This window comes from Coriobacteriia bacterium, from assembly GCA_013334745.1.
Classification (GTDB): Bacteria; Actinomycetota; Coriobacteriia; order Anaerosomatales; family JAAXUF01; genus JAAXWY01.
Window position 1 is genome coordinate 1 of the sequence record JAAXWY010000015.1, and the last position, 46,574, is coordinate 46,574.

The 46,574-nt window shown below is 64.6% G+C and carries 43 protein-coding genes, 1 tRNA gene and 1 pseudogene; 11 read left to right on the forward strand and 34 right to left on the reverse strand.

Annotated features, from left to right (window positions below):
- From HGB10_05525 to HGB10_05590, 14 genes are all read right to left on the reverse strand, one after another.
- On the reverse strand, positions 1-1,723 hold a 1,723-nt coding region (locus tag HGB10_05525; GenBank protein ID NTU71260.1), incomplete at its 3' end, for a hypothetical protein.
- A 21-nt stretch (positions 1,724-1,744) separates the two neighbouring features.
- On the reverse strand, positions 1,745-2,497 hold the full coding sequence (locus HGB10_05530; protein ID NTU71261.1) for a hypothetical protein: 753 nt from the start codon (positions 2,495-2,497) through the stop codon (positions 1,745-1,747).
- Between the two features lie 3 nt (positions 2,498-2,500).
- Positions 2,501-3,874: a hypothetical protein gene (locus HGB10_05535; protein ID NTU71262.1), complete on the reverse strand. Its 1,374-nt coding sequence runs from the start codon at positions 3,872-3,874 to the stop codon at positions 2,501-2,503.
- 147 nt (positions 3,875-4,021) lie between these two features.
- Entirely contained in the window at positions 4,022-5,293 is a 1,272-nt protein-coding gene (locus tag HGB10_05540; GenBank protein NTU71263.1) for a cytochrome c3 family protein, read from the reverse strand.
- A 20-nt stretch (positions 5,294-5,313) separates the two neighbouring features.
- The gene (locus HGB10_05545; GenBank protein NTU71264.1) at positions 5,314-7,335 is read right to left on the reverse strand and encodes a nickel-dependent hydrogenase large subunit; all 2,022 of its coding nucleotides are present in this window, start codon (positions 7,333-7,335) and stop codon (positions 5,314-5,316) included.
- A 25-nt stretch (positions 7,336-7,360) separates the two neighbouring features.
- Positions 7,361-8,746, reverse strand: coding sequence for a hypothetical protein (locus HGB10_05550; GenBank protein ID NTU71265.1), 1,386 nt, complete (start codon positions 8,744-8,746; stop codon positions 7,361-7,363).
- 481 nt (positions 8,747-9,227) lie between these two features.
- Positions 9,228-10,742 (reverse strand): hypothetical protein, encoded by a 1,515-nt coding sequence (locus HGB10_05555; protein ID NTU71266.1) that lies wholly within the window; start codon positions 10,740-10,742, stop codon positions 9,228-9,230.
- A 47-nt stretch (positions 10,743-10,789) separates the two neighbouring features.
- A complete protein-coding gene (locus tag HGB10_05560; protein NTU71267.1) occupies positions 10,790-11,800 on the reverse strand; it encodes a tetratricopeptide repeat protein in 1,011 nt (336 codons plus the stop codon).
- A 145-nt stretch (positions 11,801-11,945) separates the two neighbouring features.
- On the reverse strand, positions 11,946-13,526 hold the full coding sequence (locus tag HGB10_05565) for a cytochrome c3 family protein (GenBank protein NTU71268.1): 1,581 nt from the start codon (positions 13,524-13,526) through the stop codon (positions 11,946-11,948).
- 60 nt (positions 13,527-13,586) lie between these two features.
- Positions 13,587-14,909, reverse strand: a complete 1,323-nt coding sequence (locus tag HGB10_05570; GenBank protein NTU71269.1) for a hypothetical protein — start codon at positions 14,907-14,909, stop codon at positions 13,587-13,589.
- Positions 14,910-14,959: 50 nt separating this feature from the next.
- On the reverse strand, positions 14,960-15,985 hold the full coding sequence (locus tag HGB10_05575) for a hypothetical protein (GenBank protein NTU71270.1): 1,026 nt from the start codon (positions 15,983-15,985) through the stop codon (positions 14,960-14,962).
- A 26-nt stretch (positions 15,986-16,011) separates the two neighbouring features.
- Positions 16,012-16,884 (reverse strand): hypothetical protein, encoded by an 873-nt coding sequence (locus tag HGB10_05580; GenBank protein ID NTU71271.1) that lies wholly within the window; start codon positions 16,882-16,884, stop codon positions 16,012-16,014.
- Positions 16,885-17,084: 200 nt separating this feature from the next.
- Complete coding sequence (locus HGB10_05585) at positions 17,085-17,327, reverse strand: DUF3343 domain-containing protein (protein NTU71272.1); 243 nt, start codon at positions 17,325-17,327, stop codon at positions 17,085-17,087.
- Positions 17,324-18,268 (reverse strand): LysR family transcriptional regulator, encoded by a 945-nt coding sequence (locus HGB10_05590; protein NTU71273.1) that lies wholly within the window; start codon positions 18,266-18,268, stop codon positions 17,324-17,326. The genes HGB10_05585 and HGB10_05590 overlap by 4 nt, the downstream gene beginning before the upstream one ends.
- A gap of 201 nt (positions 18,269-18,469) precedes the next feature.
- Here HGB10_05590 and HGB10_05595 point away from each other — a divergent pair, with 201 nt between their 5' ends.
- The 4 genes from HGB10_05595 to HGB10_05610 are packed head-to-tail and all read left to right on the forward strand — an operon-like array spanning position 18,470 to position 21,371.
- Positions 18,470-18,859, forward strand: a complete 390-nt coding sequence (locus tag HGB10_05595) for a transcriptional repressor (protein ID NTU71274.1) — start codon at positions 18,470-18,472, stop codon at positions 18,857-18,859.
- On the forward strand, positions 18,860-19,660 hold the full coding sequence (locus tag HGB10_05600) for a hypothetical protein (GenBank protein NTU71275.1): 801 nt from the start codon (positions 18,860-18,862) through the stop codon (positions 19,658-19,660).
- Positions 19,657-20,469: a hypothetical protein gene (locus HGB10_05605; protein NTU71276.1), complete on the forward strand. Its 813-nt coding sequence runs from the start codon at positions 19,657-19,659 to the stop codon at positions 20,467-20,469. The genes HGB10_05600 and HGB10_05605 overlap by 4 nt, the downstream gene beginning before the upstream one ends.
- Entirely contained in the window at positions 20,466-21,371 is a 906-nt protein-coding gene (locus HGB10_05610; protein ID NTU71277.1) for an ABC transporter ATP-binding protein, read from the forward strand. The genes HGB10_05605 and HGB10_05610 overlap by 4 nt, the downstream gene beginning before the upstream one ends.
- On the opposite strand, the gene rfbD is transcribed toward HGB10_05610, so the two are convergent.
- The 7 genes from rfbD to HGB10_05645 form a co-directional block, all read right to left on the reverse strand.
- Positions 21,368-22,270, reverse strand: coding sequence for a dTDP-4-dehydrorhamnose reductase (gene rfbD / locus HGB10_05615; protein NTU71278.1), 903 nt, complete (start codon positions 22,268-22,270; stop codon positions 21,368-21,370). The two genes, HGB10_05610 and rfbD, sit on opposite strands and share 4 nt — an antisense overlap.
- On the reverse strand, positions 22,263-23,285 hold the full coding sequence (gene rfbB / locus HGB10_05620; GenBank protein NTU71279.1) for a dTDP-glucose 4,6-dehydratase: 1,023 nt from the start codon (positions 23,283-23,285) through the stop codon (positions 22,263-22,265). The genes rfbD and rfbB overlap by 8 nt, the downstream gene beginning before the upstream one ends.
- Positions 23,282-23,746, reverse strand: coding sequence for a dTDP-4-dehydrorhamnose 3,5-epimerase (locus HGB10_05625; GenBank protein ID NTU71280.1), 465 nt, complete (start codon positions 23,744-23,746; stop codon positions 23,282-23,284). The genes rfbB and HGB10_05625 overlap by 4 nt, the downstream gene beginning before the upstream one ends.
- 10 nt (positions 23,747-23,756) lie before the next feature.
- Entirely contained in the window at positions 23,757-24,824 is a 1,068-nt protein-coding gene (locus HGB10_05630) for a glucose-1-phosphate thymidylyltransferase (protein NTU71281.1), read from the reverse strand.
- 103 nt (positions 24,825-24,927) lie between these two features.
- Entirely contained in the window at positions 24,928-25,956 is a 1,029-nt protein-coding gene (locus HGB10_05635; GenBank protein NTU71282.1) for a glycosyltransferase family 4 protein, read from the reverse strand.
- Positions 25,953-26,990: a glycosyltransferase family 4 protein gene (locus tag HGB10_05640; protein ID NTU71283.1), complete on the reverse strand. Its 1,038-nt coding sequence runs from the start codon at positions 26,988-26,990 to the stop codon at positions 25,953-25,955. Before HGB10_05640 ends, HGB10_05635 begins: the two co-directional genes overlap by 4 nt.
- On the reverse strand, positions 26,987-28,201 hold the full coding sequence (locus HGB10_05645; protein NTU71284.1) for an FprA family A-type flavoprotein: 1,215 nt from the start codon (positions 28,199-28,201) through the stop codon (positions 26,987-26,989). The genes HGB10_05640 and HGB10_05645 overlap by 4 nt, the downstream gene beginning before the upstream one ends.
- Positions 28,202-28,362: 161 nt before the next feature.
- Here HGB10_05645 and HGB10_05650 point away from each other — a divergent pair, with 161 nt between their 5' ends.
- Complete coding sequence (locus tag HGB10_05650; GenBank protein NTU71285.1) at positions 28,363-29,322, forward strand: glycosyltransferase; 960 nt, start codon at positions 28,363-28,365, stop codon at positions 29,320-29,322.
- 50 nt (positions 29,323-29,372) lie between these two features.
- Here HGB10_05650 and HGB10_05655 read toward each other — a convergent pair whose 3' ends face one another.
- The 7 genes from HGB10_05655 to HGB10_05685 are packed head-to-tail and all read right to left on the reverse strand — an operon-like array spanning position 29,373 to position 35,159.
- On the reverse strand, positions 29,373-30,026 hold the full coding sequence (locus tag HGB10_05655; GenBank protein ID NTU71286.1) for a hypothetical protein: 654 nt from the start codon (positions 30,024-30,026) through the stop codon (positions 29,373-29,375).
- A complete protein-coding gene (locus HGB10_05660) occupies positions 30,023-30,910 on the reverse strand; it encodes a glycosyltransferase (protein NTU71287.1) in 888 nt (295 codons plus the stop codon). The genes HGB10_05655 and HGB10_05660 overlap by 4 nt, the downstream gene beginning before the upstream one ends.
- The gene (locus HGB10_05665) at positions 30,907-31,647 is read right to left on the reverse strand and encodes a glycosyltransferase family 2 protein (protein ID NTU71288.1); all 741 of its coding nucleotides are present in this window, start codon (positions 31,645-31,647) and stop codon (positions 30,907-30,909) included. Before HGB10_05665 ends, HGB10_05660 begins: the two co-directional genes overlap by 4 nt.
- A 5-nt stretch (positions 31,648-31,652) precedes the next feature.
- Positions 31,653-32,312, reverse strand: coding sequence for a hypothetical protein (locus HGB10_05670; GenBank protein ID NTU71289.1), 660 nt, complete (start codon positions 32,310-32,312; stop codon positions 31,653-31,655).
- A complete protein-coding gene (locus HGB10_05675) occupies positions 32,309-33,412 on the reverse strand; it encodes a glycosyltransferase family 4 protein (protein NTU71290.1) in 1,104 nt (367 codons plus the stop codon). The genes HGB10_05670 and HGB10_05675 overlap by 4 nt, the downstream gene beginning before the upstream one ends.
- A gap of 27 nt (positions 33,413-33,439) precedes the next feature.
- A complete protein-coding gene (locus tag HGB10_05680) occupies positions 33,440-34,144 on the reverse strand; it encodes a glycosyltransferase family 2 protein (GenBank protein NTU71291.1) in 705 nt (234 codons plus the stop codon).
- Between the two features lie 7 nt (positions 34,145-34,151).
- Positions 34,152-35,159: a polyprenyl synthetase family protein gene (locus HGB10_05685; GenBank protein ID NTU71292.1), complete on the reverse strand. Its 1,008-nt coding sequence runs from the start codon at positions 35,157-35,159 to the stop codon at positions 34,152-34,154.
- A 234-nt stretch (positions 35,160-35,393) separates the two neighbouring features.
- Between HGB10_05685 and HGB10_05690 the strand changes: the two are divergent.
- Positions 35,394-35,765 (forward strand): annotated as a pseudogene (locus tag HGB10_05690) (signal peptidase I).
- Between the two features lie 352 nt (positions 35,766-36,117).
- On the opposite strand, the gene fetB reads toward HGB10_05690, so the two are convergent.
- From fetB to HGB10_05710, 4 genes are all read right to left on the reverse strand, one after another.
- On the reverse strand, positions 36,118-36,927 hold the full coding sequence (fetB, locus tag HGB10_05695; protein NTU71293.1) for an iron export ABC transporter permease subunit FetB: 810 nt from the start codon (positions 36,925-36,927) through the stop codon (positions 36,118-36,120).
- Positions 36,924-37,595: an ATP-binding cassette domain-containing protein gene (locus HGB10_05700; GenBank protein NTU71294.1), complete on the reverse strand. Its 672-nt coding sequence runs from the start codon at positions 37,593-37,595 to the stop codon at positions 36,924-36,926. The genes fetB and HGB10_05700 overlap by 4 nt, the downstream gene beginning before the upstream one ends.
- A 20-nt stretch (positions 37,596-37,615) precedes the next feature.
- Complete coding sequence (locus HGB10_05705; protein NTU71295.1) at positions 37,616-38,098, reverse strand: hypothetical protein; 483 nt, start codon at positions 38,096-38,098, stop codon at positions 37,616-37,618.
- 93 nt (positions 38,099-38,191) lie between these two features.
- Positions 38,192-38,288 (reverse strand) — tRNA-Sec (locus HGB10_05710).
- Between the two features lie 168 nt (positions 38,289-38,456).
- On the opposite strand from HGB10_05710, the gene HGB10_05715 reads away from it, so the two are divergent.
- The 4 genes from HGB10_05715 to HGB10_05730 are packed head-to-tail and all read left to right on the forward strand — an operon-like array spanning position 38,457 to position 42,640.
- Positions 38,457-40,052 carry a hypothetical protein gene (locus HGB10_05715; GenBank protein ID NTU71296.1) on the forward strand — a complete coding sequence of 532 codons (1,596 nt, stop codon included), beginning with the start codon at positions 38,457-38,459 and terminating at the stop codon, positions 40,050-40,052.
- Between the two features lie 60 nt (positions 40,053-40,112).
- Positions 40,113-40,574, forward strand: coding sequence for a hypothetical protein (locus HGB10_05720; protein ID NTU71297.1), 462 nt, complete (start codon positions 40,113-40,115; stop codon positions 40,572-40,574).
- 1 nt (position 40,575) lies between these two features.
- Positions 40,576-41,244: a response regulator transcription factor gene (locus HGB10_05725; protein NTU71298.1), complete on the forward strand. Its 669-nt coding sequence runs from the start codon at positions 40,576-40,578 to the stop codon at positions 41,242-41,244.
- Positions 41,231-42,640, forward strand: coding sequence for a HAMP domain-containing histidine kinase (locus HGB10_05730; GenBank protein NTU71299.1), 1,410 nt, complete (start codon positions 41,231-41,233; stop codon positions 42,638-42,640). Before HGB10_05725 ends, HGB10_05730 begins: the two co-directional genes overlap by 14 nt.
- Before the next feature lie 8 nt (positions 42,641-42,648).
- Here the strand turns inward: HGB10_05730 and selB are convergent, their stop codons facing one another.
- Entirely contained in the window at positions 42,649-44,565 is a 1,917-nt protein-coding gene (gene selB, locus HGB10_05735; protein ID NTU71300.1) for a selenocysteine-specific translation elongation factor, read from the reverse strand.
- A gap of 208 nt (positions 44,566-44,773) precedes the next feature.
- Here selB and HGB10_05740 point away from each other — a divergent pair, with 208 nt between their 5' ends.
- The gene (locus HGB10_05740; GenBank protein ID NTU71301.1) at positions 44,774-45,919 is read left to right on the forward strand and encodes a type IV pilus twitching motility protein PilT; all 1,146 of its coding nucleotides are present in this window, start codon (positions 44,774-44,776) and stop codon (positions 45,917-45,919) included.
- Here the strand turns inward: HGB10_05740 and HGB10_05745 are convergent.
- Positions 45,916-46,574 (reverse strand): L-seryl-tRNA(Sec) selenium transferase (locus HGB10_05745; GenBank protein NTU71302.1); only part of this gene is annotated, 659 nt, incomplete at its 5' end. The two genes, HGB10_05740 and HGB10_05745, sit on opposite strands and share 4 nt — an antisense overlap.

Consider the following 46,574-nt stretch of genomic DNA (forward strand, 5'->3'; position numbering starts at 1 on the left):
TCGTTCCGTCTCCGCCGACGGTGGCGACCACGGTGGTTGCGACGGTCGACTGGTTCTGACTGCATTCGATGGCCACGGTGGCACCCGCGGAGTGCGCCGGCAGTACCGTCAGTGTGGAGGTGAACCCGGCGGCCGTGCTCGCAAGCGCCGGAGCACTCGGCGTCGTGACCGAGGACGCGGGCGGCAGCGCGGATACCTGGCGCCAACCAGTCGACGTCGTGGGATAGTGATCGGAATCCGCATGGCGCGCGCGCAGGTACCAGGTACCCGAGGACGGCAGCTTCACATCGCCGGAGTACGTCGTTCCGTCTCCGCCGACGGTGGCGACCACGGTGGTTGCGACGGTCGACTGGTTCTGACTGCATTCGATGGCCACGGTGGCACCCGCGGAGTGCGCCGGCAGTACCGTCAGTGTGGAGGTGAACCCAGCGGCCGTGCTCGCAAGCACCGGAGCACTCGGCGTCGTGACCGAGGACGCGGGCGGCAGCGCGGATACCTGGCGCCAGTTCGAGACCAGATCAGGCTGCCCAGGTACAGAGTACCTGGAGCGCAGATACCAGATACCCTGGTCTGCGAGTTGGATGCTGCCCGAGAAGACCAAACCGTCTGCAGCCGTAACCGCGACGAACGAGTTGCTGACGTTCGCCATGTCGCGACTGCAATCGAGGGCCACCGTGGTGCCGGCAGATCGAGGAAGGACAAAGGACCCGGACGATGCGAACGGTTGCGCCGTACTCGCAAGCGTTGGCGCGCTGGGTGCAGTCAAGGATGACGGCCACGTGAATGGGCTCGACATGGTGCCGCGACCTGAACCCGAGTCAGGATCCCACGCCTGGATGACGTACTTGTAGGCGAGCCCGTCCACAACTCCAAGGTCAAGGTAGGTGTTTCCAACGACCCGAGCGGTCGCCGTCAGCTCCGTCCAAACATCGGTCCCGTTCTGTGCTCGCCAGATCCGATACCCGATGGTCCGCGTGTCGGCCTCGGAAGACCCGGTACTGGTACGCGGTGGAGACCAGGCCAGCAGCGTGGCGGTAGGAGCCAACGTCGTTGCGTTGATGCTCACAACCGGCCCGTACTTGTATGCCCACACGGCGAGATCGTCGACGGTCGGCCCGGCATGGTTCGTGTTCGGCCAGTAGTTGTCGAGAAACTGCAGGTTTATCTGGGCCGCGCGCCGCGACAGATTGACCGAGTCGCTCGGGTTGGTGACGTTGATCGTCGGAGAAAGGCGCCAACTCGTCGAAACGGAGAAGGTATCGTAGCGATCCGAGCGGTCCGCGGCGACGTCTTTCCATCCCATCCGAAACGCGCGCTCGTCGTTACTTCCAAGTCCCCGCATGACATACCAGAACACCACGTCAGCGCTGTAGTAGTCAGCCAGCTCGGGCACATCGAGATACGCAATGCCGCGAGTCGCGTCGGGGTAGATGGCGGTTGAGGCGGTCGGCGCTGCCGCACAGTAGAACCCATACAGCCCGTACTTGTACGACCGAGTCTGTCGGGCCCACCAGGCAGTGGTCGCAGGTTCACCCGGCAGCACGGGGTTGACCTTCACTCCCGCGATCGAGCTCGCCGGCGTCTCCCAGTCAACGAACTTTATACGCTCGGCGGGAAACACCGGCAGTGCAGCGCTCGCACTACTCGCAACGGACATGAAGAGCGCGACGAACAAGGCGCCGAAAGCGACGCGTGAACACACGTCCTTGATCGAACGGGTCATGCCTTCAAACCCCAATTCCGCCTATCGTGCCGGCGATGTCGGAAAGGCTTTGGCGGCCTGTGCTGCCATGCTCTGCAGGTCCTTGGGCTTGCCCCCGTTTGCGGTGACAAGAACCTCGAACTTGTAGCGACCTCTTACGAAGGCAACAGTCGCAAACTTCATGCCGTCGGTGCCGAAATAGGCGGGTGTTGAGTACACCGTCACAGAACGGGCATCTTCCGGGAACAGCTCTTTGCTCGTTCGACCGATTGAGCGCTTGGCCTTGGCCGCAGTCCGATAGTCACTGATCGACCAGATGATGCGCGCAGCGGGACCTCCCGAGAACTTGGGAGACCCCGAAATCGCGATGTCGTCGGTGCTCTGGGTTGCCGGCCCGAAGGTAAAGTTTGGGAACGTCGTCGGCATGAGCACCGCCATGTCCTTGTAGTGCTTCATGAACGCGTCGACGTCGACCGTCCCGTTCGAACCAGTGCCGGAGCCGTTGCCCGAACCGCCGCTTCCCGACCCGTTGCCCGCCGAGGTGGTCGAGCCACCCGTCGACGTGCCCGGCGCTGAACTCGTCGCAGCGGCCGAGCCGGTTGCGATACCCGACCCGACTCCTTCCATCCCCGGAACCACAGGGGGCGTGGTGACGCCGGTCTCTATGACCGGGGCGTCGCTCTTCTTGGGCGTGAGCAGCGGGCTGAAAGCGGCCAGCCCCATGATGACGACCGCCAGCACGGCGACCGTCGCGGCCGTCGTCCACAGCGCCTTTCCGCTCAGCTTCGGCGCCATGCCCTACTCCGCGTCCGTCTCGGATGCGACCTCGTCGGCCTTCAGCTCCTCGAGCGCCGCCGAGACGTGCTCGGAGGTGAGCGTTGTGGCCTCTTGATCGGCAGCGATCTCGACAGCAGTAGCGGCGATCCGAGTGAAGAGGTCAACGTCACCCTCGGCGGCGTCGATAGCTTCGCGAACGACGGGCGTCTGCGTGGTGAGCGGATCGGCGCCCGGCGCGGCGGCGTTGGCGAGCCAACGGTCCACGACACTGTCGATGATCGCGCCCGGCTGCGCCTCCATCTCGAGAAGGCCCGGGAAGTCCCACGTCAGTTTCGTGCCGGAGCTGAACGTCTCCTCGACCTCAGGCGCCGCACCGTGCTGAATCAGATAAACCATCACCGCATCGTCAGCCAGCGACCAGCGAATCTCGCTGAGAAGCCCGACGATCTTGCCGCGCAGTTCCGCGTCGATGTTGAGCCAGTTTTCGAAGCCGTCGTACATGACGACCAGCTTCTGGTACCGAACCCTGGCGAGCTTCGCCACCGCTGCAAGCGTCTTACGCGGTGCCTTGGTGATCTTGAACTCAGCGGCCGTGGCGGTCAGGCCGCGGCTCTGGTAGACGCGAATCGCCCTGCCGATTACCGGTGACAGGTGTTCGCGAGTGTATTCGATGAGATAGTCGGCCACGTTCTCGAACGGGACGGGCTCCTGCGTCTCTTCTTCGGGCAGCGCGAGTGCAATTCCCGGCGCCTCGCCCACGGTGTTGTCGATCTCGATGTCATCGGGAGCCTCGTCCACATCGCCTTCCATGGACAGCACGCGCCAGTCGGCGACCTGAGCGAGTTCGGGCTTGCGCTCATAGTCCGGGGTTCCCAGCACTGCGTGCACAGTAGCGAGGCGGTCCTCGGCAAACGCCTTCGCAAACTCCGAAAGCCCCTCGGGACCGAGCACCTGATACGAGGTCAGACTCTCGTCGGGTTCATCGAGAATGCGGTCGATGTAGAGCGCCAGCGTCTCGTCAAAACCGCGGAACACGAGCCGCTCGGACAGCAGGCCGAGCGTGGACCGCACGGCGCCCGACTTCATGGAGAACAGCGGAACGTAGGCGTGTAGCACGCCAAACGATTCGTCCTGAGCAAGGATCTCCTCGACGCGGCTCTCCGCGCTCAGGTGATACGACGAAGGAATCGAGGTCGACTTGTCGACCCAGATGGGACGGATCGCGTCCTGCGTTCGGGCAAGCGCGATCTCTCTCAGCAGTATGTTGCTCTCAGACGAAACCTCGATGCCTGCAGCTGTCTCGGCCACTGCACCATAGCCAAAGAACGGGTTGGCCAACATGCCCAGCTTCGAGTAGCGGCCTACGACTTCGTGAGCGTCGAACGTTCGAGTCAAGTGCGTTCACTCCCTAAGACTTCGTCTGATGCGACATCGTTTCATATCGCTTCGTGTAAGAGGGGGCTTCAGGCGAACCTGAAGCCCCCTCCCAATTCGTACCGTTCTGTGACCTACGATCAGGTCAGGTGCGATGCAGCCACGAGCTTACTTGTTGTGGCAACGCTCGCACACGCCGCGGTTGTCGGCACGGAGCAGGGCGCTGGTGCCAGCGGCACCGCCGGGCTCGTACGCGGACTTGGCGGGATCCACACCAGCGACGCCATCGATGACCGGGAGACCGGAAGCATCGAGGCTAGCAGCGGCCCAACCGGTCATGGTCTGCGAGCTACCATGAGCGAGGTGGCAGGTGAGGCAACCAACCTGATCCTGGCGAACCGATGCGAGGCCGGCGGCCTCAAGCGGCAGGCGCTGATCGAGGTCAGCCTTCACGACCGCTCCGGCCTGGGCCGGAATCGCGAGGATGGGGTCACCCTGGACAAGCGTGATGTTGACCGGGTGACGGTGGCGGGTCTTCATGTCGAGAGCGCCATTGGCCTCATAGGTGAGGTAATCCTTGGCGGACGACTGATTGTCGTAGCCCTCGTGACAACCTGAGCACCAAGCGGACAGCGACTTGGAGCCGGTGACCGTAGCCTTGATGTTGCCACCATTGGTGTAGTTCGGCACATACGAGAGCATCTGGGTAGCGCCGGCATTGCCCTTCAGCCAGCCCTTCTCGGCTGCGACGGGGTAGCCCGTCTCAGTCGACCAGACGTACGCACCATTCGGAACACCGTTGATGTCGTAGCCACCGACGGCGTTGCCGTTGACGCTGTCCTTCAGCAGGCGGTAGTTGGAGCTACCGTGCGGATCGTGACAGCTGATACAGGTCAGGAACGCAGACTCGTTGGCACCGTCGCCGGAGCCCCAGATCACAGCGTTGACATCCATGTTGTGGTTGGAGGTCGCAGCGGCGAAGTTGGCGCTCGTGACAGCAGCGCTATCCCAGTTCCAGTCCTTGGCGACCGTGGCGAAGCCACCGCCGTTAAGAGGAGCGCGGTCTGTCGAGTCCGTCATGTAAAGCGTACCCGTGGCCGGATTGATGGCGCCGGTAGCCGGAGCCGAAGCCGAACCGTCGAACACGCCGCTCTCGACGTTAGTCGAGGCACCAGGTGCCGCGTCGCCGTGGCACGCATAGCAGAACTCGGTGATGGTCGTACCGCTACCAACAAGCAGCGCGTACGGGGCACCGCCGACGCCGGGGTCGCTCGGGGTGAAGGTCACCTGCGAGAACGACGTGTGAGCGCGGTGGCAACCGGCACAAGAGTCTGTGTCCGTCGCGTATCCACCGTGCGGACCGAAGTTCGCGAAGGCAGACCCCACGAAGACGAGAGACAGCGCCAGTGAAAGAGCCAGTACGAGAGCAAAACGCTTCAAACTAATCACCTCCGCCTTCGTTAGTGTATCGCGCAAGCGATGCAGGGGTCGAATGACTGTGCAATACGCAGAACCTCGACGCCACCAGCGGTGGTGACGGTGCCGCCGCCCTGACCGGTGAACGAAGCACCGGCGCCGGAGAAGGACGCACCGATCATGGCCTGCTCAATCGCGCCACGGGAGTCCGCAGCGGTCTTGGGCGAGCCGTTCCAAGTGGTGGGAACGATGCACTGGTACTTCGTGATCTCGCCGGCGACGATCGTGGCCTGGTGCATGAGGGCTCCACGTGCAGCCTCATTGGCACCCCAGCCCTGACGCTCGCCAACCGGAAGAGTGATCTGGCGCCACGTGTCGGTGCCAGCAAGTGCCGCGAGATCGTCGAGCCAGCCGCCACCGGCGAAGGTGACGCGCAGTGCGGGAGTCGCAGCAGCATCGTTGCGACCAGCCGCGCCCAGAACTGCCTGGACCAGGACGAGGGTCTCAATCGCACGGCCACGGAGGCGGTCGATGGTCGACAGGCCGCCACGGAGACCGAGGATGAAGCCAGCAACGGTCGGAACAAGACCGTCGTTGGAGAGACCGTAGACGATGTCCTCAGCGATGATGGCGGTGTTCAGACCGCCGCCGCCGAGACCGTCAACCGTGTAGAGCTCCTTGTAGCCCGGAATGGTGGACAGCAGGCCGCTCGCGACCGGGTAGATACCGGCAACGACGAGGCGGGCGAACGGTCCAACTTCACAAGCCTGACCAGCCCAACGCGGAGCCTTCATGAACGTGTAACCGTTCGTGCGGTTCGGCTTCGTGCGGGAGACAGCGCCAGGATAGGCGGCCGTCGCGGTCGTGAAGTCGTTGCCACCGCTGGCCACGGAGTAGGCCGCAGCATCGCGCGTGGTGTCGACGTCGTAGCGCGAGTTCACGATGTCCTCAGTGAGGTTCTCCGGAACAGCGAAGGTGCCGCCCGTGAGGAACTTCGTGTAGACGTCGCTCTTGTTGGTGACGCGGAAGTGGGTGACATCCTCCGTCGCCGGGTAGCCCGCCAGGGTGGTGTTCGTGTCGAACACGCCACCGGCAGAAGCCAGCGTGCCTGCACCGTCGGTACCCGGGAACGCGCCCCATGCGAGGAAGCGGCCGAGACCGGCGCCGAAGCCGCGCGGTACGCCATTGATGCTACCGAGAACGTTGGTCTGGCTATCGAACTCGGGATACAGAGCGCCGAGGGCCAGAACGATCGGCAGATACTCGTTGACCACGAAGCGACCAACCTCGGTCATCAGGGTCTCGAAGCGAGCGATGCGGCTGGTGAGAACCTCGGTCTTGTCGTTCGTGACGCCGCCGCCGGTGTAGCACGAGGTCATCGGCATACGACCTGCGAACAGTGCGCCGGCCTCGAAGACGAGACGGCGGACACGGAGCGCCTTGACGTAGCTCAGAATGACGGCGTCCCACAGGCCAACGCTGCCAGAACCGTTGATCGCGCCGATCTTCGGAATGGCTTCGCCGTTGCTCTCAAGAACGTCAGCGTAGTACGTGGCGTCGAAGTACGGGGTCCAAGGCGGAATGTTGGGGCCCTGAACGTAGCTCGGTGCAGCCAGGTGATAGAAGTGCGTGATGCTCGACATGATCGAGTCGCACGCCATGACCAGGTTGCGGATGACGACTGCCTTGGCCGGAACGCCGTAGGTGCCGGCGGCACCGTAGGAGCCGGACGGCTCTGCGGCGGTGGCGAAGGTGATGTGACCGCGGCTGTAGCCGAGGACGTTGTCGACGCAGTACGTGGACGTCATGCCGTGAGGAACCGGGCACACGCCGCAGATACGCTGTACGAACGTGATTGCGTCGTTGATGTCGCGACCGAGAAGGAAGTTCTCGAAGCCACGCCAGAGGTTGCCGTGCGCGTTCGCGTCGATGATGCCACCAGTGGCGTCGGTGACTACCTTGACGCCGAGATGACCCTCGATGCGGGAGATCGGGTCGACCTCGTGCGCGGCGCCGGACGTAACGGCGAGGCGAGCTGTAGCCGCGCTGTTCCATACGTTAGTCATTTAGGTTGCCCTCCTTTCGGTTTCTCTAGGCATTCAGGTTGACGAAGGGCACGAACTGATCCGGGTAGCCCTTTTCGGTGCAACCCATGCAGGGATGACCGGACTGCGTGCAGTGACCGCCGCCACCGACGCCGTTGTCCACAAGGCGACCGTGGTTCAGATCGCTGTGGCCATACGCGCCGTTGCCCGGCTGCTGGTTGTTCCAGCCGTGCTCACCGCAGGACGAGTTCGTCGCGATACCCTTGCAGCCGAGCTTCTGGAGACAGCCGGCATCGCCAGGCTTGCTGGCGTAGGTTCCCTGGACGTAGTACTGGTACCGCGGGCACCACGCGCTGTGAACGGACAGCGGGTAGACCATCTTCAGACGGCCGCCGGCGTCGACAGCGGATGCGAGCGGAAGGTGCGTGACGGGATCGAGGTTCCCAAGGACACCGGCGTTGCGGTAGTCGATGAGGAACAGAACGACCGTCAGAACGAACCACCAGGGGTTCGTCGGGCAACCAGGAACGTTGATGACCTTGGCTGCGGCAGCAATCTCGGGGCCGCTGGCAAGGTCGCGAGTCAGGTACGCGCCGACGCCCATGGCGCCGGTCTGCGAGAGGCTCGGGTCGAAGCCGGTGTTGGCCTTGCCGGCCACGGCATCGGTGATCGGGGGCTTGCAGCCCGGGTAGCCGCCGTAAGCAGCGCACTGACCGATCGGGATGATCGCGACGCAGCTGCTCTTGATGGCCAGCGCCGAGAACGTCTCGGTGAAGTCATTCTCGAATCCGGATGCAACAGCATTGGTGGTGTCGTTCAGCGTGAAGTCATCCGAGCAACCGATGGAGCACCACGGAATGGCGGTACTCGTGGCGGCGTCGTCGCCCCACGCGCCACCGTCGGACTTCTCCTGAATGGCACCCTCGACTACGAGAACGAACGGAAGGGTGTTGTGACCGACGAAGTCCTCGAGCCACTTCGCTGCAAGGTCGCCACCCATGCTCATGACCGTCTCATGGTACTGAAGGTCGACGACGTCGATGACGACGTCCGCGATGTTCATCAGCGGACCGCCCTCGATGAGGTTCGTCGTGCCACTCCACAGCGAGAAGAGCTCGGTGCCCACCGTGGCGTTGATGCCGGCAAGGTTGTACGCACTCTTCGCGGGATCCGCGTTGTAGAGCGTGACAGCGTCGTTGCCGTAGATCGGGTTCATATTGGCGCCCTCAAGAATGCTGAGGAGCGACGTCGAACAACCGGTGCACTCTGCGCCGTGAATCCAAATGACGCGAGGCTTGTTGTCCGTACCACCAAAGGCGGTGTCATTACCAGCAAACGCCGACGAAAGTCGGGATACGTCTGCTTGGCTAAATCCAACCGCTGCGGCCAGCGCACCCATGCGGGTGACAAACTGTCGCCTGGTAATAGCCATATTCTTTCCTCCTTCACCAGGCTCGTGTACAGGAAAACGCGCGTGCTAGAAGCACAAATCTAAAGTCCCGGACGACGGCAACAGGAAACACCTCCTTTGCGGTTCCGTCATTCCGGATCCGGGAGGAGTGGAGAAGACCTTGGCGTGTGGTGACTTCTCTCCGCAGTGCGAGCGCACTGGGCTCAGATGTCTCGTGCCACGATCGGGTCTTCGTGCCGGCTCCAACCCGGTGGTTCATCAATCTAGGTGCTCCGCCTCCTGAGTACGCCAGAAGGGGCTTGTAACAGAAGTTACAACGACAAACTACTCTCTTGGCGACGCTCCGTCAATACGATTTCACACGGTTTCTTCATAGTTCCCACTCAGGCTGCGCACATGCCGTGACCACTCGAAATGCTCTCTTTGCACTCCCATTTCGGACCGACATGCAACGATCCCCGCACCGCGCTGCGCGCACGGTGCGGGGATCGGTTACGGGTGCTTAAGCCTGGCTGTCGTCGCTCGGCGCCTGGGCCTTGCGCTTGGCAAACTTCTCGATGAAGCCCGGAGCGTCGAGTACCGGAATCTCCATGGTGCGCGCCAAACGACGATAGTCCGGCTGCTCGGTGCAGAACAGCCCCGCGCGCTGCGCCGCCGCGAGTATCGACGCGGTGTTCAAGTCGATCTCGTACTTCTCCATGAGCGCCTTGGCATCGGACTCGGAGTACTCGGTTATCTCGAACATGCTCTCAAAGTCCATGCTCTCGGTGCTGAGCTCCTGTATCGCAGCGAATTCGCTCTCAAGCGTGACCCACTGGCGGCGGCGATCGGGCATGAGGTCGACCTCACCGAGCTCGATCATGCGCTCCACGAAGTCGGCGGTGGCGAAGAAGCGACGCTTGCGGAAGAGGAGCAGCAGTGGCAGGAACAGGAACGGAAGGCAACACCAGGCGAGATTGGTCGGCGCTCCGATGATCGGCAGCGCGGCAGCCTGCATCTCCCAGCCCCATACCTCGACCCGACCGTTGGCGCTATCGGTCACGAACAACTTGTTCTTGGTGCCGCGGGCGATTGCGCTCGGATAGCTGAATTGGCCGTCGAGTGCGCCTTGCTCGCCGAAGCTGACGATCTTCTTGCCGTCCTGCCCGGCCCAAATCGTGACGTAGTGGGCGAGGGTGTCGACGACCGCCATGCGGACGATGTCCTTGTCCTTGGGGTCATCTAGGAACCGCTCAAGGTCGACGACGCCTCGCGGGAGACCCTCCGTGATGATGAATCGCTTGAACTTGCCGTCCAGCGTGAACACCTGCAGGCGACGGTTGTTGCTGTCGGACACGTAGAGTTCACCGTGACTGACCGCCAACCCGTTGGGGAACTGGAAGACGTTCGGCGCCTTCGCCGGATCGGCGATGATGCCGAGGTTGCCCACCGACCGCTGGAACTTGCCATCCGGGCCGAAGATCAGAAGCCTGTGGCCCTTGAGCACCTCGGTCACATACATGGTTCCGTCGGGGGCGAACCCTATCGCGAGCGGTGCCCACTGATACGGCCCCTTGGGGCGCTCGGCCTTGGGGAGTTTGGGGTCGAACTCGCCAAGGTACTTTCCGTCGAGCGAGAACTTGAGGACCTTACGCTTTCCTCTGTCGGTGACGTAGAGGGTGTTGTCCTTGGGGTTCACGGCGGTGTACAGCGGATTCGCAGTCTGGCTCGCACCGAACGAGCTCAACTGCTTGCCCGCCTCATCGAACATGTTGATCGCCGGCCGTTGCGTATCGACGACGTACACCTTGCCGTTCGCATACGCGATCCCGATGGGGCGCTGCAGGTGCTCGGTGCCCACTCCGCTGAAGGCGTACAGGAAGGTGGGAGCGTTGATGAAACCGCCGCCCGTATCGGCCGTCAGGTCGAACGAGAGCTTCTTGGTCGACTTGTAGAAGAAGAAGTAGCCACCCAATAGCACCAGAATCAGCAGCAGGATGGCCGCAACTACAATCAGCCGGACGGTTCTCTTGGTCACGTGCGCGCTCCTTGCGTACGCCGGTTCGGACTTCGTGTGGATTGCCGCTACTTCTGCTTGGACTTCAGCTTCTTGATCGCATCGGCGATGGCCGTATTGCCCGGATCGAGCTCCGAGGCGGCTTGGTACGCCTTGAGCGCTGCGGCCTTGTCGCCGGCCTTGAGCAACAGCTCGGCCTTGAGAGTCGCTGCTTCGAGGTTGATGGGATCCAGATTCGAAGCGATGGTCACCGACTCGATCGCGCCGTCCAGGTCACTTTCCGCCTTCGCCTTGGCCTCTTCGACGAGCTCGACAGGATTGCCGATCTTGGCAAGGAGGGCCTCCGGCTCGGGGGCGTCGGGCGTCAGCTGAGCAGACTTGCCCGCATAGTAGGAGGCGTTCACCAGGTCACCGGCCTCAAAATACAACTGGCCGAGAAAGTAGTTCGCTTGTGAGAAGTTGGGGTCGAACTGGAGCGCTATCTGAACGTTGCGCATCGCCTCGTCGTTCTGGTCGAGCTTATAGAGCGCGTGTGCGAGGTAGTAGTAGGTATCCGACGCATCATCCCGGATGCGCAGCGCGGACTTGAAATCGCCGACTGCCGCGTCGAAGTTCTTTGCGCCGAACTCGAGCAGGCCGAGCTGATAGAACGCTCGCTCACGGCGGTCGCTGACGTCGGCCAGTTCGGCGCCGGCGGTCAGGTCAATAACCTTCTGGTAGTACGTACGGGCCTCATCGGGACGGTTCTGGGATGCGGCGATGTAGCCGAGATCCATCATCGCCCCGGTGTGCTCCGGCGAGATCTTGAGCGCAGCGTTGAACTGCTCGATGGCCTTCTGCGGCTGGTTGGCGGCCGCATAAGCCTCCCCCAGCCGTACTCGTAGACCTGCGTCGTTGGGGTTTCTCGATACCTGCTGCTTCATCGACCCGAGCAGCCTGAGCGCCGGGGTCGACTGCTCGGCGAGCTTGCGGTCCGTGTACACGTTGTACCCGAACCATGCGCCGAGACCGAGAATAGCGACCACCAGCACGGCGATCGCCGTCCTGAGTGCGGTGTCAAACCCTCGCGGGTCAGCCATGTGTCATGAACCCCTTACGTCTTAGTCGAGTCGAATCAGTACGTTACCGCCTGCCGGGGCGGGTCCGGACGCTACTCTCGGTTAGCAGATGCGGTGCCTACTGTAACAACTGTCACCTTCGCGCGGTCATGACTCCACAAGAACTCTAGAAAGTCAGATCCGTGTGACAACGGAAACAGAGCGACGAACCTTTGTAAGGCGCGATCTGTACGCTGAAGGGATCGAGGGTACCGTGACAGCTGTAACACAGCCTCAGGTCATGGCCCTGCTGCGCTTCGAGCTTCTGTGCCGCAGCCGATGACCCAAAGTCCGTGTGGCACTCGTAGCAGCGATACGGGTGGCCCTTCTTCTTCTTCACGTCAAAATGCACCGCGTGCTCGGCGAAACCCTTGTTCTTGATAGCGGTGCCGGGCCTTTGCATCATCTCGACGTGGCAGCCCTTCATCCCCGGCCCACGTGCGCAGTTCTTCTGGATGAGCTCGGCGCTCTTGACCGAGCCGTGGTGACACGCCTGGCACTTGCCGCGATCACGATGACACACGTTGCAGTCACTGGCGGCCGTGCCCGCGGGCGGTCGGTGGTTTTCAATCCAGTTGGTGGGGTGTGGCACCGGGGTCTTGTGACAACGCTGACACGACGGGCCGTCGTGGCATGCGCCACACGCACCCTTCTTCTCCAAGAAGAGCTTGCCGTGCTTGCTCTGCCAACTGGCGTCACGGTGATCATCAGGGATGACCGGTTGGGGTGAGGCGTTTGGCGTCGTCCCACGGCCGTTATGACAATCGACGCAGAAATTCGGCTTGTGGCACATGCCGCAGTATTCGGCGTTCTTGTCGACCATCGCCTTGTGCTTGCCCTTCTTGAAGGCGGCGGTGTGGTTCTTGGGGACGAGATCGAATCCCTTGGGGTGGCACTTGCCACAGTCCTCGCCGGCAACGAGCCCCTGCCGGCTGTGCTTCAGACCGTGACAGCGGTAGCACGACAGCATGTCAGGCTTGAACGAACCGCTTCCGCTGTGCCCAAACGACGGATGGCACACGTTGCACTTGTAGTTGCGCTGGAGATGAGCCGCGTGCGCGAAGATCAGTCTGCCGGGAGTTATGGCGTCGAGGTCGGGGTGACAGTAGTTGCACTGCGCCATCGTGGTCGGCCCATCCGGGAACACCTTGATCGACGGCGGCTTGGGCTTATCCGTCAATACGTTGGCGTACGCGTTGGGCATCTTGGGAATCCCAAGGCCCTTCTTCTCGTGACAGGCGTCGCAGTCCTCGGGCGCCTTGTGACACATCATGCAGCCATTCACGCCGAGCTCTCTGGATGCGTCGGCATGGGGCTTCCCGGCGTAGTCCTTGGTGTGGCTCTCGGGCCTGAGTTCGAAGGACTTCGTGTGACACTTCAGGCACTCTGAAGTAGCGAGTTCGCCCTGGGGACCATGCTGGACGCCGTGGCATGCGAAACAGACCTCCATAGGCACAGTCTCGGTACCGCTGGGGTTGTGCGGCATCCGTGAGTGACAGGCATCGCAGGAGACCATCAGGTGATTACCGTGGCTGAAGATCAGCCCGGGTTGATTCACGTCGCCCAAGTCGAGGTGACACGGGGCGCACTGAGTCTTGTCGACGGGCGCAGCTGTGTCGATCGGCGGTGTCGCCGGTATCTCAGGGGAAGCAGCGTAGGCTATTGCGGGCGCAACCATGAGGGCGGCCGCGAGAAGAAACGCGGCCACCCCCCATGTTGATCTTCTGATATGTGCGCTGCAGATCACGCCGTGGTCAGGCTCCCTGATCTAGCTGCTCTTCTTGTTGAAGATGCTATTGAAGAACTCGACGATCGGATTCGACTGCTGGGCCTCGATCTTGCGGTGAATGAGCTGGCCGGCGTCGGCGCCGAACTGCTCGGTCGAGCCCTTGTGGCAACCCTCTTGGCCGCAGGTAGTGCCGACGTTCTTGTCCGACACGCTCGAGGCCGGATCCGCCTTGGGGAGGATCTTGTGCTGCTCGTGGCACTCCCAGCACGCCGGCGCATCGGGTGCGCCCTCTTTGTAGGCACGACCGTGATAGTAGTCGTCATACGAAGCGTACTGCTCAGTGTGACACCTCGCGCAGACGCGCAGAGCGGATGCATGCATCCGGGACTTCGCCTCTTCGGTGTCGAGCGCGTAGATGAAGTGGCCGCCGTGACACGATCCGCAGGTGGCGGACTTGTACTCGCCTTCGCGGATCTTCTCGGCGTGGATCGACTCGTTGTATTCCTTGACCGCGGCCTTGCTGCTGTCCTTGTCGGACGCCTGATGGCACGTACCGCACGCGATACCAGCGTTTACATTCCACAGCTTGGTCGCGGACGGCTTGTCGTCGTAGCGATAGTCCGAGTGGCACTGCTGGCAGGTGATCTCACGGTGAACGGAGTCCTCGATGCCCGACACCTGGAAAGACTTCGCGATGCCGTTGTCCTGCTTGAGCAGGTTCGAGCTACCGTGGCAGGACTGACAGCCCTTGCCCGCGTCGTAGTCCCAGCCCTTGGCCGGTGTCCACACGACGCCCTTCTGGTCATGGCAGGTGGTGCAGTTTGGCTCCGTGTGGCACCGCATGCACTCGGTGTTGTTCTTCTTGTCACCGAGCTCGACGTGGCCCTTGCCGGCCCAGTCGGTGTTGTCCTTGGCGTACGGGCAGGTCATCTGCCACCTCGGCGTAACATGGCAGGCTTCACACTCGCCCTTGGCGATCTCGCCCATGGAGCCGTGCCGCAGTCCGTGGCAGTCGAAACAACCCTTCATCGTGGGACGGGCCGTACCCGCCTGCTGATGAGGGAACTTGGTGTGGCAGGAGCTGCACTGCACGATGATGTGGTTACCGTGGGTGAACTTGATGGCCGCCGCGTAGTTCTTGGTGGCCGCGATGTTGCCGTGGCACAGACTCGTACAAACGGCCTCGTCTACCTGCGAGGAACCCAGTTGCTGCAACAGCTGCGCCGTGGCAGCGGCGTCAAGCGGCGCATTGGGATCCGCAGCCAGCGCGACGCCCGCCGACGCCACGACGGCGGAGAACGCGAGCGCGGCCGCCGCCAGTGCGATCAGCCTGCTGTAGCGCGTGTTGATCATGCGAAGCATCCGTGAGTTCCCCTTCTCCCCGTCGACGCCGGGACGGCACCGACCACTTGCTAGTCGCCCTTCTTGAACAGTTCCTTGAACGAGCCGAACGCAGAACCGACGGCCTCTTGTGCCGACTTGATCACCGAGTAGACGGGATTGGCATCCAGAACCGCCTGCTTGCCGTGAACCAGGTCGCGGTATCCGATGTAGCCATCACGCGGATCCGCGTGGCACTCGCGACAGGTTTCGATGACGCGATCCTCGTGCACGGTCGAATCGCGGTCTGACGCCGGAAGGACCCGGTGGGTGCCGTGGCAATCCCAGCACGCCGGGGCATCGGGTGCACCCATCTTGTATGCCGACCCATGGTAGTAGTCGTTGTAGCTCCCGGTGATCTTGGTGTGGCACTTGCCGCACATCTCGAGTCCGGAGAGATGCAGCGCATTGACCGCTTCGACATTGTTCGACGCCGGGATGCTGTGTCCTCCGTGGCAGTCGCCACACAATGGCTTGGGCATACCTGGGGCCGATGAATCAGGAGCGCCGACGGTAGCGGATGCATCGCCCGGCGTGCCGCTGGGCGAGTGCGCGCTGCTCGTGTAGTCAGCGTAGGAATTCGAGTGGCAGTTCTTGCATGCAGCCTTCGCAGTCGCCCGCCAGGCTTGTCCATCTTGAGTCACGTTCGCATGGGGAACCTTGTACGCGAAGTCGATGTGACACCCCGTGCACGGCACACCCTTGTGAGCCGACTGCTCGAGGATCTCGGTGTTCACATACAGGCTCACGGTCTGTCCGGACTGGACCCTGACGAGGTCGACATCGCTGTGACAGACCGTACACCCGGACTTGCCCGCGGTCGGCAGCGTCCACGACAGGTCATACGTCGCCGATGCGGTGCGCGACGGTGTCGTGCGCGGCTCCGGAGTGATGGTCGTGGGCGGACTCACGACCACGCCAGCAGAGGTCGCCGGCACGGAGGCCTGCGTCGCGGGCGCACTCGAGGGGGTCACGGTCGCCGTGCTCGCAAACGCCGAAGCCGACAGCACGAGAGCTGCTGTAAGCATTGCGACGACGACTGCGTGGCGCACGTTCATTCAGGGCCTTTCGTTTGGCCTGCGGCCTAGACCGACTCGGCGGACACCGTGGCAGGAATCGCCTCGGCCTCGCCCGAATCAGGTTCCTCGTGATGCTCGTCCCCGCCATGCTCATCGTCATCATGGGAGGGTCCCAGGAAGCTGAGCCCGAAGAAGTCCATGAATGCGGGGAAGTCCTCGGTGACGGAGAGATAGACGTGGATCGTTGTCAACACGATGAACAGCCAGTTGATGAGGTAGTGCGCCGTGCGCGCCCACCATCCGGCCATGTCGGTCGAGCCGAGCATAGCACCGAGCCACCATCCGACGAGCAGATCCCTCGGCGACATGCCGATAACCGGAATCTTCATCGTAAGAAGCGCGAATCCTGTGAAGGCCTGAACGATCAGCAGCGGCACGAAGAGAATGTAGGTCATCTTCTGCATGACGTTGTACTTGCCAAGATGCGGCTTGGAGGGCTTCACGAAGATGTAGTACAGGATGACCTTCGGGGCGGTAGTGATGTCGCGCTTCGTGATGACGAACTCACGGTAGTCACGACGAGCAGAGCCAAAGGCGTACCAAAGTCGCACAATCAGGTTAATAACCACAATCATCATTGCAACGTAGTGCACCCATCTCATGGCCGTACGGCCTCCGCTAAAGAACGGGAAGCGGATGTACATGCCCGAGATACCCAGCGCTATCATCGCTGCAACGTGCTGGAAGTGCATGATCTTGGGGGCCGCGGGTATCGGTCCACCCTCATGGTGCGGCCACTCCCACTGCACGAAGCGCCTCTTGGCGCGGCCAGTCAGGATATTGCCGAGGAAGTGCCCCGACAGCGCGACGACGATGATCACGTAGAGCACCGTGAACACCACGTCGATCCAAACGTTCAGTTGTGTCAGCCCTAACAACTGAAACCCCCTACTCCCTGATCGCGCCGTCGGCCTTCAACCGGGACGGCATGGACCCCTTGGACGTCATCGACAGCTCTCCGCATGCGATTGCCGGGCACGTGCGGAACGTCCTAGGGCTTCTGACTGCAATACCAGCCATACTAGGCACCCTGAATAGGGGGTGTCAAACACCCGGATGCACCTTGCGACCAGTGCGGTCAGACGTCTTCGAGCTCGGCTCGGCCAGTCGTCGCGATGGCTGCGGCGGCCAGATAGCCGGTCGCGCGCATTTCATCGGCAAGCTCAAGTCGCAGCGCGATACCGCAAAGCGCACCGAGTGTTCGCGGCGCGGGGATAGGCACGACCGCCAAGCCGAGGTCCAGTAGCAGCGCCTCCGCGTCGAGCGCGTCATGCGTTGAGCCGAAGCCGAGCACCACGAACCGCCGAGGCTGCCGGGTCACGCGCCTACCCGGGCACCGGTACCGGGCGCAGGGGCCACACCCACCTCGCCCCCCTCGAGCGCATCGTGCAGAAACGCGGCGAACGCCGAGGCGGCCCTGGTGGGGGTACCCTTCGGCATGACCGCGAAGAAGGGCCGGACCACCTTGAGCCCGCGAGGGTGTAGCTGTATGACGCTTCCGAGCCGAAGTGCCTTATCGGCCACCATCCGAGAAACCATGGCGATGCCCAGACCGCCCTCCACCGCGCTTACGATCGCTTCGCCGGTACCAAGCTGAACCACGGCGTTGAGCGCGGTCAGGTCGATTCCGGCGGAGGCCAGCGCGCGCTCGGTCGTCGATCGAGTGCCCGAGCCTGACTCGCGCACGATCCATTCGGCGTGTGCGAGATCGTCGGCGGTGAGTCCCGGGCGCGAAGCCAGAGGCGAATCCGGCGGACTGATGAGTACGAGCTCGTCGTCGGCGATACGGTCAAACGTCGCCTTCGCGTTGCGGACTATCGCTCCGGAGACCCCCAACTGTGCGCGACCGTCCTCGACCCGTTCCACCACCTCAGCCGTGTCGTGGACGGACACACTAACGTCCACCTTTGGGTAGCGCGCATCAAAGGCGCCGAGCAGGCGCGGGACGACATAGACACCCGGGGTGGTGCTCGCCGCGATCTCAAGCCTGCCCCCGACCTCGCCGGACAGCTGCTCGATGGCGTCGCGTGCGCTCTGAACCTCGGCGACCGTCTTGCGCGCATGCGGTACGAGTAGACGACCGGCCTCGGTGAGGTCGATGCGGCGATAGCGACGGTCGAGGAGCGTGACACCCAGGTCACCCTCGAGCGACTGGATCTGCATCGTCACCGCCGGCTGCGAGATGCCGAGGGCCTTCGCTGCATCCGAGAATGACCCGTGCTCGATCACGGCGAGAAACGTACGCAATTGCGAGATGTTCACGGTAGCTCCCTGATGCTCGCCGCAGCGAACTCGTATCGGGTTGGCTTGCCAGGCAATAAGCATGACTTATCGCCACGGCCCTGTCACCACACGGATTCATCTCGCACATGAGAATCATTCTCATGTAGCGGTATACTCGTCGTGAGTGAGCGACTGGAGGATGACATGGCGGGTTCCCGTAGGGCCTACGGATCGGGCCGAATGACCGAACAGCGCAAGCAGATCGCGGCGACAGCGACACGCATGACTGGAGCGTTCAGCGTCGATGAACTGGCCGCGGCGTGTCGCCGTGAGCACTGCGACGCCGGGGTGGCGACCGTCTACCGCGCCGTGAACGCGATGGTCGCGAGCGGATGGCTTGAGCGGGTCGGGGAACGCGGGGGAAGCGTGCTGTACGCGCGCTGCGAGGCGGGCGACCACCATCATCACCACATCGTGTGCGATGGGTGCGGACGAACCGAGATCGCCGAGTGCCCTGTCACCATCGCTCCCGGAGCGCACGACGTGGGCGGGTTCGTCGTGACTCGTCACGACGTCACGCTGTACGGCCTGTGCCCTACGTGCGCGACCGACGCCGGACCTGGGCACTAGATGTCGCACATTCACCTTCCCGATGGAGTGCTGCCCACCTGGTTGTGGGTGCTCGGCTGGGCCGCGGCGCTCGCGCTCGTGTTCGTGGCCGGTCGCCTCGCCGAGCGCGATGATGTGCGCCGCAAGGTGCCGCTGCTCGCCGTCGTCTCGGCGCTGATGCTGGTGGCTATGTCGAGCGAGATCGTCCCGCTCGCCTACCACATCAACCTCACGGTGGTGGCGGGGGTGCTGCTGGGCCCGGTGCTTTCCGTGATCGCGGCGTTCATCGTCGAGGTCGTGCTCGCGATGCTCGGCCACGGCGGCGTCACGGTACTCGGGCTCAACACGCTCATGATCGCCGGCGAGATGATCGTGGGGTGGGCGCTCGTCCGCGGGATGCTGGCGCTCATGCCCACGCGCGTGCGACCGGCGACATTCATCGCGACGGTGCTAGCCCTCGCGACCACGACCACGCTGCTCGTGGGCTTGGTCGCGCTGTCGGGTTCGGCACGCGCAACCGAGCGAGAGACCGGAGCGCTCGATCCCGCGACGCTGACGTTCGCCAACCCCCTCTCGGGAGGCGTGTTCGCTACCGGCCTGTTCGCCGGCGGCGAGGAAGCCGAGGCGGGCGCCGCGCCGATATCGGTGACCCGCTTCGCCGCGGTCGTCTACACGCTCGGGCCTCTCGGCTGGGTGCTTGAGGGACTGATCTCAGCGTGGATACTCGGCTACATCGCGCGCGTGCGGCCATCACTTCTGAGCAAGGGGCCGCTCGCGAGCAGAGAGTCTCGCATGATTGGCGACGGGGGGATGCGCCGATGAACATCGGGTCCATCGACCGCTCCGCCGTCAGCGGTTCCGGCTGGCTCCATGTGGTCTCTCCGGTGGCGAAGCTCACAGCGTTCGTGCTGCTTATCGCCGCTGTGGTGGTGAGCTGGAACCTCTTCGTCGTCGCGGGACTGCTCGTGGCGCTGATCGCATGCGTGGCTTCGGCGAGGGTGGACCTGCGCCTCGCGTTCGTGCTAGCGGCCTACCCCGGGGTGTTCGCGCTCATCTTCGCCTTCGCCTCGGCTCCGGACGCGCTGTCTGCGACCGTCATCGTGCTCAAGGCGGTAACGGCAGGACTCGCGGCGGTCACCGTGATTCTGACGACCCCCTACCCGCAGGTGTTCGCACCCATTCAGAGGATCGTGCCGTCAATCGTGGGCGATGCGCTGCTCATGACGTACCGGACCACGTTCCTGTTGCTCGGCAAGTTTGCGAGCCTGATGACCGCCATCCGGCTACGGTCCGGCCTGCGCGGAACGCACCCCGTGCGCATGGCCCGAGCGACCACCGCCGCGCTGGGGTCGCTCCTCCTCTACGCCCTGGACCTGGCTCAGCGCGACTACGACATCATGCGCGTGCGCGGCTACGACGGCCGCCTGCGGGTGCCGATGCGCCGATCCGCGACGCCGCTGCTCGATGGGGCGCTGCTCGTGGGTGCAGCCGCCGCCCTCGCGACCAGCCTCGCGTGGCGGCTGGGCTGGCAGACGCTCAATCCGTACTCCTGGCTCGTGCCCTTGCCCGCATTCGCGCTGCTCGGAGTGGCTGCGCTCGTAAGAATCCTGAGACCGGAGGTCGACCGATGACCGCGCATTCCGACGCCACGCACGCCCACGGCCACATGCACAGCGAGCCCACCGCCGATGAGGTCGTGCGCGTGAGTTGCGTGCGCCACAGCTACGAGGACGGCACGAGCGTGCACTTGTGCGGTATCGACTTCGTCGCAGCTCGCGGAACGAGAACGGTCCTGCTCGGGCCGAATGGTTCGGGCAAGACGACGCTGCTCTTCCACGTGCTCGGGCTGCTGCGGTCGCAGGAGGGCACGGTGCGCGTGTTCGGCGTCGACCCGGCCGTCGAGTGGTCGGCGATACGTAGCCGGATAGGCGTGGTGCTGCAAAACGTCGACGAGCAGCTGCTGATGCCGACGGTCTTCGACGACGTGGCGTTCTCGCCTCGGCAGTTCGGGCTTGGCGAGGCGGAGGTTGCCACGAGAGTGCAGGCCGCACTCGACCTGCTCGGCATCGCGAAGCTCGCTGACCGCGTGCCTCACGACCTGTCCGGCGGCGAGAAGCGCAAGGTCGCGCTCGCCGGCGCGCTCGTGATGGAACCGGAGCTGCTCGTGCTCGACGAGCCGTTCGAGGGACTCGACCCGGCCGCCAGAGAGGGGCTTGTCGCACTCATCGAGCGCCTCGCGCACGAGAAGCAGGTGACCGTGGTGATGTCGACGCACGACATCGACTCGGTGCACGAACTCGCCGAGCGCGCATACGTGCTCAAGCCCGGCGGCGAGATCGCGCTGAGCGGCACACCCGCGGAGGTCTTCGCGAACGCCGACGTGCTCGCGCGCAGCAACATCAAGCCGCCGATCCTCGCGGAGCTGTTCGCCGAGCTCGCCGAGCGCGACAGCAGTGCGCCGGGGCCGGCGCTCTCGGTCGACGAGGCGGCACGCGTTCTGGCGCAGTGGAAAGACGGCGGCTCGGCCGGCTAGCGCGGGACGGCGGCGTCGATCTCGGCGACGAACTCGCCAAGCGAGTCGCGCCAGTCGCGCATCGTGACGCCGAGGGCCGCCGCCTTGGAACAGTCGAGCACCGAGTTCGCCGGGCGAGCGGCCGTCGTAGGGAACGCGTCGCTCGTCACCGGCGCGATCGGCGTCGCGAGACCGGCGAGGCGCAGCGTCTCGGCTGCGAGCTCGAAGCGCGAGCACGAACCGGCGCCGGCAAGGTGGAAGACGCCTGCCGCTCCCCCGTCCAGAAGCGCGACGATTCCCCGTGCGAGGTCGATCGTGTAGGTGGGCGAGCCGATCTCATCGGTGACGACGCTTAGCTCGGGTCGCGAGCGGGCCGCCTCGAGGATCTTGACCGGGAAGTTCGCCCCATTGCCGCCGAACACCCACGCGGTGCGCACGATGAGCGCCTCGGGGTAGACGGACGCGACTGCGCGCTCGCCCGCAAGCTTGGTGCGCCCGTAGACCGAGAGCGGGTTGACCGGGTCCGACTCGACGTACGCGCCGTGCTTGGTGCCGTCGAAGACGAAGTCGGTGGACACGTGCGCGAACGCGAGGCCGTAGTCTGCCGCTGCGGTCGCGAGAAGCGCAGCGCCGGTCTCGTTGACGAGCTGCGCGATGTCGGGTTCGCTCTCCGCGCGCTCGACGTTGGTGTAGGCGGCTGCGTTGACGAGGACACCGCGCTCATCGGGCGCGAGCGAATCGGCGAAGGCCGAGACCCGGGTGGCCACGGTGCCGGCGCCGGTGATGTCGAACTCGCGTTCCGGCGGTGCCTCGAATCGGCGGCCTTGCTCGGCGAGGATGCGCTGCAGCGCGGTGCCGAGCATCCCGCCCGACCCCGCGATCAGATACGCCGGTCGGCCCGGCGAGGCGGTCTCAGGCACGCTCGTCGTACCAACGCGTGCGCCAGTCGGCGAACTCGGCGGTCTGGTGCTTGATCTTGCTCCACCACCACTCGTTGTCGCGGTACCACCCGACGGTCTCGCGCAGACCCTCGGTGAACTCGACGACCGGCTCCCAGCCGAGTTCTGTGCGCGCTTTGGCGCAGTCGAGCGCGTAGCGGCGATCATGGCCGGGACGGTCGGTGACCGGTTCAACCACGTCGGCCCATTCAAGTCCGAGCTCGCCCAAGATGATCTCGGTGATCTCGCGGTTCGTGCGTTCGTTGCCGCCGCCGATGTTGTAGACCTCACCGGGCGTGCCGTTGAGCAGCGCTGCCGCGATACCGTCAGCGTGGTCGTCGACGTGCAGCCAGTCGCGGACGTTAAGGCCGTCGCCATACAGCGGCAGCTTGCCTCCCTCAATCGCGTTGGTCACGAACAGCGGGATGAGCTTCTCGGGATACTGGTACGGACCGTAGGTGTTGGAGCCGCGGGTGATGATCGCGGGCGTGCCGTAGGTGGTGTGGTACGCGAGCACCTGCAGGTCGCCGCCGGCCTTGCTCGCCGAATACGGGCTCGACGGCCGGATCGGATCGCTCTCGACGAACGCGCCGGTCTCGGTCGAGCCGTAGACCTCGTCGGTGGAGACCTGCACCATGCGGGATATCCCCCGCTCGCGCACCGCCTCGAGCAGCGTGTGCGTGCCGAGGATGTCGGTGGTCAGGAACTCCTCGGGATCCGCTATCGAGCGGTCGACGTGCGTCTCGGCGGCGAAATTGACGATCGCATCCACGCCGCCACCCGTATCGAGCGCGATGTCGATGGCGTCGCGGTCGCAGATGTCACCGCGCATGAAGGTGTAGCGGGGGTCGTCGGCGACGTCGCAGAGGTTGTCGAGGTTGCCTGCGTAGGTGAGCTTGTCGAAGCAGACGATCTCCCAGTCGGGATGCGCGGCAAGCGAGCGCCGCACGAATGCGCTGCCGATGAACCCGGCGCCGCCGCAGACGAGGAGTCTCATCCGCCCATCACCACGTCGGGACCCCAGTCGTAGCCGATTGTGGCGTCGTCGTAGGCGAGCCGGTACTCGTCGGGGTCGGCACTGCTGTAGGGCTCGGTAGGGATGTTGACGATGAACGCGGGCTGCGTACCGGCCGCCGTGAATCCGTGGTAGACGTCCTTGGGGATGATGATGAGCTGCTGGTTGTCCCACCCCACGACGAACTCATTGGTCTCGCCCTTCGTGGGCGAGCCCTCGCGCGTGTCGTGCAAGACGATCTTCGCCGTGCCGCCGAGGCACACGAAGTGATCGGTCTGCTTCTTGTGGTAGTGCCACGCCTTCGCGACGCCGGGGTTGACCATGGTCACATAGACCTGGCCGAAGCTCTGGAAGTCCGGATCGTCACAACGCAGCATCTCCATGAGCAGCCCGCGCTCATCGGTGTGGACCTGGAGGGTCTTGACCTTCACGCCGTCGATCATCGTGCACTCCCTAACCGAGGTCGACTTCTGAGTTGTCGCCGATCATCACGCGCGCGGCGGTGACCGCACCCGGCGCTCGACGCACGACCGCATTGACGCCGAGCAGCGAGTCGGCCAGCCGCGATCCGATGTTCTCGACGCGCGAGCCTGCGAGCAAGATCGAGTGCTCGAGTTCGCTGCCGATGACCTTGCAGCCGTCGCCCACCGAGCTGTAGGGCCCGATGTAGGCATCGCGGATCTCGCAGCCCGCCCCGATGATCGCCGGGCCGCGAACGACCGAGTTCTCGATGACGGTGTCTGCGCCGACGCCCACCCGCCCGTGCAAGACAGCCTCGGCTCCGAGCTCGGACAGCTGAACGGGCTCGAGCGTGTCGAGCATGATGCGGTTGGCTTCGAGCATGTCCTCGAGGCGACCCGTGTCCTTCCACCAGCCGTCGATGACGTGCGGGCGAACCGTACGGCCGTTGTCGATAAGCCACTGGATCGCGTCGGTGATCTCGAGTTCACCGCGAGCTGAGGGCTCAATCGCGTTGACGGCCTCGAAGATGCGACGGTCGAACAGGTAGACGCCCACGAGGGCCAGATCGCTCGGCGGGTCGACCGGCTTTTCGATGAGTCGCACGACCTCACCGTCCGAGCCAAGCTCCGCGACGCCGAACTGGTTGGCGTTGGGGACGTGTGCGAGCAGGATCTGCGCGTCGCAGTCGGTTGCCCGAAAGTGCTCGACGAACTGGGAGATGCCGTTTGCGATCAGGTTGTCGCCGAGATACATCACGAACGGTTCGCCGGCCATGTACTCCTCGGCGATCTTGACCGCATGCGCGAGCCCCAGCGGAGCCTCCTGCGGAAGATACGTGATTGAGACGCCCCACGCCGAACCATCACCGAGCGCTGCGCGGACCTCATCGGCGGTGTCACCCACGATGACGCCGACCTCGGTAATTCCGGCTGCGGCAACCGCCTCGAGCGCATAGAAGAGAATCGGCTTGTTCGCGACAGGAACGAGTTGCTTGGCGCGTGTGAAGGTGATGGGGCGAAGACGCGTGCCTTTGCCGCCTGCGAGTATGAGCGCCTTCATGCGAGGCCCTTCGGGTTCGTGGAGACTGCCACGTGTCAGAGTACCGTTAACCCGAGCGCGCGACCAACGCGGCGAGGCGCGATGGCGCGGTGTGCGAGCGCGTCTACGGCCGAGTCAGGCCGTACGCCCGCTCCCACCTGTCGATGACAGTGTCGATCGTGCGCGTCTTGGCGTAGGCCTGCGCCGCAGCGCCGATGGACCGCCGCAGTTCGACATCCTCGATGAGCCGCGTCACGTGCTTGAGCCAGTCCTTGGGACTCGAAGCCAAGAACCCGTTCTCCCCGTGCTTGACCGTGCGCAGGTAGGGCTCGAGCTTCGAGGCCACCGACGGAATACCTATGCGCGAGTACTCGACGAACTTAAGGTCGCTCTTCGCGCGGTTGAACAGGTTGTCCGCCAACGGGATGAGACCGATGTCGAACTGCTCGAGCAGCTTGGGATAGCCATTGATGTCAGTCGGCTCGATGAACCGGATGCGCTCGTGCTCGTCGAGGTCGGTGAAGTCCGGCTTGCCTACGATCGCAACCTCGACGTGCGGGTAGTGGTCGAGCAGCTGCAGGAGCACCTCGTTGACGACACGCAGGTCGCCGAGATGGCTGTAGCTGCCCGCCCAACCGATTGTGATGGCATCCTCGCGCTGGGCCTTGGGCTCGGGATAGTCCCACCCGGTCGTGGGGAGCATGTTGGGAAGCACGCGGACGTTGGGGTTCATCGTGCGCAGCTTTTCGGCGAGCGCATGGGTGGGCGTCGTCACGAGCTGCGCGGCCGCTACGCACTCGCGTGCGATGCGCTTGGCCTCCGCCTTCCCCCAGTGGAGGTGTCCCGGGTTGGTCGGCACCAGGTTCCACAGGTCGTCGTCGATCTCGACGACGGTGAGCTTGCCTAGGTCGTTGGAGGCCCGAATCATCTCGATGTGCGCGGGCATCGACAGTTGCTGGAAGACGACCACGTCGGCGGCTTCCACGTCCTCGGGGCGCAGCTCTCGATCGAGCACCACCTTGTAGCCGAGCGACTTGAGCGCGACGCCGGGCACGTAGCAGCGATACCAACCACACGCCCAGTAGTCGTTGACGAGGTAGAAGACGCGCGACCGCGTCTCGTCTCCCGCCATCATGTCCGCTTCGTCGGTCACGCCTGCTCCGAATCCTCGTGCGCTATGCGGGTGAGTCCGTACGCGCGTTCCCAGCGGTCGATCGCCGAGTCGATCGTGCGTGTGCGCGCATAGGCTTGCGCAGCCGCCCCGATAGCCCGTCGCAACTCGACGTCTTCCACCAATCGTGTGAGGTGCTTCAGCCAATCCTTCGCACTGCTCGCAAGGAACCCGTTCTCGCCGTGCTTGACCGTCTTCTCGTACGGCTCGAGCTTCGCGGCGATCGACGGGATGCCCAGCATCGAGTACTCGACGAACTTCAGGTCGCTCTTGCCGCGATTGAACGTGGTGTCTGCGAGGGGGATGAGCCCGATGTCGAACTGCTCGAGCAGGGTCGGGTAGCTCTCGATGTCGGTGGCCCCAATGTGACGAAGTCGAGGGTGCTGGTGGATGTCGATGAGCTCCGGCCCGCCCGCAACGACCATGTCGACGTGCTCATAGCGGTCAAGGATCTGATGGATGACGCTGTCCACGACGCGAAAGTCGCCGGCGTGACTGACGCTACCCGCCCAGCCCAGCGTCACCTTGTCCTCGCGCTGCGCCTTGGGCTTTGGGAAGTCCCATCCCGTCGGTGGCAGCATGTTGGGCAGTACGCGCACGTTCGGGTTGATCTTGCGCAGTTTGTCGGCCAGGTAGTGGGTGGGAGTGGTGACGAGCTGCGCTTCCTCCACGCACTGGTGCGCGAAGCGACGGACATCGGGCCTGCTCCAGTACTCGTACCCGGGATTGCTGGCCACGAGATTCCACACGTCGTCATCGAGCTCGACTACCGAGAGTTTCCCGGCAGCGTTGGCCGCACGAATCGCCGAGAGCTGTGGCGAGCGCGATGGCTGCTGCGTCACGACGACGTCACTGACTTCGATCTCGTGCGCCGTGATCTGATGCCCGACGATCACCGAGTAGCCGAGTCGTTCGAGCGCAGCACCCGGAACCTGGCACCGGTACCAGCCACACGCCCAGTAGTCGTTCACCGCGAAGAAGACGCTTTGCCGTATCGGCCGATCCGCGTCGGTCACGACCGATCCTCACCCGTCCGCTTGATCCGCTCTGCGAAGGTGGCGCCCCACGCCTGCGCAGCCTCGATGTCCTCGGCGGTGGGCCGGTACTTCACGGTGAAGTCGGGCTCGGGCAGCTCGAATCCGATGGCCTCAAGCTGACCCGCCATCTGCTTCGTAGCCCCGCTCGACCAGCCGAAGCTGCCGAAGACGCCGGCGAGCTTGTCTTTGGGCTTGAGACCCGCGATGTACTGGATGAACGCCGCGGTCCGATAGTGCATCTGGTGATGCAGCGTCGGACTGCCGAGAAGCAACGCGCGCGCATCGACGAGGTTGGTGGTGACGCGAGCCAGGGGCGTCTCGGCGAAATCGTAGAGGCGCACATCGACTCCTGCCCGCGCGGCGCCGTCGGCGATCTCGCGCGCGATCACGTCGGTGGAGCCCCACATCGTGCAGTACGCGACGATGATCTTGGCTTCGGTATCTCCGGAGGTGAGGCGGTCGTAGGCGTCGATCGCGGTGGGGACCGAGTTGTGTCGCCAGATGACGCCGTGTGACGGCGCGATGACATCGAGCGCCCAGTCGTTCTCAGCCAGCTTGGCGACCGCCTTGGCTACCTGCGGCGCGAGCGGCTGCAAGATGTTGGCGTAGTAGTCCTGCAACTCCTGGACGGCGAAGTGCAGACCGACCTCATCGGCGAAGCGGGCCGAGGAAGCGATGTGCTGACCGAACGCGTCGTTGGGGATGAGCGTCTTGGACTCGGCGACGTACGTGAACATCGAGTCCGGCCAGTGCACCATCGGCATGGGGAGGAACTGCAGCGTCTTGCCACCGAGGTCGATGACGTCGTCGGCACCGACCGCGTCGACGACAGCAGCGGTCTCGGCGCCGTGGTAGCCGGCGATGCCTCGCACGCCGCCTGCGCTCGCAACGACCTTCGCCTGGGGAATCGCGGCCATGACGGCGCGCAGACCAGAGTTGTGGTCGGGCTCGACGTGGTTGACGACGATGTAGTCGATCTTGTCGAGCGGCACGACGTGCGCGACACGCTCGAGGAGTTCGGGCACGAAGGGCGTCTTGACGGTGTCGACGAGCGCGACCTTATCGGCGCCGCAGACCACGTAGGCGTTGTAGGTGGTGCCGCGCGGCGTCTCGTAGCCGTGGAAGTCACGCAGGTTCCAGTCGATCGCGCCAACCCAATGGATACCGTCGGAAACGGGGATGGATTTCATTTGTGCTACCTCCGAATGGTGCGAAGTGGTGACGCACAGGATAGCGCGTCAGGGCCTGCGGCTGCGAGGTCTGCGGTGCGGCGACGCCTGAATCCCGCGCTATGATGTCGCGAGACAGCGGCGTGGCAACCGATGCTGCGTACCGGACGTTGGAGGAACTCGTGGCACCGATTCGTGTGCTCTACCTAGGAATGTACTGGGACTACGGCGACCGCGCACGCGGTACGAGCTTCGAAGAGAACTCGTTTCACGCCGGCCTCAAGGCACACCCCAACGTCGAGGTAACGCACTTCGACTACGTCGAACTGAACCGAACCCTCGGCCGAGAGGCCATGAACGCGGCGCTCCTTGAGACGGTGGAGAACGGCACATTCGACTGCCTGTTCTACGTCCCGTTCACCGGTGAGGTCGAGACCGATGTACTCGCCAAGATCAGTGCGCGCGACGACATCGTCACCATCGCGTGGGGCTGCGACGACCACTGGCGGTTCGAGAACTTCAGCTGCCTGCTCGCCCCGAGCGTCAACTGGTGGGTCACCACCGCCCGCTCGGCGGTTCCCAAGTTCAAGAAGATGGGCTACGACAACGTCATCAAGAGCCAGTGGGCGGTAGAGCCGACGGTCTACTACCCCGTGGACGTGCCGCTCGACATTCCCGTGTCGTTCATCGGGCAGCCACACGGCTCGAGGGTCGAAGTCATGCGATGGCTCTACGACCGCGGCATCGAGGTGGCGCTGTGGGGCTTCGGCTGGAACGGCGTCTCGAGCCGCGTCACGCACGAGCAGATGCTCGAGGTGTTCTCGCGCTCTGCCGTGTCGCTCAATCTCTCGAACGCCTCGATGATGGGCGAGCAGCAGATCAAGGGTCGCGTCTTCGAGGTGCCCGGATGCCGGGGACTGCTCTTGACCGACGGGGCGGACGACATGCGGCGCTACTACGAGATCGGCAAGGAGATCGTGGTCTACAAGAGCCTCGAGGACCTCGCCAAGAAGATCCGCTTCTACAGCACACACACCGACGAGCGCAACGAGATCGCGACCGCGGGCTACGAACGCACGATGGCCGAGCACACGTGGAAGCACAGATTCGACGAGATCTTCGCGGCCGCTGGGCTGGGATAGAAAGAGGCGGCGCACTTGAGTTCACGGCGCGCGGACGAGCCTTCGCGACGCTAGTACTCGATGAACGTCCCGTCGACCGCGACATTCCCACAGACGCCGAGCGGGACGACCGAACCGATCCGGGCCTCCTCGATACCCGGTATCAGGACGTCCTCGATCGAGGCGCCGGCCAAAGCCCTCTCCAGAGCGTGCTGCAGGCGATGGGCGTAGAAGTCGGCCATCGCCGCCGGAATCGAGTACAGCACGGTTGTGTATCCGTTGCCGCTCGCATACGCGCCGATACGATCGGTAGGGAACCGGTCGAGTTCGAAAGAGTCGGTGAGCCGATACCGTCCGCTCAACTTGAACAGCCGTGTGAATGGCAGGTCCCCGATATCGGCGAGGGTCCGCAAGAGGACGTCTACCTCCGAGGCACCCTTGTAGTTGCCGTCTCGCAGCGCTGCCGCGCTCTCGTCTGAGGCGTATTCGAGCAGGCGATCCGCCGCCTCAGCGAGCGCTGAGCGCTCGACGTCGGCCAGCTCGGAGTTCTCGGCGACGACCACATGCGCTCCGGGCGCCCGCTCGCGAACACTGGCTACTGACTCCAGGGTCTGGGTAAGTCGCTCTTCGGCCGTATAGACACTACGCGTTGGCGAGTACAGGAAGCCCGTCGCTGCGGTATGGACCGTCGACACGACGATGAAGAGATCTCTTGAGGCGATCACGCGTCCCCGCCCCTCCCGATTTCCAGAAACGCCCTTGCTTGTTTCTCGAGTCCGAGGTTCTCGACGACATAGGCTCTCGGGGCGAACTCGCCCGCATCGAGCCGCGCGAGAAACGGCGTCATGCTCTCTCGGAGCTCGTCAGCCGAGAACACGCGCTCGCCGCATCGCTCATCGAAGTACGGCACCGCCGTCGCCGGCATCGACGGGCGCTTCTTGGACCAGCCGACCTCCTCGGCGGTCGATCGCACATCCCACACGAGGGCCGGCACGCCGCTGCTCAGCGCCTCTTGCAGCGCAAGTCCCTGGCTCTCGTGGGCGCCCAACCAGACGCATGCGCGCGCTGATGCGAGCGCACGGCGGTACGAGTCCTCATCGTAGTGCCCGTACTCCAGCACCACGCGACTCAGCCCCAGGTCCTCAAGGATATCGATGCACTCCAAGAGAAGCTCGGGCTCCCGATGCTTGAAGTACACGAGAACGTCGACGCTCTTGGATTCCTCACTCGTGTCGCAGAAGGCCTCAGTGTCAACGCCGACCGGCCACACGACGACCTTGTCGGAGGGCAGCGTTTCACGCCAGGCCGAGGCGACCCACTCCGAGGGTTGCACGTACGCGCCGTAGCGTGCGGCAGCGACGACCCCCGAGGCGTCGTCGTCCGGCACGACGAAGAGGTTGGGGCCGAGCACGAATGACTCGTCGACGAATTCGGCCACTGTCCACAGCTCAAACGGCGCGTTGAGGATGTAGGTCCGGTCGTGACCTTGGTCGTACGCGCCGTTAATGATGAAGTCCTCGAACCCGATGAGCTCGAACCCACGGAGCAGATTGCCGATTACCTTGCCCGGCCCACGGGTGGCGGGCTGATCGATGACGAGATTGATCACCGCTGGCGCCGGTCGCGCGTGCGTCGCTCCCGCTCCTCAAGCGCCACGTAGGCGGCATGATGCTTGGCCTTGATCCGCTCCTTGAGCCGCTCGCGGGACTCGTCGTGAAGGTCGACGAGCGAGGCGCCATGGCGACGATAGGCGAACAGCGGCTCGGGAACGATGATGCCGCCGAGTCCGGACTCCCCCATCGATATCCAGAAGTCCCAGTCCTCGTAGCCGCCGATCGAGTCATCGTAGCCACCGGCCGCTTCCCAAGCGGAGCGACGGAAAAGGCTCGTGGTGTTGACGTAGTTCTCACGCAGCAGGTTGTCGAAGTCGTAGGGCTGGCTGGCGATGAGTAGCTCCTGCAGACCGAAGTAGACCATCCAGGTGTACGCAAAGCCCGCCGACGGGTTCTCGTCGAGCGCTGCGACCGTGAACGAGAGGAAGTCCGGGTGGATCAGGTCATCGGCGTCGAGTGTGACCGCGAACTCGCTCTCGACCGCCGCTATCCCGGCATTGCGGGCCGCACAGACGCCGGCGTTCGCCTGGTCGATCACGCGCACACGCGGATCCTCTGCGAAAGAACGGATCACTTCCAGCGAGTCATCGGTCGAACCGTCATCGACCACAGTGACGACGAAGTCCTCGAACGACTGATCAAGCGCACTCTGGATCGCATCGGATACGAACTCACCGTAGTTGTGACACGTGATGACGATGTTCACCCGGGGCGTAGCGGTATCGTCCGCCATGCTCCTCACGCTCCTTCGCTTGTAGTCGACGCGCGTAGTTGAGCGCGCCAGTTATCGAGTAGCGCCTGTTCATCAGGCAAGACGACAGACATCGAAAGGATATCCTCAGCGGCCTGGAGCAGTTCCTCGCGGGACAGTTCGCGTCGCTTCTCTGCGACCACAAGGATGTTGTTCCAATGGTTGTAGTCGGGTCGGGAGATCCGGATGACCTCAAAACCGAGTCGGTCGAACACAAGCCGGAACTTGCCCTCCCACCAACCATCGAGATGACGCGCCCAGTCGGCCTCATTGCTCCCGTAAAGATGCCGGGCGAACTTCAGGCGATCGGTTTCGGAGTCCGTGCCGAGGAAGCGCCTCGATGCTGACTCGAAGTCCGGCGTCTCGATCACGAACGACCCCGAAGGCGACAACCAGAGCGTCCACTCGATGAGAAGACGGAGAGCCTCGATCTTGTCGAAGTGCTCGAGCACGTGGTGGTTGCGCACTTCCGTAACGGTTCCCGGCTCATAGTCCAGCGTGCGAAAGTCGCACTCGATGTCGGGCTGACGAGTTCTCTCCTGCACCGTGTGCTCGGCCGGAAAGTCGACGTTCACGTACCCATCGAGGTAGTTCGAACCACACCCGAGGTGCAGCCGGATCGGCGTATCGTCGGCCACGACGCTCACTTCCCTTTCCTTCGCGAGACACGCTCGTACAGCGCCTCGTACTGATCGACGATGCGCTCCCACGTGTAGTGCTCCAGCCACGCAGACCGCCCTGCCGAGCCCAGCGCGGCTCGCTCACCGGCCGCATCGAACAGCCGGCCCAGCTGCGCCGCGAACTCCTGGGGCGCCGCCACAACCCCGCCGGGCAGGTCGGTCACGTTGCCAACGTCAGTCGACAGCCACGGCGTTCCCGACGCCATCGCCTCGAGGATCACGAGCGGGAAGCACTCGACCTGCGAGGTGAGGGCGAAAAGGTCGGCCTCGTGGTACGCCGCGACGACGAGCGCACGCGGCACATCGGCGGCGACGATGATCCGGCCGCCGGATTCGTTGGCTGAGGCACGACACTGCTCCAGACATCCCCCGGCGACGGCGTTGCCGATGATCGCCAGCGTGACGTCGTCGCGGCCGATCGACTGAAACGCCTTGATGAGCGCTGCGTGGCCCTTCTCGCTGTAATGGTTCGCCACGCACAGCGCGAGCAGCGGTGTCTGCACGCCGTACGCGTCTCGGAATCCAGCAGACGGTGTCGAGAACTCCTCCTCGGCCGCCGCGTTGGGGATCACGACGCTGTTATCGAGCTCATAAAGCCGCGCGTAGCGGGCATCCCGGTAGTCTTCGGAGAGATGGATCTGCGCGTCGTAGAGGCGAAGAACGTGGTGCAGGTTCGCAAAGTACTCAGCGAACTGCGGCCACATGAGACCCGAGTAGCCGCACGGCACGAACACCTTGCCGCACTTCAGGCGGTCGAGAAGGTGAAACGCCAGGTCGCTTGACCAGATCTGCGCGGCGTAGTTCATCATCACGTCGAACTTGTCCCGCGCGAGAAACTGCACGTAGCGGTCGGCGTCACCGTAGATGCCGGTCGAAGCGTTGCCAGCAACCTCGAACTGCTCGATCCTGACTCCGTTGAGCTCCTTGAAGTTGCGCGCCGGATTGAGATTCGTCGCCACTGTGACGTCATGACCGCGCTTGGCGAGGCGCTCCGAGAGCTGCTTGACGACCTCTTCGCTGCCCCCGAGGTCCGGGTAGTACATCTGGACCGTGTGCAGAATCTTCACCCGAGACCCCCCGACCGCGAACGGCTTCTACTTCATCATCCCGATATCGCGGTAGAGCCGACGGTGCTTGGTGGTGATGTACTCGAAGATGTCCCAGTGCTGCTCGACCGCATCGTCAACCATCGAGCGACCGTGCTTGCGGTAGTAGAAGAGCACCTCGGGAATCGTACGGACCTGCTTCTTCTTGGCGAGGATGCGGATCCAGAACTCCCAGTCTTCGTATCCGCTCTTCATGTTCTCGTCGAAGCCGCCGACCTTCTCCCACAGATCGCGGCGAAACATCGATGCGCAGCAGATCGCGTTGCGCGGAAGAATGTCGTAGACCGTTTTGACCTCGGGCAACGCGTAGGCCTGATTGTCGTCGCCGAAGTTCTGCTGGTATGCCCGCACGATGCCGACGCCGGTCGTGAAAAGCGGTACGGCCTTCTCGCAGTACGTGGAATCGATCATGTCATCGGCATCGAGCGGCAGGATGTACTGCCCGCTCGCCGCCCGGATTCCCGCGTTGCGCGCCGCCGAGAGACCCGCGTTCTCCTGTTCGACGAGCACGACTTGGGGGTAACGGCGCGCGACCTCGGACGTGTCGTCAGGCGATCCGTCGTTGACGACGACAACCTCGACGTCGTGGTAGGTCTGGTTCAGCGCACTCTCGATTGCGTCAGGCAGGTAGTTCGCCTGGTTGTAGCACGGAATGACGACGGAGACCCGACCGGGCTGAACTGTAGTCGTCACGTCGGTCTCAGGTGTTCCGCTTGACGAAAAAGTCAGCCATCGCGCCAAGCATGTCGCGCGCCTTGGTGCGCGGCAGCCCGTCTTCAAGCGCGGCCTTCGCGTCAAGAACCAAAGCGTTGGCGTAGGAGTTCGCGAACTCGATAGAGCCCGCCGCCTGCATGATCGCGACCGCCTCATCGAGCAGCGTCGTGTCGGTTGCGTGCGACGCCAGAATCTCAAGCAGCCGCCCGCGCTGGGCCGAGTGCTGCAGCGCGTGGACCGCGATGAGCGTGCGCTTGCCCTCGGTGATGTCGCTGCGGAAGTCCTTCTTGGTTGCCTCGCGCGTACCTACCAGATTGAGCATGTCGTCCTGAATCTGGAACGCGAGCCCGGTAGCCATGCCGAATCCGCGCAGCACCGCGATCTGCTCCTCGCTCCCACCCCCGATAATGGCGCCCACGGCGAGCGGAACCGCTCCGGAGTAGAACGCGGTCTTGTGGTTCGCCATGAGCAGGTAGTCATCCGTGGTCAGGTCGAATCGGCCGTCACGCGCCCATCCGATATCGAGTGCCTGACCTTCGATCGTCCGCGTGGTCATGTCGACGAGTTCCTTGAGCACGCGCAGCTTCGTGGCGTCGTCGAGGTCCGGATCGTCGACGACCGTCCCCGTGACCAGCGACAATGCGAGGTCGCCGGCGTTGATGGCCAGGCCCTCGCCCTCGGTGATGTGCATGCACGGCTCGCCCCTGCGGGTCTGCGAGGCATCCTCGATGTCGTCGTGGATGAGCGCAGCGGTGTGGAAGTGCTCAATCGCAGCGGCAGACGTCATCGCCTTGTCCGGGTCGCCGCCAACCGCCTCGCACGCAAGCAGGCAGATGAGCGGACGATGGCGCTTGCCGGCGTTCGCGCTGTACTCGGCAAGAGGGCCGTAGAGGTAGCGCTTCATGTCCGGATGGGTACCGTCGACGAAAAAGGTCGCGAGGTACTTCTCCATCTTCTTGGAGTTGCGCTGAAGGTAGATCTCGAAGCCGATCATGGGACTCCAGACGATGGCGCCTGCGAGGGTTTTGCTCTCGCGCCACGCGATACTTCCCACGCGCGCCGAGGTTCGCGCATAATCCTATCAGAGGTCGCTGCCAATACGGCCTCTGAGGGAGAGTTAGGCACGGGGAACGGGTACAGAAGTGATAACCGGCAGCCGCAGGATGCGGCGAAATTTCGAAGGGGTGGAGACATGAGCAGCAATGCAGCAGACGGAGCAGCCGCCGCGATGTTCGGGGCGTTCTTCTTCGTGTACGTGATCGTTGTCATAGCAGTGGCCGTCGCTGTCATCGGCGGCATGTGGAAGGTGTTCGTCAAGGCCGGGCAGCCCGGCTGGGCCGCCATCATCCCGATCTACAACGTTTATGTGTGGACGCAGATCGTCGGTCGTCCCGCATGGTGGGTCGCTCTTCCGTTCGCCTCGATCATCCCGGTCGTCGGGTGGATCATCGCCCTGGGCTCCGAGATCATCCTGATGAACGATCTCTCGAAGTCGTACGGTAAGGACACCGGCTTCACCATCGGCCTTGTGCTCCTGCCCGTCGTGTTCGTCCCGATGCTGGGCTTCGGATCCGCTTCCTACATCGGCCCGATGGCGTCAGGCTTCGGTCTGCCCGCCGGTGGCGCCGCTGGTGGCTACCAGCCGCCGGCAGGTGGCGGCTACGCGCCTCCGACCCCGCCCGCGCCTCCTGCGTACACGCCGCCCGCACCGCCTGCGGCGCCCGCATACACGCCTCCGGCAGCTCCCGCCTACACGCCGCCCGCGCCCCCGGCGCCTCCGGCAGCTCCCGTGGTCGAGGCTCCTGCCGCACCGCCCGCGCCTACCTACGAGCCTCCCGCGCCTCCGGCGCCCCCGGCCGAGTAGCGCACTCCCTACCGTACACACCGAACGCCGTCGCAGAGATGCGGCGGCGTTCGTGCGTTGTGTGATGGCGCGCAGGCGTCGGCCTCGCTCAGCCGTCCTCTCGGAAGCCCTTCTCCAGGAAGACGCCTTCGGCGGTGAAGCGCCTGCGATACGTGAGCAGCAACGCGACGACACTCCCCAGGGCCGTCGCCGCCGCGACCATCAGCATGACCACGATCTGGTAGCCGGTCGCAGTCACCGGATCGGCCCCGGCGAGAATCTGTCCCGACATCATCCCGGGAATCGAAACGAGCCCAACCGCCGCCATCGCGTTGATGGTGGGGATCAGGCCCGCACGCAAGGCAAGTCGAATCGCCGAGTGAGCCGCCTCCCACGGAGTCGCGCCGAGTGCCGTGAGCGCGAGAATCTCATCACTGCGAGCATCGAGATCCGCGAACAGGCGCTCGATCGACAGCGCGATGCCGGTCATCGAATTGCCGATGACCATACCGGCGAGCGGGATGACGTACTGGGGCAGGTACCACGGCTCGACCTGCAGGATCACGCCGGTGACCGTGAATGTGACGATGAACGTCGTCAGCGCCATCGAGAGAAACGCGCTGCCGAAGATTCCGGACGGCGCATCGGGACTTCGCTCTACAAGGATGCGCGCCGCCATGAGAACCATGACGAGCAGCAGCCCGATGACGAGCCAGGGCGACTCGATGCCGAACACCCAGCGCAGCACGAAGCCGAGTGCGAGCAGTTGGACGTAGGTGCGTACGGTCGCGATCGCGAGGTCCTTTGTGATGCCGAGCGAAAGTCGGACCGACACCACGCCCACGAACACCACGAACAGCGTCGCGAGAGCGAGTTGCCACGGACCGATCACCGTCACACCACCGACCGCGTCTGTCACGCGCCATCACCGGCCTCAAGCGACAGCGTGCCGCCTGACAGCCGCAGCCTGCGATTCGCGAGCCCGTCCGCGCGGTGGTGGCGCACCCGTACGACCGCACCGCCGCGCTCGACGAACGCGCGCGTGAGCGCTGTGACAGCCTCGGTCGATGCATCGTCGAGCGCGGCGTCGGGCTCGTCGAGCAGCAGCACCCGCGGGCTCGTCAGCGCCACGCGGGCGAGCGCGACGCGGGCGGCCTGGCCGACCGAGAGGCGTGAGGAGTCCCGATCGAGCGCGATGTCGGCCAGACCGACCGCGTCGAGCGCTTCGCGCAGGCCCGCGTTCGCGGGCCGCTCGCCCGCGTGGCGCGCACGCAGCGTCCACGGAAGCAGCAGGTTGCTTGCGACGTCGCCGTAGAGCAGAGCCGGAACCTGCGGCACGAGCGCAACCTGAAGCCGCCAGGCTGCGGGCGTCATCTGATCGGCGCGCACGCCATCGAGCGACAGCTCACCGGTGGCGCCGGGCAGCAGCCGTGCGAGCGCGCGAAGAAGCGTTGACTTACCGCACCCCGAGGGACCAACGACATCTACGAGTTCACCGGCCGCAACCGACAGTGACGCCCCATCGAGCACGCGCGCACGACCCGACTCCGTCGGCATCGACGCCACAAGTCCTCGTGCGTCGAACAAGGTGATCACCTGTCTGACAGCTACTTCTTCGGTGTGATGACGTACTCGATACGAACGGGCTTCTTCGGCAGCTGACTCACGGTGATGATGCCGTCAGCACTGTCGGACGATGCGGAGAGAATGGTCGCCTGCTGCTCAGGCGTGCCGACGTCCATGGCCTCGACCGTCCAGCCTGCCCGCTTCAACCCCTCGCCGACGCCGGCAAGCACGTCGGCGTACGGGTCGGTGGTCGTCAGCGTCGCCGAGTACGACTTCCCCTGCGGCGTCTTGGTCGTCTTGCCCGCGGCCACCTTGGCCCCCGGCCACATCGGCAGCGTGTCCGGGAAGCCCGGCTTCAGGGTCCCGTCGATCGGCGCACCGACGGCGGCCACCGTCGCCTCGACGGTCACCTGAGTCGGCTCCGGTGCCAGCTTCTCGTCGATGGACTGCTTCACAGAGCAACCTGACACCACGACCGCGCCTGCCAGCAGCGCTACCAACACCATCGACTTGAGGCGAAGCATGCAGTTCCTTTGTCCGAGTCCAACTGAATCACGGGTCCCCAAGGGGAATCCCTGCGGGCGCCGCCGGTCGGCAGCGCTCCGGTATCACGCATATGGCGGAAGCGTGTGCGAATCGAACACACCCGGGACGCTCTTCACGCCCCACGCTGGTTTTGAAGACCAGGGGCCCCACCAGGAACCATCCGCCTCCATCGGGGCATTCTCCCGACGCCTGCTGGTGGTGTCAAACGCGGCACGAGAAGCGGGCGAAACATGTGATGGGGATAAGAACATTCTCACGCTGCTCTCATGAAACGGTCACCTGCGGGGCCGATGCTTCAGTGAGGACACCACCCCCCTCACTATCGGAGGACGCGCCATGGCGCAGATCAACAGCTGGATGAAGTCGAACCGTTTGACTGCGGGCATCCTTGTGACCGTCGTCTCGGTCGTCGTTCTCGGCGCGGCCTTCCTCGGAATCGCGAAAGCCACCGACAAGCCGGCGTTCTGTGGGAGCGCCTGCCATGAGATGGGCCCGTACCACGAGGCGTGGGCCGAGGGTCCACACAGCGGCATCTCGTGCGTGGACTGTCACGTCGACGAAAGCCAGACCGCACGCCTCACCCACAAGTTCGAGGCGATGAAGGAAGTGTCGGCGCATCTGACTGGCGACACTCTGTTCCCGCGGTTGAATCCGGCGGAGGTTCCGGACACCAGGTGCCTGCGTTGCCACGAGACCATCGACCCCAAGATCGCCGGATTCGATCACGCGAAGCATTCGGCGGGCAAGCCGTGCGTCCAGTGCCACGCCACCGCCGGGCATGACGTCACGGTCACCGAGCTCGAGCAGGCCGGCATCCTCAACGCTGCGGCCGTTCAGAAGATGGCCTCCGCCGAGACGACCAAGGCCGTCGTCGACGGTGGCGCAGCGGACCTCGCGGGTCACAAGACAGTCACCTGCTCGCGGTGCCACACCATGTCCAAGACCGCGTGCTCGTCGTGTCACACCCCTGAGCACAAGCCCCGCGGCGAGTGCACCACCTGTCACACGACGGGCGAGCAGTTCGTGTTCGTCCACCCGACGAGTGGCGTCGAGTGCGCTGATTGCCACAAGCGCCCCATGGGTCACACCGAGGACACCGCCTGCACGAAGTGCCACCCCGCAGTCGGTCAGAAGTGGGCGTTCACCCACACGGCGGGCCGCAACTGCGCCGACTGTCACGATCGCCCCGCGAAGCACCGCGACGGCGCGTGCACCGGTTGCCACAAACACGCCGGTGTCGACTGGAAGTTCTCGCACCCGACCGCTGGCTCGACCTGCTCGTCGTGCCACACCAGGCCTGCGAGCCACAAGTCCGGCTCGTGCAACCAGTGCCATCGCAAGGCGGGTGTCAGCTGGGCGTTCTCGCACCCTGGCTCGGGATCCACGTGCACCTCGTGTCATAGCCGGCCCGGCGGTCACAAGAGCGGGCAGTGTTCGAGCTGCCACAAGCGGACCGGCGCGAACTGGGCGTACTCACACCCCGGCTCGGGCGCGAGCTGCTCGGGCTGCCACAAGCGTCCCGGCGGGCATAAGGCCGGGCAGTGCGTGAAGTGCCACAAGCGAGTCGGCCGCAGCTGGGCGTTCTCGCACCCGGGCTCCGGCTCGAGCTGCTCGGGCTGCCACAAGCGTCCGGGAGGTCACGAGAGCGGGCAGTGCGTGCAGTGTCATAAGCGAGTCGGCCGCAGCTGGGCGTTCTCGCACCCGGGCACGGGCTCGAGCTGTTCGAGCTGCCACAACCGCCCGAGCGGACACTCAAGCGGGCAGTGCTCCAGCTGCCACAAGAGCCCGGGTCGCAGCTGGGCGTTCTCGCATCCTCGCATCCCGGGTGGCGAGCACTCCTCGCGCAGCTTCGCGTGCAAGAACTGCCACCCGAGCGGCTATGGATCGCACTCGTGTCTGAAGTGCCACGACTCGAACAACCCGGACGACTAGCGACCAACTCGCCGGCAGGTGAGACAATGCCTACGGCGATCAGATGAAATCAGGCGATACATGAAGCGCACTCTGAACCTCGCAGTACTGGCCACCGTCGTTCTCGGCACGGCGACAGTGGCGTTCGGCGTGGCCGGAACACATCGGGGCCCCAGTGCGGCCGAGGTGCCGATAGTTGTCACCGATCGCCCTGTCGAGTCCGCAACGGCAACATCCACGATGGCAGCGACATCCGCGGCGACCGGCACGACCACCCCGCCCAAGACGGTCGCTGCGTCCACGCCCCGCAAGAAGAGCGCCGGTGGCTCGAGCGGCTCCGGCGCGCGCTCATCAGGCGGAGCGTCGGGTGGAGACTCAGGTGGGGCGACCACCAAGAAGCCGCACTCCTCGAAAGACGACGGGGATGATGATGACGATGATGATTTTGAGGTCGTGAAGCCACCGGTTCACGAGAGTGATGACTCCGATCACTCCTCCGATGATGGACACGACAGCGACAGCGACTCGGGCGGGAGCAACTAGGGTGCGAATACTCGTGGTTGAAGATGAGGACAGCATCGCTTCATTCGTCGTGAAGGGCCTGACGGCCGAGGGGCACGCGGTCTCCCGCGCCGCGACCGTCGCCGAGGCGATCACGCTCGGCACGACGTATGAGTTCGACCTGATCCTGCTGGACCTGATCCTTCCGGACGGTCGGGGCGAAGAGGTCCTCAAGGCCCTCCGGGTATCGAGTCCGAACGTGCCGGTGATCGTCGTCAGCGCGCTCGGCGACGTCGATGACAAGGTCGACCTGCTCGACGCCGGAGCCGATGACTACCTGGTGAAGCCCTTCGCATTCGCCGAACTCGCTGCACGCGTACGCGCTGCCGCCCGTCAGGGGGTCGCGACCGGTCGCGTGCTCGAAGTCGGCGACATCGTGCTCGACACGAAGACGAGAGTCGTCACGCGCGGCGAGGATATTCGCGCGGATCTACCAAGCCGCGAGTTCGCGCTTCTGGAGTACCTCATGCGCCACGAGGACCAGATACTCTCGCGCCAGCAACTGCTCGATGCCGTGTGGGGTATCTCGTTCGACGCCAGCAGCAACGTGGTGGATGTGTACGTAAGCTACCTGCGACGTAAGCTCGATCGCGATGGCAATCCATCGGTCATCGAGACCGTTCGGGGTGCCGGATACCGTGTCCGCGCCTAGGCGCCGCCTCTCAGCAAGTGCTCGAGTCGCGGTGACCATGTCGCTGGCTACGTCCTTCGCCATCGTCACCCTGTGCCTGATCGCGTACGGCATCACGTACCGAAACCTCAACGCTGAAGTCGACCGTGCCCTCGTTCGCGAGGCGTCCGCCTACTCGGCGGCGGTGAGAAGCGCTCCTGCAACCGAGGCGCTCGTGACGGCGACGCGCGAGTACCTGTCCGGGCGCTCGGGCGGTCAGGCCAATCTCAGCCCGATCCTCATGGTCAATCTCGTGGGAGGTCCGACGCTCTCCAACTCGGAGATTCGGCTCGACACAGCCAGCGGGAACGCGGCGTTTCGTGCCAACGCGCCGGGGACTGTCTTCGGCTCGGTCCAAGTCGTTGACGAGCACTACCGAACGCTCACAGTGCCGGTACTCGCCTCCAACGGAAAGCGCCTCGGCACATTCCAGGCCGCACTCGCCGATGACAACGCGCGTATCGTCGCCGGCGGTGTCGCAGGGGCACTCGGTGCGGCGGGTGTGGTCGTCATCATCCTCGGCTCCGTCCTGTCGATCTGGGCGGCCCGCGGCTCACTGCAGCCGCTCTCTCGAATGGCCGCCGATGCGTCGTCTATCTCGCTCGCCTCCCCCGGCAAGCGCATCGCGTACAACGGCCCGGAGGACGAGCTTGGGGTCTTGGCGCGCGCCCTCAACGCTATGCTCGAACGACTCGAGCATGCGTACGCCGAGCAGCGCCGGTTCGTCGCGGACGCCAGCCACGAACTCAGGACCCCTGTGGCGATCATGCGTGGCAACATCGAGTTGCTGCGCTCCGGCCACTTGAGCGCCCCCGAGTCCCACGAGGCTCTGGAGATGATCGACAGCGAGTCCAAGCGCATGGCTCGGCTGCTTGACGAGTTGCTGTCGTTGGCGCGCCTCGAGGGCGCTGCCCACACATTCCAGCCCTTGGAGGTGCGCACGATCCTGGAGGAGGGGGCGGCTCGGCTGCGCTCTTTGGGCGACCGCCGTGTGACGATCGAGGCCCCGTCGGACCTCTGGGTCTTGGGAGATCCCGACTTGCTCGATCAAGCGCTGCTCAACATCCTGAAGAACGCATTCGCCCATACAACCGACGGCGGCATGATCGCGCTGGCTGCGGAGTGGGATACCAACCGGGTCAGCTTCGTCGTCACCGATGACGGCGCGGGAATCCCCGCCGACGAGCTCGACCGCATCTTCGATCGCTTCTATCGCACACAAGGTCCTCGCCCGAGCGACTCGGGCGGCGCAGGACTCGGGCTCGCGATCGCCGATCGCCTGGTCGACCTGCATGGCGGCACAATCAGCGCGGAAAACTCGCCTACCGGCGGCGCACGCTTCACGATCACACTGCCGAGGATCGCACCACCGTCATAGCGCGGGTACTACCCCTCGCGCAGCACCCGCAGGTCTCCCTCGCGTCGCGTGAAGCCCTGCGAGTCGAAGTACTCGAGCAGCGGGATCGCGTACTTGCGGCTGACCCCGAGGGCCTCCCTCAGCTCCGCCGCCGTCGCGCCCGCGGGGAGTTCGGCGATGCGCGCAGCGATGGCGGCGCGTGCGCCCTGTATCGCGCCCTCCGAGAAGTGCAGCTCGCTGTTCACGCGTATCACGCGCCCGTCATTGACGAGCTTTCCGAGCACCTTGCGGGTCACGCCGAGATCCGCTCCGGTGCCGCTTGCCAGCTCGGCAACCGCGACAGGAGCGAGCGCCTGCGTCGCGAGGAGTTCAAGAAGCGCACGCTCTGCATCCGCCTCGGCGGCAAGCGCACTCACTGCTGCCTTGGGGTGGCGAACGAGCCCGGCATCGGTCGCAGCGACTCCGCGCTCGGCCGCCAAGCCGAGCACGGCATCGAACACCTTCGGCTCAACGCGCTTGTCGACGGTGTCTCGCAGGGCGTTGGCCGCAAGCCCCGTCGCCGTGGGGTTTGCGTCATGAAACGCGAGCAGTTCTCGTTCGACAGCCGAGATGAGCGCATCCAGCGCCTCCTCGGTCACGAAGTACGTGTCGGCTCCGACCTTGAGCCGAGCGAGTTTGGCGCGATTCAGCTCATCGGCGACGACCGCCCGCGTCACACCGAGCGCGGCCGCGACCTGCGCCGAGGTCATCGGCACCGCACGCGAAGTGAGCAGGCCTGTTGCCGCGCTCGATAGGTCGTGGGCCACCAGCGCCTCGAGCAGCTCACGCTCGTGGGGCCGAAGCTGGGTCCGGCGTGGCGGCAACGCGTCGAGCACCACGCCACCGCCGATCGTGTACACCGGCGAGTAGCTGCGGACGATGAAGCGATCGTCATAGCGGGGCGCCAGCGGGTCCTCAAGACGGATCTGCGCCAGGCCGCTCTCGCCGGGGTGCAGCCGCTCGGATTCCATGAGCAGCACCCTGCCGAGCACCTCGCGGGTCCCGTGGTTCACGTGGACGCGCGCACCGGACACGAACGGCTTATCGTCCCCGGGGGTGCCGAGGTAGGTGAAGCGCGCGTCGAAGCGGTCGGTAACGGTAAGGCTGTCCGGCGCCGCGATGACATCGCCCCGAGCGATATCGGCACGCTCCACGCCGGCGACGTTGATGGCGACCCGCTGACCCGCTCGCGCCGTCTCCACCGCTGCGCCGTGCACCTGGACGCTTCTGACTCTGGCGCGAGCGCCCTGCGGGTAGATCTCGACCGGGTCGTCCTTTCGCGCGGAGCCCGACCACATCGTCCCGGTGACGACGGTGCCTGCACCGGCGATCGTGAACACGCGATCCACAGGAAGTCGCATCGGCAGCTCGGCATGGCGCGAGGTCGCCTGCGAAGCGACGACATCGAGCGTCTCGAGCAGCTCCGGCAGTCCGGTGCCCGCACGAGCACTCACGGCGACGATTGGCGCGCCCTCGAGTCCGGTCCCGCGAACAAGCCCCTCGACGTCAGAGCGCACGATCTCGAGCCACTCTTCATCGGCAAGATCCGCCTTGGTGATTGCGACGACACCCGTGTCGATGCCGAGCAGTTCGATGATTGCAAGATGCTCACGCGTCTGCGGCATGACACCGTCGTCAGCTGCCACGACCAGCATGACCACGTCGATTCCCGTGGCCCCGGCAACCATCTGTCGCACGAACTTCTCGTGGCCGGGTACGTCGACGACGCCCATGCTGCGACCGCTGGGCAGCAGCAGCTGCGCAAACCCAAGCTCGATGGTGACTCCCCGCTCCTTCTCTTCGGGCAGCCGGTCCGGGTCAGTACCGGTCAGCGCTTTGACCAGCGCGGACTTGCCATGGTCGATGTGACCGGCGGTCCCCAGAACGAGCGATGTTTCAGACGCCACGGGCGAGTCTCCTAGCCAAGACGGATGATCGCAGTCTAGCGTCGGTCATCCCGGCGCCAACGGCAAGGTGCCTGCACGACGACGTGCTCGTCGCGCTGTGGGGACGCGACAATGTCACGAGCTGCGGCTATCCTCGTGCTGTGGCTCATGGGGGGCGCGGCTTGGGTGGCACGTGTTGCTCCCCGGTTCATCGAAGGGGGTACCTCATATGGCGGGTTCAGTAGATCCCAAAGGGCGTCGCAGGCGCTCGTCTGATGCCAAAGGCAGCGCGGCGGACCGGAAGCCGCCCAAGATCGACGATCTGCTTTCGTTCGTCGTCGAAGCGCAAGCGAGTGACCTGCACATCTCGCCGGGCGTTCCCCCGACCGCTCGCATCGACGGCGAACTCGTCGTCATGCCCGACGCGCGTATCCTCACACCCGATATGACCGCCACGCTCGTCACGGGGATGATGAACGACGAGCAGCGCGAAGCGTTCGAGCGAGACCTGGAAATCGACTTCTCGTTCGGCCGACGCGGCCTTGGCCGCTATCGTGTCAGTGCGTTTCACGAGCGAGGAAACGCCTCTGCGGCGCTGCGGCGCATCCCCTACGAGCCACCGCATCTCGAAGACCTGGGGCTACCCCAGGCGGTGGGCTCTTTCGCTGGGCTCAAGCAGGGTCTCGTCCTCGTGACGGGCCCATCCGGCAGCGGTAAGACGACCACGCTCATGGCGATCATCGACAAGATCAACACCGAACACACCGCCCACATCATCACGATCGAGGATCCGATCGAGTTCGTGCACGAGCACAAGCGCTCGATCGTGCAGCAGCGTGAGGTCGGTGTGGATACGCACGCGTTCGCTCCCGCACTGCGTGCAGCGTTGCGCGAGGACCCCGACGTGCTGCTCATCGGGGAGATGCGCGACCCCGAGACCATCAGCGCAACGGTCAGCGCGGCCGAGACCGGCCACCTCGTGTTCGCGACACTGCACACCAATAGCGCCGCTCAGTCGATCGACCGGATCATCGATGCGTTTCCACCGCACCAGCAACAACAGATCCGGCTGCAGCTCGCGTCCTCGCTTCATGCAGTGGTTGCGCAGAGGCTCGTGCCGCTCATTGAAGGCGGCAGGGTGTGCGTGGCCGAAGTGCTTATCGCCAACGGCGCCGTGCGCAACCTCGTCCGCGAGGGCAAGACCCACCAACTCGAGACGGTCATGCAGTCGGGACTACGCGACGGCATGACGATCTTCGATGCGCGCCTGGCCGAGCTCGTGCGTCAGCGTCGGGTCAGCCGCGAGGTCGCACGGATGCACTGCATGGACAGCAAGTCGTTCGACTCGAGACTTGCCACCAGCGTGGGGTACTAGGCCGAAGCCGTTCCTGGGCCTACAAGAATCTCGGCCAGCCGGGTGACGACGATGTCCTCCTCGGCAGCCGCTACCAGCGTTCGCGGATCGATCAACAGCCGGTCGCCCTTGACGCGCGCTACGATCGCCGGCTGGGCGCCGCAGCGCAGGAGCGTCTCGAGCTTGGTGACGGCCATGGTGCGTGGCGCGATGACGACGACCGCACTCGCGATGTCGGCAAGCGGCAGCGAGCCGCCGCCGGCGCGTGCGATGTCGTCGGCGGTCGTGACTTCGGCGGCCTCTCCCACGCCATCGCGAACCCGGGCCGCGAGGGCCTCGGCGCGCGAGCGGATCTCGGCCTGCGGCGTTGTGAGCATTCGCAGCGTCGGAATCTCGCGCAGGGCCCGCTCTTCATCGAGACACACGCGAAGCGTCGCCTCGAGGGCGGCAAGGGTCATCTTGTCCAAGCGCAACACCCGCGCCATGGGATGCTTCTTCAGCCGGGCAACGACGTCGGCCCTGCCCACGAGCAGCCCGGCCTGCGGTCCTCCGAGCAGTTTGTCGCCCGATGCTGTGACGACCGATGCACCCGCAGCGACTGAAGCGCCCACGGTGGGTTCGTCGTGGATGCCGAATCGCGAGAGGTCGAACAACACGCCCGAGCCCTGATCCTCCA

Bases quoted from the DNA above. Each gene is read 5' to 3' on its own strand.
- HGB10_05720 (NTU71297.1), top strand. From the start codon at position 40,113: ATGAAGCGCACTCTGAACCTCGCAGTACTGGCCACCGTCGTTCTCGGC.
- HGB10_05575 (NTU71270.1), bottom strand. From the start codon at position 15,985: ATGAACGTGCGCCACGCAGTCGTCGTCGCAATGCTTACAGCAGCTCTC.
- HGB10_05665 (NTU71288.1), bottom strand. From the start codon at position 31,647: ATGGCGGACGATACCGCTACGCCCCGGGTGAACATCGTCATCACGTGT.
- HGB10_05550 (NTU71265.1), bottom strand. From the start codon at position 8,746: ATGGCTATTACCAGGCGACAGTTTGTCACCCGCATGGGTGCGCTGGCC.
- HGB10_05595 (NTU71274.1), top strand. From the start codon at position 18,470: ATGACCGAACAGCGCAAGCAGATCGCGGCGACAGCGACACGCATGACT.
- HGB10_05645 (NTU71284.1), bottom strand. From the start codon at position 28,201: ATGAAATCCATCCCCGTTTCCGACGGTATCCATTGGGTTGGCGCGATC.
- HGB10_05630 (NTU71281.1), bottom strand. From the start codon at position 24,824: ATGAAGGCGCTCATACTCGCAGGCGGCAAAGGCACGCGTCTTCGCCCC.
- HGB10_05625 (NTU71280.1), bottom strand. From the start codon at position 23,746: ATGATCGACGGCGTGAAGGTCAAGACCCTCCAGGTCCACACCGATGAG.
- HGB10_05560 (NTU71267.1), bottom strand. From the start codon at position 11,800: ATGGCTGACCCGCGAGGGTTTGACACCGCACTCAGGACGGCGATCGCC.
- rfbB (NTU71279.1), bottom strand. From the start codon at position 23,285: ATGAGACTCCTCGTCTGCGGCGGCGCCGGGTTCATCGGCAGCGCATTC.
- HGB10_05740 (NTU71301.1), top strand. From the start codon at position 44,774: ATGGCGGGTTCAGTAGATCCCAAAGGGCGTCGCAGGCGCTCGTCTGAT.
- HGB10_05705 (NTU71295.1), bottom strand. From the start codon at position 38,098: ATGCTTCGCCTCAAGTCGATGGTGTTGGTAGCGCTGCTGGCAGGCGCG.
- HGB10_05685 (NTU71292.1), bottom strand. From the start codon at position 35,159: ATGATCGGCTTCGAGATCTACCTTCAGCGCAACTCCAAGAAGATGGAG.
- HGB10_05570 (NTU71269.1), bottom strand. From the start codon at position 14,909: ATGCTTCGCATGATCAACACGCGCTACAGCAGGCTGATCGCACTGGCG.
- HGB10_05605 (NTU71276.1), top strand. From the start codon at position 19,657: ATGAACATCGGGTCCATCGACCGCTCCGCCGTCAGCGGTTCCGGCTGG.
- HGB10_05545 (NTU71264.1), bottom strand. From the start codon at position 7,335: ATGACTAACGTATGGAACAGCGCGGCTACAGCTCGCCTCGCCGTTACG.
- HGB10_05715 (NTU71296.1), top strand. From the start codon at position 38,457: ATGGCGCAGATCAACAGCTGGATGAAGTCGAACCGTTTGACTGCGGGC.
- HGB10_05610 (NTU71277.1), top strand. From the start codon at position 20,466: ATGACCGCGCATTCCGACGCCACGCACGCCCACGGCCACATGCACAGC.
- HGB10_05530 (NTU71261.1), bottom strand. From the start codon at position 2,497: ATGGCGCCGAAGCTGAGCGGAAAGGCGCTGTGGACGACGGCCGCGACG.
- HGB10_05600 (NTU71275.1), top strand. From the start codon at position 18,860: ATGTCGCACATTCACCTTCCCGATGGAGTGCTGCCCACCTGGTTGTGG.